This is a genomic window from Streptomyces sp. LaBMicrA B280, assembly GCF_049222185.1.
Classification (GTDB): Bacteria; Actinomycetota; Actinomycetes; order Streptomycetales; family Streptomycetaceae; genus Streptomyces; species Streptomyces murinus.
This window is the reverse complement of sequence record NZ_JBMJCT010000064.1, coordinates 171,457-226,837: the sequence shown is the minus strand read 5'-3', so window position 1 is coordinate 226,837 and position 55,381 is coordinate 171,457. Positions and strand designations below refer to the sequence as shown.

Here is a 55,381-nt window from a genome sequence, read left to right as displayed (position 1 = left end):
TACGGCTCCGCGGAGCTGGGACTGCTTCAGCAACTGGTGCGCAGCCAGGTCACCCCCTTGTGGCCGCCGACCGGTATCGCCGTGGCGGCCCTGCTGCTGCGCGGTCCGCGGATCTGGCCCGGCATCACGCTCGGCGCGCTGCTGGCCAATCTCTCGCTCGGGCCGTCGTACGCCGCGCTGTTCCTGATCGTCGTGGGCAACACCCTCGCTCCCCTGTGTTCATACGCCCTCCTCAGGCGTGCGGGGTTCCGTCTCGAACTGGACCGGCTGCACGACGCGCTCGCGCTGATCTTCCTCGGCGCCTTCACCGGCATGCTGGTCAGCGCGACGGCGGGCAGTGGGACGCTGGTGCTCACCAACGCCTTGAGCACCGACCGGTTCTGGACGACCTGGTGGGTCTGGTGGACCGGCGACGCGATGGGTGTCCTGGTGGTGACGCCGGTCCTGCTGGTGCTGTGCCGGGCGCGTCTGCCCAGACAGGTGACGCCGTCCCGCTGGGCGGAGGTGCTGCTGCTCCTCGCGGCCACCGCCTGTGTCGGGTTCATCGACACCAGCTCCACCCCCTTGCTCTTCCTCGGTTTCCCGCTGCTGATCTGGGCCGCCTTCCGCTTCCGGCTGGCCGGCGCCGCGCCCGTCGCCCTGGCCGTTTCGACCTTCGCGATCATCGCCGCCAACCACGGCGCGGGTCCGTTCGCCCGGCACGGCATGCTCACCGACATGGTCACCCTCCAGGCCTACAACGGCTCCTCCGCACTGACCGCGCTGCTCGTCGCGGCGGCCGTCAGCGAGCGGGACAGGTCCCAGAAGGAGATCGCGCGGGCCTGTGGTCATCTCGCCGAACTGGTGTCCCGGCTCTCCATCACCGGCACCCAGCCGATACCGCCCGCGGCCGACTCCCGCCCCCGCCGCCGCCCAGGTCTCGGCTCCGGCTCCGGCTCCGCTCCCGATACCGGTACCGATACCGGGGAGGAGCGCCATCACTCCCGCTCGACATACCGACCGGCACCGCCCCCGCACAGACCGGCCGACCCGGGCTGAGACCGGAAGCGCGGCAGGGGTCGTACCGCCCCGCTTCCTCGCCCGAGGGCGAGCGATCAGGCCGTCCTGAGTCTCGGGAAGAGGACCTCCGCGCTGCCCCGGTTGATCGCGTCGAGCCCTCCCGGCTGGTAACCGTCGTAGCCGTCGAGCATCGAGTCGAAGAGCCTGCCGTGTTCCTCCGCGGCGAAGGGCGAGTCGCTGCCGTAGAGGACATGGCCCGGAGCCGCGAAGGCGAGCAGGGAGGGCAGGGCGGAGGGGCTGGCGGAGAGGGCGGTGTCGAAGTAGAAGCGCCGCAGGTCGGCCAGGATGCTCTCGGGCGTGGTGCCGGGGTTGAACTGGGAGCCGAGGGTGAACCGCCAGGCCGCGTAGGGCAGGAAGCCGCCCGCGTGGGAGAGGATCACCTTCATCCGGGTGTGCCGGCCCATCACCCCGTTGAGCGTCATGTGCAGGGCGGTGCGGGTGGTGTCGAAGGGGAAGTCGACCACGGGGCCGGGCATGCCGTCGAGCATGGGCAGTGCCGAGCCGGTGGGGTGGATGAACACCACGGCGCCGCGGGCGTCCAGCTCTTCCCAGAGCGGGGCGAACTCCTTGTCGCCGAGGTAGCGGCCATGGGCGTTGGACATCAGGACCACGCCGTCGGCACGCAGTTCGTCCAGCGCGTACGCGGCCTCGGCGAGCGCGCCGTCCACGTCCGGCAGCGGAAGGCTCGCGAAGAGTCCGAAGCGGTCGGGGCGGTCCTTGACCAGCTCCGCGCCGTACTCATTGACGCTCCGGGCCACCGCGCGGGCCTCCGCGTCGTCGCCGAAATGAGTGCCCGGTGAGCTGACCGAGAGGACACCGGTGGCGATCGAGCGGCGGTCCATCATCGCGATCGCGCTCTCCGCGTCCCACGCGGGCGTGGGCCAGCCCGCGGCCGAGGCGCCATGCCGCTCCATCACCTCCCGATAGGCCCCCGGGATGAGGTGCTGGTGCACATCGATGCGTCGAGAAGCAGCCATCGTCTCTTGCTCTCCTAACATTTAGCCTACTAACGATTGCTTTGCTAAAGTAGCACCCGTGAGTGACAGAAGCAACAACCTTCGCGCCGTCGACCGGGCACAGGACCAGTCGGCGGCGCCCGTCGACATCGGCGCGGAGGAGATCTCCCAGGCCGCCGACGCCCTCTTCTTCGCGATGCGCCGGGCCCGTACGGCCAGCGCGGAGCACTACGGCGGCCTCTCCCTCCCCCAGGTCGCCCTCCTCGAACCGCTGGCCACGGAGCCGGACCTGCCGGTGGGCCGGCTGGCGAGCGGCGCCGACGTCAGCGTCCCGACCGCGACCCGGATGCTCCAGCAGCTGGAGACGAAGGGGATCGTCGTACGCCGCCGCTCCCCCGAGGACGAACGGCGTGTCCTGGTCAGCCTGACCGAGGACGGCGCCGAGCGGCTCGCCGTGCTCCGGGGCCACCTGCGCGAGCGTCAGGCCCGCGCCTACGAGGCGTTCACCCCGGCCGAGCGCGCCCTGCTGGTCACGCTGCTGCACCGGCTCACGGATCTGGTCGCCGACCCGGGCACGAGCTGAGCGCCCGGCCGGTTTGACCGACCCCCCGCCCCGGTTACCCATGGCGCATGATCCCCACCGAGGTCGCCGAGACCCTGCCGGAACTCGTCCCCTTCGCCCGCGCCGTACAGGCGCGGCGGCCCGACGACGGCACCTGGTGCGAGGCGTGGACGGTGCGGGACGTGCTGATCCACCAGACGGGGAACGCCGAGGAACTGGCCCGCGTCCTTGAGGCGTTCCTCGCGGGTACCCCCGTGGAGACCCGGGGCTTTGACCGCGAGGCCCCTTACCACCGGCTGTCCGACGCGGACCTCTGGTCGGCCTTCCTGCGCAACTGCGCGCACCTGACGGACATCGCCGCGGCCGCCGCGCGGGATCTCTCCCCGGACACGGAGATCACATGGACCGGCCGGACCGTGACGGCCCCCTTCTTCGCCGAGCACATGCGCGAGGAGTTGATCCTGCACCGCTGGGACCTGACCGGCGACGACCGTACGGCCGTACGAGCGCTCGACGAGCCCTGGATGACGGAACACAGCGTCGTCTCCGTCGGCCGTCCCCTGCTGGCCCGGGGCCGCGCCGATCTGCGTCTAGCCGACGACGAACGGCTCGAAGCCCGGCTGCGCACCCCCGGCACGGACGACATCGTGCTGACCGCCGACGCCGACGGCGCGAGCATCCGTCTGGCCGTCCCGGAAGGGCCCGCCGCCATCGAGAGCGACGCGGCCACCCGGCTCCTCCTGCTGTGGGGCCGCCGCCCCGCCGACCCCTCCCGCTGGCACAGCGCCGCGGGCCCGACGACCCTGCGCCGGGTACGGACCCTGCTGGGCGGCTACTGACCGCCGCTGCCCCAGCGGTCCGCGGACCGGCGACCCGGTACCGAGGCTCGCCTCGGTATCCGTACGCCCACGCCCGTATCGCGACGGCCCGGCCCTCGAAGGGGACGAGCGACGCCGCGCCCCTGGACTCGTCGGCCGGGCCGGTCCAGCGGGTCGTTCACGGTCGCTTGCGTGAGCTCCATGACGGACAGTGAAGCGCACGGCACTGACAACCCGGCACGTTACTGCTCGGTAATGAGTGTGGGCAGCTTGCGCATGTCGTGGAAGACGACGGTGTCAGGTCCCGCGAGCCGCTCGGCGGGCGTCAGTCCCCCGGCGTACCCGAACGCACGCATCCCCGCGGCGCGCGCGGCCCGCACGCCCGGTCCGCTGTCCTCGACCACCGCACAGGCGGCCGGCTCGACTCCCATGCGCCGGGCGGCGTGCAGGAACAGATCCGGCGCGGGCTTGCCGCGGGCGACCTCGGTGGCGCTGTAGATACGGCCCGCGAAACGGTCGTACAGTCCGGTACGGCCCAGGGTGTGCCGCATCTTGTCATGGGACCCGCTGGAGGCCACGCACGTCGGCAGCGTGATCGCGTCGAGGGCCTCCACCAGCCCTTCCACGGGCGCGAGTTCGGCGTCGACGGCCGCGCGGTGCAGCTCTTCGAAGCGCTCCGACCAGAGGGCGGCGGTCCGCGCGCCCAGCCGGTCGGCGACCTGCTCGCGGATCGCGGCGTGCGAGCGGCCGATGAATCGGCCGACGACTTCGTCCTCGCTCAACGGCCAGCCCAGTTCGGCGCCGAGGGCGATCTGGAGGCGGGCGGCGATGCGCTCGCTGTCGACCAGTACGCCGTCGCAGTCGAATATGACGAGCTCAATCGGCTTGATCATCCGGGCAGCATAAGCGCCCGCCCGGCGTGCTGCCCTTCTCTTCCGAAGAGGTAGCACGCCGGGCCTGGTGTCCAGTTGTCGTGGCGCTACTTGTCCGAGCCCGGGTCCGTCCCCCGTGCGGATCTGGCCTCGAACCCCCCGCGCGTTCCCCGACCGCTGGTTCCCCTCATCACCGTTCAGCAGATGTGAAGCGAGAGCGAGCCGGCCGAGATGATTCCGCCGTCTCGGTCGTCCTTCTCCCTTTGATCCTCCTCCATTTGATCCTCCTCCAGTTGATCCTCGACGCGGTCCAGCAGCGCCTCCCAGCTCACCGGATCAATCTCTCTCGGTGGCTGCCGAGTCGGCGCCCGGCATGCCTCCGCCGCCTGGCGGAGTAGTTCGAATGTTGGATACATCCCGCGTGTTCCCTCCCGAGGTGCGTGGGTGACCCTTGTCGTTCTCCGGGTCGCTAGGACCCAACCTGGGCTCACGGGAGGCGACGTGTGGGCCCCCTCCCGTGAGCCCGAGTAGCGGCACTAGCTCGTCACGTCGCCCAGTACCTCGTCGTAGATCGTTTCCTTGTAGGGCTCCAGGGCCTTGCACACGTCCTTGAACCGGCGGCCCACCGTATGCCGGTCGATCCTGAGGCACCGCGCGATCTCCGCCTGGCTGAGGCCCTCGACGATCGCGAGCCTGCCGACCGGGTACAGCCGGTCCGTCAGCTTCTCGGTGAGGAACCGGTCGATGGCCTTGAGGCGGACCTGCCGCGCGTGCTCCCCCTCGTCCGCCTCGACCGGCACCTCGGGGAACTCGCGCACCGGGGAGGAGAGATCACGGTCCCTGCCGCGCACCGCGTCCGCGATGACATCCCGCATGACCTTGCGCGCGAAGGCCCGTCCGCCGTCCCGCCGGTCCAGGGCGAAGTCCGGCCGCGACCAGGCGCGCACCAGCTGGAGCACGCAGCTCTGCACCAGGTCCTCCAGCATGTACTGCATGCGCGCCTTGCGCACCATGCCTTCGAGGTACGGCTTCAACCGCTCCAGTTCCTCGACCTGTTCGGCCGTCAGCCGTCGGCGGGGCTTGGGCTCCGGGGCGGGACGGGCGCCGGGGACGGGGCGCGGCGGGGTACTCGGTGGGGTACCCGGCGGGGTACTCGGTGGGTCGTTCGGCACCGTCGGCCCTCGAACATCGGGGGCATTGCGCATAGGGACCAGTCCTTCCCGTCGGTCAGCCAACTCATCACCGGCCTGCGGCAGTTCACCGCTTCATTCATCCATGCCGTGGCACGGAGCCGGTGCGGTGCGTTTTCGGACCACGAGTTCGAGCGGCCGGGCGCTCAACTCAGTACCTGGAGAACGAAAGCCGCCACACCTACGCCCACGAGCAGGGCGACCCCGAGGGGCGGGGCGAGGAAGGCCACACAGGTGACCAGTCCCGCGACGACCAGGATCAGCAGGGCGCGTTGAAGCTTCTGGACGGGGTCCATTCGGCTGCTCCCAGGGGCAGTTACGGCGCCGGTCCTGTACCGGCGCGACCGGCGGGCCGCCGGTTCACCGGTACAGGCCGCGCGGTCGAAACCCCGAGGGAGCGTGGTGCGCGGTGACCATCGTCACCCCGTGCGGCGCGCCTAGTGCACCCCGCCTCCAGAGAAGGAAACGGGAAACAGCATCGATCGCCTTGTCCGTCCCCGCGTCGCTGCCGCACGCTTTCGTGCAGCGCCGATCCGGCCCGGGCGGAGGGGCTTTGGAGGATTCCGTGGCACACCCGTCCACCGGTTTCGGCGAGGAGCTGCGCAAGCGCCGGCTCGCCGCCGGACTGAGCCTGACCGCCCTGTCCGGCGAAGTGCACTACAGCAAGGCGCAGTTGAGCAAGGTCGAGCGAGGCATCAAGGCGCCCGGTCATGACCTCGCCCGGCTGTGCGATGCCGCGCTCGATGCCGACGGGGAACTGATCGCCCTGGCGCCCAAGAGCGAGGCCAACGCCCTTGCCGAGCCCGAGCCGGGCCATGTCGAAGAGGAGGACTGGATCATGGAGTTGTCGCCGGACGGTCCCAACCGGTTCCATCCCCTGGGACGACGTCAGGTGATGGGCGCCGGTGTCGCCTCCCTGATGACCTGGCGCGCCGACAGTGCGGGCCCGGCGACCCCGGGCGCGGGCGCGGGCATGCTGGAGGCGTCCCGCTCGCTGTTCACCCACTACCGAAGACTCGGCCAGACCGTGGCGCCCGGGCTTCTGCTGCCCGTGCTGATCGCCCAGACGCACACGCTGCGGGAGCTGTCCGCGCAGTCCGACACCGCCACCCGCCGCCAACTCCTCGCGCTGGGCTCGCGATACGCCGAGTACGTGGGCTGGCTGGTGCAGGAGACCGGGGACGAGCAGGCCGCCCTGTGGTGGACACGGCGCGCGGTCGATCTCGCGGCGGCCGGCGGCGATCAGGCGCTGGCCGGATACGCGCTGGTCCGCAGGGCTCTGGTCACGCTGTACCGGGACGACGCCGAGGAGACCGTCGCCCTCGCCCGCCGGGCGCAGAGCGGCACGCTGCCGCCCCGGATCCGCGGGCTGGCCGCCCAACGCGAGGCCCAGGGGCATGCGTTGGCGGGCGACCGCACCGCCTGTCTGCATGCCCTGGACCGGGCCCGTGAGCTGCTCGCCCGCCATGAGAGCGACACCGACGAGCCGGTCATCGGCACCATGCACCTGCCCGACTCCGTCGCCATGGTCAGCGGCTGGTGCCTGGTCGACCTCGGCCGGCCGAAGGAGGCGGGCGAGGCGCTCGACGGGCAACTCGCCCTGGTCGGACCGGACGCGGTGCGCACCCAGGTGCGGTACGGAGTGCGCCGTGCCCTCGCCTATGCCTGCGCCGGGGAGATCGATCACGCCTGCGCCCTCGCAGAGCCGCTGCTCGACGGCGTCGCCGCCGTGCGCTCGGCGACCGTCATCACCGATCTGCGCCGTCTCACCCGGGTGCTCGCCCGCCACGCCGATCACCCCGCCGTACGCCGACTCGGCCCGCGGCTCGGCACGTTGACCCGTCCGTCCACTTCCTGAAGGAGTCGCCATCATGCACGAGGTCTTCATCAACTACCGCACAGGGGACGGGGACAAGACCGCCGCGCTGCTCGACGAGGAGCTGAAGCGCCGGTTCGGCCGGGACCGGATCTTCCGGGCGTCGAGGTCCATCATTCCCGGCGACGCCTTCCCCGAGAAGCTGCTGACCACGGTGCGCCGCACCTCCCTCCTGCTGGCTGTCGTGGGGCCTGACTGGACCAACTTCCGAAGCAAGCTGAACGATCCGGAGGACTGGGTGCGCAAGGAGATCGAGGAGGCGTTCGCCTGCGAGGCCCTCGTCGTGCCCGTCCTGGACGGCCGCAAGACCAACCGGCTGAGCAGGGCCGACCTGCCGGAGGCGCTGGCACGCCTCGCCGATCTCCAGTCGGTCCCCTTCGACACCCAGGACGCCGAGACCGGCCTGCGGCGCGTCGGCGATATCGTGGCCGATCTGGTCCCCGGCCTGACCGACCTGGACAAGGCGGCCAAGGCCGAGGAGGGCCGGTCGGCGGGCTCCGTCACCAACTCCATCGACGACATGAGCGGAACGGCCGTACAGAGCCGCGACTTCACCGGAGACGTCGGCGGCACCGTCGTCAAGGACGCGCGCGGCCCCGTGCACACGGGCGGCGGCGACATCTACCAGAACTCCCGCCATGTCTCGGGCGGCCGGCATTTCTCCGGCAGCGGGATGACGTACTTCGAGGGCGACAACCACGGCGGGATCCAGCACCGTCACGACGCGGCCGACCGGCGCGAGGACGACGGCCGGTGAGCCAGAACAACCACACCAGTGTGGGGAGTTCGCACTTCACGAACACGGGTGACGGCGACGTCCATATGCATCTCAACACCGAGCCGCAGGACACGCGCCGAACCGCTTTCCGGAGCGTCGCGGACGACCAACTCCGCTGGCTACGGCGGGTGCTGGTGGCTCCTGGCAACATGGGTGAGGCCCGCGCCACCCTCGCCGAGACCGGCACGGTCATCCTGGACGGCGTCCCGGGCAGCGGCCGTACCTCCGCCGCCCAGGTGCTCCTGCGCGAGTACCACCGGGACAGCGGCGTCTACAACGAGCTACTGCCCGATGATGACGAGCAACTACCGCTTCGTGACGCGGAGTTGGTCGGCACGGGCGATCGTCTGCTGCTCGATCTGTCCGACCCGGCCCGGTGGTCCGCGTACCGGGGCGATCTCTCCACCCTCCGCAAGACCGTGCACGAGCGGGACGCGCACCTCGTGGTCGTCATGCCGCACGACGACACCCTCGACGCCGGCCTCCAGCCCTTCCGGGTCGAGATCGCACGGCCCCCGGGCCCGTACGTGCTCAAGCGGCATCTGCGCACGCACGGGCTGCCGTACGCGGAGTACGTCCGTCAACTCGATCCGGAGTCCGAGAAGTTCATCGACCGCTGCCCGATGCGGGAGATCGCGCACTTCGCCGACCGGATCCGGCGGGCCCGTGAGTCCGCCCGGCCGGGTGTGGGGTTCGGGCACTGGTGCGCGACCGCGAGGAAGGCGCGGCACGACCGGCACAAGGAGGCCGCTCAGCTTGTCGCCGGGTCGACCGAGGCGCCCGCACGCGCGCTTCTGGTCACCGTCGCCCTCCTCCACGAGGCGCACGCCGATGTCGTCCACCACGCGGCGGCCCTCCTGCTCAAGTCCCACGGTCCCGGGCCGGATCAGGCCCCGCTGCTCCAGCACATGGACCTCGCACAGCGGCTCAAGGGCATCAAGGCGGGCACGGATCCCGGCGGATGTGTGCGCTTCGACGAGCTGGACCACGACTCCGCGGTCCGCGCGCACATCTGGGACCACATGCCCGACCTGCGCCCCCACCTCGGCGCTTGGGCCGCGAACGTCGTGGACATCGCCGATCCGCATCTCACCCCGGCCGTCCGTGACGAACTGGTGGCGCGGCTGGCCGGGGAGTACCTGCGGACCGGGCGCCCGGAGGGGATCGCGTCGCTGGCCGTGAACTGGAGCACCCCGGCGGCGGGCCAACGGCGCCTGGAAGCCGCGGTGCACGCGCTCGCCTGCGGGCTCAACCATTCGGCGTACGCCGGGGGTTTCCGCGAGCGGATCTACCAGTGGTGCCGCGACCACCGGCTCACGGACGAGTTCGCCCAGGTGCTCGTCCAGGTGTGCGCGGACGTCCTCGCGCCCACCCAACCCGACATGGCCCTGACCCGGCTTTTCCACCTGGCCCGTCGCGAACACGGCACCACCCGCGCCCGGGACGCGCTGCGCGAACTGGTGGGCAAGAGCGGACGGCTCCACCGCAGGCTGCTCGACCGTCTCACCCGGTACGACCCCACGCCCTCCGATCTCGCCGTGTTCCTGCACGTCAGCGACCCGGAGCTGCTGACGGACCCGGCCCGCGCGGCGGAGGACGGGGTACGGCGCCCCCTGACCGCCTGCTGGCACGCGGTCCTCACGGAGTTGCCCCGCTCGACCTGGCAGCCGTACGCGGAGCACTGGTTCCACTGCGCCGAACCCGCCGGAGAGGTGCTGCTCGATCTGCTCGTCGGCGCGGCGGGGCGGAGCGAGGAGCGGCGCGGGGAGTTGTTCGCCGCGCTGTACACCGCCGCGCGCGCCGCCGAACGTACGGCTCCGGGGGGACCCGTGCGCGCCGCCGGGACGACCGAACTGCTGCTGCACAAGATCGGCGCGGCCCAGGGCCTCGGCCCGGCCGGCCCGCCACCGTCATCGACCAGGGGGACCCGACCGTGACGACCGCGCGCAAGACGACGACCGTCTTCCTCACCATTCTCTGCGCCCTGCTGCTGACCATCCTCGGCCTGACCGAACGGTGGCCCGCGTGGATCTGGGCGACGCTGGCCGCGCTGCTCGTCGTCGTGCCCGCCGCCGCCATGAAGATCGCGGCGGCGCGTCGTGGGCCGGTGCCGGTCGTCTTCGAGGAGCAGCTCACGGCACCGCCCGTCGAACGTACGGACTGCCAGGTGAGCCAGGTCGCGCTGCCCAGCCTCTGGGAGGACTACGACTTCGTCTTCTCGGCGACCGTACGGTGGTATCTGGTGGAGTCGCCGGGCCGCGCACCCGTCCTCAACCCCGCGGGGCTCGCCGCGGAGACGGTGCTGAACCGGGCCCGCGCGCTCACCGAGAAGCGTGAACCGGGCCTCGCCTCGCTCGTGCAGCACGAACTCGGCGGGCTGCTCAGCCGGATGTTCCCCGACACCACGGGGCAGCTCCAGGCCATGGCGGAGAACGTCAGCCTCACCCTGCGCCCGCAGGACCAGGAGCGGCTGGACCGGCTCGCCAAGGTGCGCAAGGACAAGGCGGTCTGGGAGCACCAGCGCACGTACGAGCAGAGCAAGCGGCAGTATCTGGGCGAGGATGTGCTCAAGGACACCGGGAGCGCGGTGGTCTGGTGGCTCGCCAAGAACGACGAGCACGTGGAGAAGACGGTCGCCGACCTCGGTCTGCTCGCCCAACTCACGTCCGCGGCCAATGACTCGGAGATCCCCGAGCGTCTTCAGGAACTCCTGTCGCCTCCCCAGTACGACGAGCCGGTCCCCTCTGACGCCTTCGCCGGATCTCCGGAGCACCGGTCGGCGGCGGATCACCTCTCGGACCTCTTCGAGTCCATGGGCTTCCCTGAGGAAGATCCCCGACGGGCCATGCTGGCGGCCCAGTTCGCCCACCTCATCAAGGAGCAGAACCGGTACGAGACGGCCGAGGAGGTGCTGCGCCGTTTCGCGCCGCCGGAGCCGGAGGACGACGCGGCCTAGACCGCCCAAGAGGCGTGCCACCCAGTCCGCTTGGGGATCAGGGCACGCCTCGCGCTCGGTTCGGATTCCGGCCCGCCGCCGCACAGGTGCACGGCCGAGGCGAGCCTTCTCACCTTCCATGAGTAGGCTGCGGTCCCGTTCCGTCGAATCTGTCATGCCCATTTGAAAGGCCGCAGTTGAGCACACCACCGTCGTATCCCGACCCCCGGCAGGCGCCGGGGCCTTACCAGCAGGCGCCGGGGCCGTATCAGCAGCCGCAGGCGCCGGGGGCGTACGCCCAGGTGCCGGGAGCGTACGCCCCCGCGCCGGGGCCCTATGCGCAGCCGGGGCCGGCGCAGTACGCGCCCCCGGCCGCTCCGGGGCCGTATCAGCAAGCCCCCGTTCCCGGCCCGTATCAGCAGCCGCAGGCGCAGGCGCAGCCGTACGGCGGTGGGATGCCGGTCGGTGGGGTGATGCAGGCATGCCAGCTGTGCGGGACCGGGCCCGCGGCGCAGGTCACGGTGCGCGGGCATCAGGGCATTCTGATCATCATGCGTTCCCTGCGCCGCCGGGGGACGATGTGCCGTCCCTGTGCGCTGGCGACCTTCCGGGAGATGCAGGCCAACACCATGGTGCAGGGGTGGTGGGGGCCGATGTCGATGATCATCACGCCCATCACGCTGCTGATCAACCTGGGCGCCCTGTCCACGATCCGCCGTATTCCGGAGCCGGTCGTGGCCGGGCACCGGCCTCCGCTGAACCCGGGCAAGTCGGTGTTCAAGCGGCCGCAGGGCATCCTCGGGCTGATCCCGCTGTGCGCGGTGCTCGGGATCGTGCTGCTCGCCGTCATCGGTATGGCGGCCGGGTAGGGAGACGACGACAGCGCTGCGGCACCGGCCGTGCGGGCCGGTGCGTTACGCACCGGCCCGCCTTCCGTAGGGGTCGTAGGGATCGTTGGGGTCGTTGGGGTCGTTGGGGTCGTAGCGGTTCGGATGTGTCAGTGGCGCCTGGTACGACGCCTACGGCCGAGGTAGACGGCCGCCGCGCCCGCGCAGAGCAGCAGGGCGACGAGGGAGAGGATCCTCCCCATGTCGGCCATGCCGGTGCTGGCGAGGGGGCCGCCGCCGCCCTGGTCGGTGCCGCCCGGGGCCGGGCCGGTGGACGGCTCGGCGGACGGCGGGGTCGAGGCCGGGGGTGTGGCCGGGGGCGTGGTCGTCGGCGGGGGTGAGGTCGGCGGGGTCGCCTTGGGGATGTACACACCGGCGTCGATGGTGTGGTCGACACCGCCCGGCTTCGCGGGTGCGGTGACCGGCGCCCGGCCGCTGCACAGCTGCCCGGTGGTCGGCGGGGTCACGTTGGAGTCATGGGCCCGGTCGGTGCCGACGCGCGGGAGGGTGAACCGCAGGGCGTCGGCGGCGGGTTGACCCGGGACCCCGCTGGTGTCGGCCGTGCACACGTCGAACTGCACGGTGTACTTCGCGCCGGGTGTCAGCTGATAGTCCGCGCCGACCCCGCCGAAGTAGTACTCGCCGTCGGCATCGGTCTTCGTCGTGGCGACCTGTTTGCCGTCGGCGTCCAGCAGGTTGATGGTCGCGCCCGGCAGCAGCACCTGCCCGGCGTCCTGGATGCCGTTGTGATCGCCGTCGTACCAGACCACGTTGCCGATCTGGATCGGCGCGTTCGCCGCGGCGTACGCGATGTCGCCGAGGCCGCCGGCCTTGCCGAACCCGTTCTGGTTCGGGCCGATGAACTGATAGGCGTTGGCGGCCGGGTCGTTGCCGGGCCCGGCGCCGGTGGTGATGTCGTAGTAGCCGGTGCCGTCGGTGATGACGTTGCCGGTCGGGTCCATCTGCGTGCTGACGACCCACTGCTGCTGCGGGATGTAGGCGACCGAGCCCAGCGAGGACTCCTGGTGCGGTCCTGGCTGGGTCGCCGAGCCGCCGTTCGGGAAGAAGTCGCCCGGGAAGTACTCGACGACGCCCGGCGCCTCGGCGCCGTCGACGGCGGGAGCCGCGTGGTTCGGGCAGGCGCCGGTGCCTTCCCAGTCATAGCCGCCGGTGGGCTTGGCGCAGGCCATGTTGATGTCGCCGCCGGACATGCCGTTCTCGGCGTCGTCGTTCGACGGCCTCGGGTCGAGCCCGCCCCAGCTGACGATGTCCATGAACCGGTCGCGGAAGCCGAGGACCATCGAGCCGTCACGGGCGAAGGCCATGGAGGCCAGCTCCGGCTGCGGGTCGATCATCGTGTTGTTCACCTTGAAGCTGTCCCAGTCCTTCAGGCTCCCGTTCCACGGGTTCCAGAAGTGGACCTGCGGGAAGGCGGCGTCGCCGCTGAGCACATTGCCGCGCTCGTCGGTCAGCGCGTGGGTCAGCACCGGGGTGAACCGTTTGCCGTCGTAGGCGTAGACGACGGCCTTCAGATCGTCGCGCTTCTGCGTGCTCTCCGCGTCGCACACCCCGCCGACGTACAGGGTGTTGTCGTGGGTGGTCAGTCCGAAGGGCCGCCAGTCGCCGGACGCCGCGCAGCCCGGGTCCGGGATCGGCACGGTCGCCCGGGGCGCCGAGGCGGACCCGTCGGTCGTGCCGGTCGCGTCGAAGCTCACCAGCGACCGGGTGCGCAGGTTCACCGCGTACAGCGTCGAGCCGTCCTCGGAGAGGGCAAGGCCGCCGATGCTCTCCTTGCCGGGCGCGTCGGTGAAGCCCGCGTCCTTGATCAGGCGGGCGGTGTCGTGCGGGGTGACCGAGGCGCCCGGCACCTTCGCGAACAGCTTCGGGGCGCCCCCGCCGCCGGCCGGCACGGTGTAGATCGCATCGCCGCCGTCCGGGCCGTACTTGGTGTACCGCCGGGCGAACTCCGCCTGGAAGAGCCGCTGTCGGTCCTTGTCGTAGGCAAGCCCGAACGTGGTGCCCACCTGGTCCTGGGTGTCGAGTACGTCCGGACACGCCGTCTTGTCCGGGCAGTTGCCGCGGGCGCCCGTGCCGAAGGCCACCAGCGCCCGGGTGTCCGTACCGCTGCCGCCGTTCTGGACCGGCACGAAGTACCGGGAGTCCGGCAAGGCGTAGTCGGCCGCGTCCCAGACGCCGGTGATCACCGAGGCGTCCTTGCCGCCCGAGACGTCCACGAACGAGGTGAAGCTGTCGAAGTGGTTCGCCGCCGTCGAGGCCGGCGCCGCCCGCAGATAGTCGCTGTAGGGCGCGGGGACGCTGACGTCGACGCGGTACCGGCCGCCGGACAGCCCCTTGTCCGAGGGGTCCGAGGGCTGGACGACGACCTTTCCGGTGGCGTCGGTGACGCCGTTGACATGGTGTCCGGCGGGGTCGGTGACGTCGACCTTCATGCCCCGTTGCGGGACGTCCATGGTCGTGTTGATGACACCGGTTCCGAAGAAGTCCCGCAGTGTCTCGACGGTCAGTGTGCCGTCGGAGGTCGAGGCGCCGGCCTGCCCGGCGCCTGTCGCGATCGTACCGGTGGCGCCGCCCATCAATAACAGACTGGACAGCCCCACCCGCAGCAGCCTACGTAATGGCATCGCATTCCTTTGCGTTGTCTGCGTCGTCGCCCTACTCGGCAAATTGACGGCAACCCCCGCTGGGAGCGTACAAGTTGACGGCGCGTCACATGACCGGAACGGGAAAAGCGAAGACACATCCGCGGCAGCTGTTAGCATCGCGCCGCGTGCGGACCAAGGGAATCAGGCAGGGAATCGGGCGGAGAATCGGTCAGAGAATCGTGCGAGGTCTCCGGCGGGGCACGGCGGACGGGCGCCGCCGATGGCCGCGACCGGCCCGGGCCGCGGGCGCGCTCGCCCTCGTGGCCGCCGCGGCGACGACGTTCTTCCTCATCGGCGACGGCACCGGCGGCGGTGAGCCGACCGTTCGGCGCGCGCTGACGTCGGACGAGGCGAACCGGCTCGCCGTCACACGCTTCCTCAACTACCAGGCGGGCGGCCGCGCGGTGACGATCACCGTGCCGAGTTCCGCGGGCGGCCTTGTCGTCACCGGGTCCGTCGACTACCGGGCCGGGATCGGGTACGGGGTGGTGCGTGGCGCCGGGCGCGACGCGTCCGGCGACGGGCTGATCCAGTGGACGGCCGCCACCGTGCTCGCCCACCCCATGACCGACGTCCCGGCCACGGCACCGCCCGCGCCGCCCGCGTCCGGCTGGTACCGCCGCCCGCTCCAGAAGTCCGGCAGCTCGCTGGACAGTTCGCTGGCCATCGCGCTCGGTCTGGGCAGCGACCGCCCGGACAACGCGGAGCTGCTGCCGCAGAACGGCGCGGCGATGGTCGGAAAGGACAAGATGGGCGGTCATTCGGTGGAGATCATGACCGGGCCGAACGCGCATGCGAAATCTGGTACTTCGGTCGACGTCGGACCCAATACCGGGGAATCCGTGCGGTATTGGATCGGTGCGGACGGGACCATGTATCGGGTGCGGGCCAGTGTGGCTTCCGAGTCGCAGCCGGTGGACATTGATTTCGACACCCGGAAATACGTTCCCGTGCGGCCCGTGCCCTGGGCCACTTCGGCCGGGTAGCGGGCGGCGGGGGTAGCCCCGTCGGGGGGCGGGGCCGCCGCGTCCGCCCCCCGTCATTCAGGAGGTCCGCACCCGGGCTCCGGTGGCGAGCAGGGACGTCGGCGGCAGCGGGATGTCCGCGAGGTCCGGGAGCGCCGGTACGGCGGGCACCTGGGTGGCGCCGGTGGTCGTGGCATTCGGGAACTGCGGCTGCGGGGCGGGCGCGGCCACCTCGGTGAACGGGATGCCTCCGGGCCCCGCCGGTGCCGTCCAAGTACCGGATGGCGAGGGTGTGTTGGCTACGGCAGGACACGTCGCCGTCGCCGCGAGCCGCGCGGGCACGGTCGTACGTAGCGCGTTGCCGTGCAGGCAATTGCCCTTGCCGTGTGTGGCGGTGGGGAAGGTCCAGCCGACGTCGACGCCGTTGGCGGCGAAGATGTTGTCCGTGATGCGGTTGCCGTCGGGCGGTACGTCGGCGGTCGCGGTGATCACGAAACCGGCGTTGGTGTTGCCGGTGATCCGGTTGCGCAGGAACCGGTTGTCGCTGCCGCCGTCGACACCGATGCCGATCCCCCAGCCGCCGTCGGCCTGTTCGGGGGTCCGGGGCTGCTGGTTGTCCGCGATCAGGTTCCCGGCGACGACCGCGCCGCGCTGCGGGAGCAGCTTCTCCTGGTGGTCGGAGTCGGTGGTCAGGCCGACGCGGTTGCCGACGAGGCGGTTGCCGACGACGTACATGTCGCCGCTCGCGTTGGTGCCCTCGTACCCGACCGCGTTGAGCTCGGCGATGTTGTCCCGCACCACGACACGGCAGGGCTTGCACTGTCCGACATAGATCCCCGAGTCGGCGCCGCCCGAGGCGTAGGAGTGCTCGATGACGCCGTTCTGGGCGGAGAACGCGTAGATGCCGTACAGCCCGTTGCGGGTCGCGGTCACGTACGAGACCAGGAACGACTTCAGGAAGGTGACCGGCTCGTCTCCCGTGTCGTAGCCGCCGTTCCGCCCCGGCAGTCCGGCGACCGCCGCCGCCGAACCGGTCACCAGCACCCCGTTCTGCGTGTTGTTCGCCACGGTCAGGTTCTCCACGGCCACCCCGGGCGCCGCCACGACGACACCGTTCGGCTGCCGCAGCCGCCCGTCGATGACGACCTTGTCCCGGGAGGCGCCGCGCAGGGTGACGCGGGGCGTCCTGATCCGCACCGACTCGTGGTAGACGCCGGGGGCGACCAGCACCAGGTCACCGGGGTGGGCCAGGGACACCGCCGCCGAGATGGACGGGGCGTCGGCGGGCACATGGATCGTCACCCGCGCGCCGTCCGGTCGCCGGCCCTTGCCCGATCCGCCGTCACCACCGCCCTCGCCACCACCGCAACCGGTCACGAGCGCCAGCGCGCCGAGTACTGCCGCCGCCATCAGGCGAAGAGCTAATCGAGGCATGATCCCAGTCTGGCACGATGGCGAATTCCGCACCGGAATAGGGGACTTGAGCCACCCGGGCGTTTCGGGTGTGGCACCCTGCACCCCATGCACCGAGCCGATCACCGCCCGTCACGCCGCGCGTTCCTCGATGTCACCGGCGCCATGATGGCCGCCGGTCTCACCGCCGGGTGCACGGCGGACTCCATCGGATCGGGGCGGCACGGTGCTTCCGCGACGGCTGTCCCGGCTTCGGCCCCCGCTCCGGTCCCGGCTCCCGCTCCGGTCCCGGCGCAGGGTCGGCAGCAGGCGGGGGTCACGCTCCCCCGACCGGCCCAGGGCAATCTGCTGGTCGTGGTCGCCGACCTCGGTACGACCGTGTCCGCCGGTCCGTTGCTGGCCGAACTCGGCGCGTCCATCCGTACGTTGACGGCCGGGACCGATCCCGGGCTGCTGGGGCTGCCGCCGGGCGACCTCACCGTGACCGTCGGCGTGGGTCCCCGGCTGGTGCGCGCGGCCGGTGCCGCGCTGCCCGGCGCGACCGACCTGCCGCGGTTCTCCCGCGAGCGGATCGCCCCCGGGGCGCGCGGCGGCGACCTGCTGATCCAGATCTGCGCGAGCGACCCGCTGGTCGTCCCGGTCGCCGCCGCCGCGCTGCTGGACCGGGCCGGCGACCGTCTCCGGGAACGCTGGCGGCAGTCGGGGCGCCGCGGTACGAACGTGCCGGTCGGCGCGGATCTCGCCGCGCCGCGGAACCTGCTGGGCTTCATCGACGGCATCGTGGGTCCGCACACGGCCGCCGAACAGCGCCGCGACCTGTGGCTGACCGGGCCGTCCGCGGTGGCCGGGGGCACCCTGGCCGTCGTACGGCGCATGGAGCTGGACCTGCCGCGGTTCGCCGCCCTGTCCGTCGCCGAGCAGGAGGCGGTCTTCGGGCGGCGCCGGGCGAGCGGGGTCCCGCTCTCCGGCGGCGCCGTCGGCTCGGGTCCGGATCTCGGTGCCAAGACGCCCGACGGCCGCTATCTGGTCCCCGCGGACGCCCATGTGCGCAGGGCACACGCCAATGTGGTCGGCACCGGCCTCATGCTCCGCCGCTCCTACAGCATCGAGGAGCCCGCCCCCGGTCTGCTCTTCATCAGCTTCCAGAACGACCTGCGGACGTTCACCGCCACGCTCACGCACATGGACGCCGCCGACGCGCTGCTGGACTTCACGACGACGACGGCCACCGGGACGTTCCTGATCCTGCCCGGGTTCGATCGTCAACGCCCGCTGGGGGCGGGGTTGTTCGGTGGACACGGGTGACGCCGTGCCACGCCGCGGTCACACCGACGTCGCTGCGGCCAAGCGGCGTTGACGCGGTCGCACCGGCGTGGGCCCGGAGCATGGCACCCACGCCGGTGCGGCCTTGGTACGTGACGGGCCCCCAGCCCGCCACGCGGCTCAGAAGTCGTCCGCGCCGTTGCGGAGTTCGGGGGTCCAGTAGCCGGTGAGGGCCTTCGCCGGGTCGACGGCGATGCCCGCGCTCCCGGGCGCGGTGACGGCGATGACCGTCGGGTCGCCCGCGAGCATGACGGAGAACGCGGTCACCGGCTCGTTGTTCTCCTCGCGCCCGCCGTCCGACAGCTTGACCAGGGCGTAGGCCGGGTCGCCCGCCGCGAGCACGACCGGTGCCTCCGGCTTGCTCTTGGCGACGGCCGGCACGTCCTGCTTGTGGCTCTCCAGGAACTGGATGTGCGGGAAGCCCGTCAGCCGGCAGGAGTGGCGGGAGGTGTTCTTCGCCGTGAGCACGATGTGGGTGTACGGCGGGCCGTCCTGCGTGGCGGCGGTGATGTGCACGTCCCCGGCGGCGCAGACCGGGGTGGAGGCGGACGCCTGCTCACCCGAGGCGCCGGAGGAGCCGGAGCCGGACGAGCCGGAGGCCTTGGCGGAGCCGCCGCTGCCAGTGGAACCGGCCGAGCCCGAGGAGCCGTTCGAGCCCGAAGAGCTGCCCGAACCCGCCGAGTTGGTCGATCCCGTCGTACCGGACGCGTCGGTCGCCTTGCCGCTCGGCGACTGCGCGTTCGCCGACGTGCCGGACGTGGGCGCCGAGTTGGTGTCGCCGTCGCCCTGGCAGGCGGTGAGGGACAGGACGAGGGCCGTGCCCGCGGCGGCGAAGAGGGCGGTGCGGTGGAGCGTGTTCATGGAGATTCCCCCGATGAGTGGTGAAGGACCGAGGCGCGGTGGATCCGGCCGAGGTCGTGCTGTGCGTGTTCCGTGGTTCTCCTCGCCCTGGCCCGGCCGCTAGTCAGGCGGCAGGGTGCGCGCGAAGTCGTACGGCGGGTGTGCGAAGCCGGGCGACGGGGTGCCCGCGAACTCGCCGGGACCGGCGTGCGCGCGGCCCGGCGACTCGGTGGTCCGTGCCCTGCGTCGAGTTCACCACCCCCGGCCCCGGCGTCCCATGCGGTTCCACCGGCGGAACTGTCGTCCGCCATACTTCTGCCGGGGGCTCGCGTCCGGACGGGCCCGGACGGTCAGGGGACTTCGACGGTGCGCGACGGCACGCCTCACACGGGAGACTTCGGGCAGCGGCTGCGCGATCTGCGGACCCGCGCCGGGCTGAGCCAGGAGGCTCTCTCGCACGCCGCCGGGGTGAGCGTGCGGGCGCTGGCCGACATGGAGCGCGGGCGTACCCGAGGACCGCAGCGCCGTACGGTCCAGGTTCTCGCCGAGGCCCTGGGTCTGGACGCCGCCGAGGCGGCCGAGCTGGAGAGCTCCGCCGCCGTGGGCCGTCCGCGCCCCCGCACCGCCACCGGCCCGGCCGCCACCGGCACCCTGGCGCTGCCCCGCGACATCAAGGACTTCACCGCCCGCGGCCCGGCCCTCGCCCGGCTGCTGGAGCTGGCGCGGGACACCGGTCCCGACCGGCCGGGGGTCACCGTGGTCGCCGGTCAACCCGGCCTGGGGAAAACCGCGTTCGCGGTGCACGCCGCGCACCGTCTCGCCCCGCACTTCCCGGACGGGCAGTTCGCGCTGGACCTGCACGGCATGGATCCCGAGCCGACCACGCCCCGGGACGCGCTCGCCCGGCTGCTGGGCGCGCTGGGCGTCGCCGACGCCGCGATACCGGCCGGCACCGACGACCGCGCGGGCCTGTGGCGCTCCATGACCGGCGACCGGCGGATGCTCCTGCTGCTGGACAACGCCGTCGACGAATCCCAGGTCGGTCCGCTGCTGCCCGGCACCGGACCGGCGCTGACCATCGTCACCAGCCGGCACTCCCTGGCGGGTCTGGAATCCGTCCACCGCACCGATCTGGCCCTGCTGCGGCGCGAGGAGGCGGTCGAGCTCCTGACCCGCATCATCGGACCGGAGCGGGTGCGCGCGGAGGCCCAGGCCGCGCGCGACCTCGCCGACCTGTGCGGCCAGTTGCCGCTGGCCGTGCGGATCGCCGGGCAACGGCTCCTCGGCCGCCCGCACGAACGCCTGAGCAAGCTCGTCGCCCGCCTCGCCGCCGAGGGCCGCCGACTGGACGGGCTCCAGGCCGGAAGCCTGCGGGTGCGCGCCGCGTTCGCCCTCTCGTACCGCCAACTGACCCCGGACGCACGGACGTTCCTGCGCCGTGCCGCACTGGCCGCCGGGGCGGACTTCAGCCCGGAGACCGGCGCGCTGCTGGCCGGGCTCGCCTACGACGACGCCGTCGCCTGCGCCGAGGAACTGACCGACGCCGGGCTGCTGCAGAGCGACGCCACCGCCGAGCGGTACCGCTTCCACGATCTGCTCAGGCTCTACGCGGCCGAACAGGTCGCGATCGAGGACGGCCCCGAGATCCGTGACGCCGCCCTCGACCGGACCACGCGGTGGATGCTGCGCCGGGCCACCGCCGCCGCGCTGCACTTCGACGTGGAGCACGAGGCAAGCCCCCCGGGCGGTGCGCCGGACGGCGACCCCGACCCGGACGGCGACCCCGACCCGGACGGCGACCCCGCCGGGCGGGAGGAGGCGCGGGCCTGGCTGGAGGCCGAGCGCGCCCAGTGGCTGGCCGCGCTGCGCCGGGCCCACGACACCGGGCGTCACCGGCAGGTCCTGGACGCGGCGCAGGCGATGCACTGGTTCTCCGACCTCAACCAGCACTGGGAGCAGTGGGTGGAGGTGTTCCAGCGCTCCGCCGACTCCGCGCGCCTGCTGGGCAGCAGACGGGACGAGGCGATCCACCTCAACTACCTCGCCTGGTCCTACAACATGTGCGTGCACGACCCCCACAACGCGCTGACCGCCGCCGACGCCGCGCTCGCGGCGGCCCGCGACTGCGGGGACGGCCTTCAGGAGGGCTGGGCGCTCGGCTACGGCGCGGGCGCGCTGCACCGGCAGGGCCTGGTGCCGCAGGCACAGGCCCGGCTGCGCGCGGGGGCCGACTGCCTGGCCTCGCAGCACTCCGCGCAGGCCCGGCTGGCCGAGCTGACGATCCTCAACTCCCTTGGCACCGTGCTCCGTCAGGCCGGTCAGCCGGTGGAGGCCCTGGAGGCGCACCGCCGCAGTGAGCGGATCTGCCGCGCGGGGATCCCGGGCCGTACGGACGAGCTGATCGCGCTGTACCACGCGGTCGCCCGCCAGCAGATCGGCAACGACCTGGCCGCCCTGGAGCGCTGGCCCGAGGCCGAACCCCCGCTCCGCCAGGCCCTCACCGCCTTCGAGACCGCCCAGATGCCCGCGTGGGCCGGACCCGCCCGCCTCGATCTGGGCCATGTCCTGAGCGCGTTGGGCCATCCGGAGGCCCGGGCGACCCTCCTCGCCGCGCGCGAGGACCTCACCGCTCTCCGCAGTCCGCGCCAGGCGGAGGCCGCGGCGGCGCTGTCGGCCTTGGAGGAGGCCACGGCCGCGAGGTGAGGCGCGGCCGGTCGGCGGAACCGCTGAGGGTGCCCAATTCTTGGGCGGCGACCGCTCGTTGTGGCGGGCGGCTTCGTCGCGACGACCGACCGTGACGTCATCCAAACGTTTGATCCAATGGTAAGAAGTTCATTAAGGTCATGCTCCAACCCCCGTTTCAGTGCTCACTCGGACGGAGTGACGGCGGAGGGCCCCGCCCACCGCCGTGCTGGCAGGCGGCTGAAGGAGCAAGGAGTGCGCCCCTGTGGCCTCCCATCGACGACCCAAGCAGCCCAGCCGAACGCGTGTCACCGTACTGACCACCGCGGCGGCCGCGGCCGTGGCCCTGAGCGCGCAGGCCGCCAACGCCGCGCCGAGCCAGAAGCCCGGCAAGGACGAGGTGAAGGCGAAGGTCGACAAGCTCTACGAGCAGGCCGAACAGGCGACCGAGAAGTACAACGGCGCCAAGGAGAAGCAGCAGAAGCTCCAGAAGGAGATCTCCGCGATCCAGGACGGCGTCGCCCGCGGCCAGCAGGAGCTGAACAAGCTGCGTGACGGGCTGGGTTCGATGGCGAGCGCGCAGTACCGCTCCGGTGGCCTCGACGCCTCGGTCCAGCTCTTCCTGTCCTCCGACCCGGACGACTTCCTGGACAAGGCGGCCACGCTGGACCAGTTGAGCGGTCAGCAGGTCGCCGCCCTGAAGAAGATCCAGGCGAAGCAGCGCACCCTCGCCCAGCAGCGCGCCGAGGCCACCGAGAAGCTCAAGGACCTCGCCACCACCCGTACCGAGCTGGGCCACAAGAAGCAGGAGATGCAGGGCAAGCTCGCCGAGGCGCAGAAGCTCCTCAACACCCTGACCGCCAAGGAGAAGTCGGCCCTCGCCGCCGAACAGCACCGGGCCAGCCGCTCCGCCACCGAACGGGTCCAGCTCGGCAACGAGAACTCCGCCTCCGGCCGGGCCGCCGCCGCTTTCGCCGCCGCCCAGACCCAGCTCGGCAAGCCGTACTTCCGCGGCGCCACCGGCACCGCCTCCTACGACTGCTCCGGCCTGACCTCCTGGGCCTACGCACAGGCAAGCGTCCACATACCGCGCACCTCCGAGGAACAGGCGGGCATCGGCACCCGCCTCACCCGGAGCCAGCTCCAGGTCGGCGACCTGGTCTTCTTCTTCAACGACCTCCACCACGTCGGCCTCTACGCCGGCAACGGCCAGATCCTGCACGCCCCGCGCACCGGCACGGTCGTGCGCTACGAGTCGATGGACACCATCGGCGGGCCGTTCATGTTCGGGGTGCGGGTCTGACCCGCCGTACGTGATCAGGCCGCCCGCAACCGGGATCCCGGGCGGGCGACCCGGCGGTCGGGGCGGCAGCGCCTCGGCCGCTCCGGTCCGGCCGCCACCCGAGGCCGTAATCTGGAGCGTATGTCAGCCATCCGTCTTCTCGTGCTGGGCGCCGTGCGCCGACATGGGCGAGCCCACGGCTACCAGGTGCGCAACGACCTGGAGTACTGGGGCGCCCACGAGTGGTCCAACGCCAAGCCCGGCTCGATCTACCACGCCCTGAAGCAGATGGAGAAGCAGGGACTGCTGCACGCGCACGAGATCGCCCCCTCCACAGCCGGCGGTCCGCCCCGGACCGAGTACGAGATGACGGCGAGGGGCACGGAGGAGTACTTCCGGCTGCTGCGCGAGTCGTTGACCGCGCACGACCAGAAGCCGGATGTGCTCGCCGCCGCGCTCGGGTTCATCGTCGACCTGGACCGCGCCGAGGCGCTGGAACTGCTGCGGGACCGGGTGCGCGCCATCCGGGACTGGCGCAAGGCCGTGACCGAGTACTACACGCCGCAGGACGGCCCGGACCAGCTCGGGCACATCGGCGAGATCATGAACCTCTGGGTGCACTCGGCGGACGCGGGTGCGGAGTGGACCGACGGGCTGATCCGGCGCGTGGAGGGCGGGGCGTACACCTTCGCGGGTGAGGGCGAGCCGTTCGCCGGGGTGCACGCGGTGCTCGCGGAGGGCGAGCGGAATCCGTACGCGACCGGGGAACGACACCCGGAGGACGAGCACTGAGCCCCCCATCGGCGGGACGGCGCCGCGCTCCCCCCACGTAGTCAAGTTTGACTAATCACCGGAACGGGCTTTTACTTGTCCCGGCGAGCAGTAGTCAAGCTTGACTACACGAGCGGAGGGAACGCATGACCGACGCGATTGACGTCGAGGGCGTACGGAAGCGATACCGGGACAAAGCCGCTCTGGACGGGCTGGACCTGCGGGTGGGACGCGGCACCGTGCACGCTCTCCTCGGCCCCAACGGCGCGGGCAAGACGACGACGGTCCGCGTGCTGACCACGCTGCTGCGGCCGGACTCGGGCCGCGCGACGGTCGCGGGGTACGACGTGTCGACGCAGGCCGACCGGGTGCGGGCCCGCATCGGACTGCTCGGCCAGCACGCCGCGCTGGACGAGGAGCTGGGCGGTCGGCAGAACCTGGAGATGTTCGGCCGGCTCCACCACCTCGGCGCTCGCCGGGCCCGTACCCGCACCGACGAACTGCTGGCGCGGTTCGGTCTGTCGGACACCGGGGACAAGCAGGTCAAGCGGTTCAGCGGCGGCATGCGGCGGCGGCTCGACCTCGCCGCCTCGCTGATCGTCGAGCCGGAGGTGCTCTTCCTCGACGAGCCGACCACCGGGCTCGACCCGCGCAGCCGGGCCGAGGTCTGGGACTCGGTGCGCTCACTGGTCGGCGGGGGCACCACCGTGCTGCTGACCACCCAGTATCTGGAGGAGGCCGACCAACTCGCCGACCAGATCTCGGTGGTCGACCAGGGCCGGGTCATCGCCGACGGCACCGCCGACGAGCTGAAGGCCCGTACCGGTGGCGACCGCATCGATGTCGTCCTGCGGGACGCGTCCCACCTGGCCACCGCGGTCGCGCTGATGCCGTTCGCCGCCGACGACGTCACGGTGGACGCCGACCGCCGGCGGTTCAGCGCGCCCGTGACCGACCGGATGAGCACGCTCACCCAGGTGGTGCGGGCGCTGGAGTCGGCGGGCATCGAGGCGGAGGACATCGCGGTGCGCAGGCCCACCCTGGACGAGGTGTTCCTGCGCCTGACGGGGCGGTCCGAGGAGGCCCAGACCGCGGACGGGACCCGGACCAAGGAGGCGGTATGAGCACGGTGAGCACCACGAACACGGTGCGCGAGGGCGGCGGCGGTCTCGCCTTCGCGCTGAGCGACTCCTGGACCATGACCCGGCGGGAACTCGCCCACTGGGGCCGGCAGCCGGTGCAGGTGGCGGTCGGCGTGGTCTTCCCCGTGATGATCCTGCTGATGTTCGGCTTCCTGATCGGCGGTGGCCGTGACGTCGGGGGTGACTACATCGACTATCTGGTGCCCGGCATTCTCGCGCTGACCATGGCCTTCGGCCTGGAGAGCACGGTGATCGCGGTCACCCAGGACCTCAACAAGGGCGTGATCGACCGGTTCCGGTCCATGCCGATGGCCAACGGCGCCGTGCTGGTGGGCCGGTCGGCGGCGGACATGCTGCAGTCCGCGGTGAGCCTGGCCGTGATGATCGGTGTCGGGTACGCGATCGGCTGGCGGGCGCACACGACGGCGGGCGGCTTCCTCGGCGCCGTGGGTCTCCTGCTGCTGTTCCGGTTCGCGATGCTGTGGATCGGCATCTACCTGGCTCTGGTGGCCGGGAAACCGGAGCTGGTGCAGGCCGTGCAGATCCTGGTCTGGCCGGTGGGCTTCCTGTCCAACGCCATCGCGACGCCCACGTCCATGCCGGACTGGCTGGGCACGGTGGTGCAGTGGAACCCCATGTCCCAGACCGCGACGGCGGCGCGGGACCTGTTCGGCAGCGTCGGAGGCGCGTCCGGGCACACCCTGGCCGCCGTGCTCTGGCCGGTGGCGCTGTTCGCCGTCTTCTTCCCGCTGGCCCTGCGCCGGTTCGCCCGGCTCAGCCACTGAGACCCCGTCGTCCCGCTCCACCCCCTGGATCCCGCCGGGCACCGGCCCTTCACCGGCCCTGGCGGTGAACGCCGGTGGCCGCGTCCCTCTCCCCGTCAGCGGACGCGGCCACCGTCGCGTCCGCGGTCGCGCGCCCGGCGCTCCTGCCATCGGCGGACGGGAGTCGAGTGAGGCTCCAGCCTCGTGGGTGAGGCTCGGTGTCCGAGGACGCAACCGAGGCTCAGGACTGTGAGGAATCCGATGACAAGGGTCGTGATTACCGGCATGGGGGTGGTCGCCCCTGGTGGTGTGGGCGCCAAGGCGTTCTGGGAGCTGCTCACGGCAGGCCGTACGGCCACCCGGGACATCTCCCTGTTCGACGCGGCACCGTTCCGCTCCCGTATCGCCGCCGAGGCCGACTTCGACCCGGCCGAGCACGGGTTCGACCCCGCGTCCGAACGGCTCGACCGGGCGGCCCAGTTCGCCCTCGTCGCGGCCCGCGAGGCCCTCGCGGACAGCGGGGTCGAGGAGGCGTTGGATCCCTCGCGCACCGGGGTGAGCCTCGGCAGCGCGGTCGGCTGCACCACCGGACTGGACACCGAGTACGCGGTCGTCAGCGACTGCGGACGGGACTGGACCGTCGACCACACCAGGGCCGTGGGCCATCTCTTCGACTACTTCGTGCCCAGCTCGCTGGCGGCCGAGGTGGCGCGGGCCGCCGGCGCCCAGGGTCCGGTGTCACTGGTGTCCAACGGCTGCACCTCCGGCCTGGACGCGATCGGTTACGCCGCCGAGCTGATCCGCGAAGGCAGCGCCGACGTCATGCTGGCAGGCGCCACCGACGCGCCGATCTCCCCCATCACGGTCGCCTGCTTCGACGCCATCAAGGCGACCAGCCCGCGCAACGACGATCCGGCGACCGCTTCCCGGCCCTTCGACCGGACCCGCAACGGCTTCGTACTGGGCGAGGGTTCGGCGGTCCTGATACTGGAGGAGTTCGAACGGGCGCGCCGCCGGGGCGCGCCGATGTACGCCGAGATCTCGGGTTTCGCCAGCCGCAGCAACGCGTACCACATGACCGGCCTGCGTGCCGACGGCCGCGAGATGGCCGAGGCCATCCGGGCGGCGCTCGACGAGGCACGGCTCGACCGGACCGCCGTCGACTACGTCAACGCGCACGGCTCGGGCACCCGGCAGAACGACCGGCACGAGACGGCCGCCTTCAAGCGCAGCCTCGGGAGCCACGCGTACGACGTCCCGGTCAGCTCCATCAAGTCGATGATCGGCCACTCGCTGGGCGCGATCGGCTCGCTGGAGGTTGCCGCAAGTGCCCTGGCCATCACCCACAACACGGTGCCGCCGACGGCCAATCTGTGTGATCCCGACCCGGAGTGCGATCTGGACTACACCCCGAACACCGCCCGCGAGCGCCGCACCGACACCGTGCTCAGCGTCGGCAGTGGCTTCGGCGGCTTCCAGAGCGCCATCGTCCTGACCCGCCCGCGGCTCGCGGAGGCGGCGTGAGGACGGCCCCGCCGGTGTCCGCGCCCCCGCGGCCGCCCGCCGTCCGCACGGGGACCGCCGTCGTGACCGGGATCGGGGTCGCCGCGCCCAACGGCTTCGGCGCGGCGGCCTGGTGGGCGGCCGTGCTGCGCGGAGAGAACGGCATCGGCCCCGTCACCCTGTTCGACGCCTCGGGCTATCCGGTGCGCCTGGCCGGCGAGGTGCCGGGCTTTGTCGCCGCCGACCATGTGTCCAGCCGGCTGTTGCCGCAGACCGACCGGGTGACCCGGCTGTCCCTGGCCGTCGCGCGGGAGGCTCTCGACGACGCGGGGGTGGACCCGGCTCGACTGCCCGACTACAGCGCCGGAGTGGTCACCGCCAGTTCCGCGGGCGGGTTCGAATTCGGGCAACGCGAGTTGCAGGCGCTGTGGAGCCGGGGCGGCCGTCATGTCAGCGCCTACCAGTCCTTCGCCTGGTTCTACGCCGTCAACACAGGACAGATCTCCATCCGGCACGGTCTGCGGGGCGCGAGCAGTGCCCTCGTATCCGAGCAGGCGGGGGGCCTGGACGCGGTCGCGCAGGCCCGACGGCAGATCCGGCGGGGCACCCGGCTGGTGATCACCGGGGGCGTCGACTCGGCGCTGTGCCCCTGGGGGTGGGCCGCCCATTTGGCGGGCGGCGGGCTGAGCACCGCGGACGACCCGGATCTGGCGTTCCTTCCGTTCGCCGCCGGAGCCCGCGGTCATGTGGTGGGCGAGGGCGGGGCGCTGTTCGTGCTGGAGGAGGCGCGGGCGGCCCGGGAGCGTGGCGCCGCGGTCTACGGCTCGATCGCGGGCAGCGCGGCGACCTTCGACGCCGGGGGCTCCCCGCGCCTGGCCGAGGCGGCCAGGCTCGCGCTGGCCGACGCCGGGGTGACACCGGGAGATGTCGATGTGGTCTTCGCCGACGCGGCGGGCGACCGCGCCGCGGACCGGGCGGAGGCCTCCGCCATCGCGGGCCTGTTCGGCCGCTTCGGGGTGCCGGTCACCGCACCCAAGTCCATGACGGGCCGACTGCTGGCGGGCGGAGCCTCGCTGGACCTGGCCGCGGCGCTGTTCGCGCTGCGTGAGCAGGTCATCCCGCCGACCACGGGCACGGAGCGCCCCGCGGACGACTGCCCCGTCGATCTGGTGACCGGCGCCCCGCGCCGTGGGCTCCGCCTGCGCAACGCCCTGGTCCTGGCCCGGGGCCGGGGCGGCTTCAACGCCGCGGCCGTGGTCCGCCGCGCGGACTGAACCGACTTACCCGATGAGCGTGCCCGGCACGCGGAGAGACAGTGTGATGAAGCATCTGGAACTGAGCGAACTGACCGCCTTGCTGCGCGAGTGCGCCGGTGAGGAGGAGGGCGTCGACCTGGACGGCGACGTGCTGGACGTTCCCTTCGTCGACCTCGGCTACGACTCGCTGGCCATGCTCCAGACCACCGGGCGCATCGAGCGTGACTACGAGGTGGCGCTCGACGAGATCCTCGACGCCGCCGGTACGCCGCGCGCCTATCTGGACGCCGTGAACCGGGCCCTGGCGGCCCGAGAGGCGGTCTGACCGTGGCGAGGAGTCGTACACCGCACGGCGCGGCCCATGGGGAAGGGACACGATGAGCACTCCGAGCCGCCGGCGCTTCGTCGCCGGTACGTTCACCGCCGGGGCCGCAGGGCTCCTCGGCACGGGGATCAGCACCGCCCCGGCCGCGGCCGCCGGGCCGGACCCGCGCCCCGGACCGGCCGACTGCGCCGACATCACCCCGGGCGACCCCCGCTACGAGGTACTCGCCACGCGCGGCCGCAACAAGCGGTTCACCGCGCGTCCGGCGGCCTTCCGTGTGGCCACGAGCACGCGGGAGGTGGTCCGTGCCGTCGGCGAGGCGGCCCGGTCCGGCCGACGGGTCGCGGTGCGCAGCGGCGGCCACTGCTACGAGAACTTCGTGGGCGACCCGGCCGTACGGCTGGTGATCGACCTCGGCGAGATGAACGCCGTCGCGTACGACCCGCGGATGCGTGCCGTCATGATCGAGTCCGGTGCGCGGCTGATGGACGTGTACCGCAGGCTGTACGACACCTGGGGCGTCACCCTGCCCGGCGGTGCCAGCGCCACCGTCGGCATCGGCGGGCATGTGGCGGGCGGCGGGTACGGGGCGCTGTCCCGGCGCTTCGGTCTCGCCGCGGACCATGTGTACGCCGTCGAGGTCGTCGTCGCCGACGCGGCGGGCCGGGCCCGTGCCGTGATCGCCACCCGCGAGGCCGGGGACCCGCACCGCGACCTGTGGTGGGCCCACACGGGCGGTGGCGGCGGCAACTTCGGCGTGGTCACCCGCTACTGGTTCCGCTCCCCCGGTGCCACCGGCGACGACCCCGCCCGGCTGCTCCCGCGCCCGCCCGCCGACATCCTGACCAGCGCGGTGATCTTCCCGCGCGAGGGCATGGACCGGGCGGCCGTGCGGCGGCTGGTCGGTAACTTCGGCCGCTGGCACGAGCGCAACAGCCATGCCGGGTCCCCGTACACCGGGTTGTACGGCGGACTGGTGCTGCTGAGCCGGCTGCGGGAGAACGACCCCGGCCAGAGCGCCATCAGCTTCACCCATCTCGACGCCGCCCTGCCGGACGCCGAGCGGCTGGTGGAGCGGTACGTGGCCGCCGTGACGGAGGGCGTCGGCGTGACGCCGTACACCCAGGGGGTCACCCGGGTCCCCTGGTTCACCGCGACCACGGAACTCGCCGAGTCCCAGGACATGGAGAAGGGGCGGCAGAAGATCAAGTCCGCCTATCTGCGCCGCGCCCTGTCCGACCGGCAGATCGACGCCCTGTTCACCCACCTCGACAGCGCCGACCACAGCAGCCAGGCGGCCAGCGTCTCGCTCCAGTCGTACGGCGGCCGGATCAATGCCGTGCCGTCGGCGGCGACCGCCACCGCGCACCGGGACGCGGTGGTGAACGTCATCTTCATGAACACCTGGCAGGACCCCGAGGCCGACACCGAGAACATCGGCTGGCTGCGGCGCATGTACCGGGACGTGTTCGCCACGACGGGCGGTGTACCGGTGCCGGGGCGGGACGGCGCCGACGGGTGCTACATCAACTACCCGGACCTCGACATGGCCGATCCCGAGTGGAACACCTCGGGCGTGCCCTGGCACCGGTTGTACTACAAGGACAACTACGCGCGGCTCCGGCGGATCAAGGCCGTATGGGACCCGCGGCAGGTGTTCGGGCACGACCTGGGCGTACGACCCGGGTGACCGGGTCGGCGGCTCGGCGGGGGGGGGGGGGGGGGGGGGGGGGGGGGGGGGGGGGGGGGGGTGTTTTCCCCCCCCCCCCTCCCCGGGCTGTCCGGACGCTCAGGACGGCACGCGTTCCAGGTGCGTGGTGTACAGCTCCGGGTCGCTGTGGCTCAGGGCGCGGAGCGCGGCGCGGTGTGCGGCGAACTCGGGGCGCCGCAGGGCCTGTTGGAAGGAGCGCTCGTCCTCCCAGTCGGCCACGTTGACGTAGTGGCCGGGGCGGTCCAGGTGGCGCAGCAGGCGGTGGCGGACGAAGCCGGGCTGGGCGGCGAAGAACGCCGAGGTGCCGTCGAAGGCATGCTCGAACTCCTCGACGGATCCGGTGACTTCGAACCGGTTGATTAGTGTGATCACGGAGAGTTCCTTTCTGGAAGAGGCCGGAAGGCACAGCCACCGTCACAGACGGCACTCGAATGGCCGTGGAACACGGCTGGGCCGCGCGGCCAGGAGCGGAAGACGGAAGACGGGACCGCGGCGACGCGGAAGACCGGAACAGCGAAATCAGGAATGTGGAAAGCGGGACCCATGGTGTGGATTGCGCGTGAGCACGCCGGACGGCTGGCGCGGTACGCGGTTGCCTTCGAGCCGGGTGACCCGGCCCGTACCGGGCGGATGGCCTTCTGGGACCCGGAGGGCGGGGACCCGCCCACCCTCCCCGGCGCCGTCCCGGCGGAGGCCGGGCTTGTCACGGCACGGGGACGGCACCCGGTCCCCGTGCTGTGGCTGTCCGTCGCCGACGCGCTGCCTGTCCTGGCCCTGGCCCGGCGCGAGTACGGCGGCGACGGGGTACACCGCGCGGCGGCCTTCTGGGGCGCCGCCACCGCGCTGGCGCTCCATCTGGCGGCCCGCGAACGGCTCCTCCCCGGCGTGTCGGACGGCGGTCACGACGCCTGGCGGGCCGGCCCGCTCGACCCCGCGGACATGCTGCGACTGCGCGAACTGTCGGCCGCCGCCCCGCCGGAGGCCCTCGCGGTGCCCGCGCCCGGAACCGCGCTGCCGCCCCCGGCGGACCGGGTGCTGCGCGCCTTCGTGGAGGTGGTGCGCGCCTTCGTGGACGCCGTCGCCGACACGCTGCCGCGCACCGCGGCCGCCGAGGCGGCCACCGGCCGGGCCGCGTTCGCCGCCACCGCACCCCAGCACGTGCCGCAACTGCGGTCCTGGGCGGAGGAGATCGCGGTCGGTGTGGACTGCGGCGTGCGGGTCTCGCTCTCCGTACGGCTGGCCGAAGGCGCGGACGGCGCGCCGGTCGGCGAGGTCGTTCCCCTGGTGTCCGACCTCGCCGACCCGACCGTGGAACTGACCGCCACCGACCTCTTCGACGGCGCCCCGCACGCGCTGGGGCCGGTCGCCCAGGCCGACACCGTCCGCGCCGTGCGCCGCGCGGCCACCGTGTGGGAACCGCTCGCCCGGCTGCTGCCGGTGCCACGCCGACTCGACCTCACGGACGAGGAGTTCGGCCAGTTACTGGGCGGTGCGGCGGCCCGGCTGCGCGCACACGGCGTCGACGTGCGCTGGCCTGACGAGGCACGGCGGCGGCTGACCGCGCGGGCCGCGGTGGGCGCGGACCGCACCCCGCCCGCCGACATGCGCTCCTTCCTCGGCGGAGACGGCACCGTCGACCTGCGCTGGCAGCTCTGTCTCGACGGCGAGTCGCTCACCGAGGCGGAGACGGAGGCCGTCGCCGCGGCGGGACGACCGGTCGTACGGGTGCGCGGCGAGTGGACGTTCGTCGGTCCCGAACTCGCGCGCAAAGCCCGGAACCGGGTGCTGCCCTCGCTCACCGCCGTGGAGACGCTCGCGGTCGCCCTCACCGGGTACGCGGAGATCGACGGAGAGCAGGTGGCCGTCACCGACGGGCCCTGGCTGCGCGCCCTGCGCACGCTGCTGGCCGACTCCACCGGTGAGGAGCACGTCGAGCAGCCGGCCGCGCTCGCGGCGACCCTGCGCGCGTACCAGTCGCGAGGACTGGCCTGGCTGGCGCGGATGACCTCGCTCGGTCTCGGCGGCTGCCTCGCCGATGACATGGGCCTCGGCAAGACGGTCCAGCTCATCGCGCTCCATCTGCTGCGCCAGGAGCACGCGGGCAGCCGGGGCCCCACCCTCGTGGTGTGCCCGGCGTCGCTGCTCGGCAACTGGGAGCGGGAGATCCGCAGGTTCGCCCCCGGCACCGCCGTGCGCCGCTTCCACGGCGCCGGCCGCGGCGTCGAGGGCGTGGCCGACGGCTTCGTGCTGACCACCTACGGCACGATGCGCCTGGACGCCGAGCGGCTCGGTGGGCACCGCTGGGGGATGGTCGTCGCCGACGAGGCCCAGCATGTGAAGAACGCGTCGTCGGCCACGGCCAGGGCGTTGCGGCTGATCCCCGCGCACGCACGGATCGCGCTCACCGGCACCCCCGTGGAGAACGGGCTCTCCGAGCTGTGGGCCCTCCTCGACTGGACCACACCCGGTCTGCTCGGCACCCAGGGCCGCTTCCGCCGCCGCTGGATCGCCCCGATCGAGGCCGAGCGGTCGGCCGCGGGCGCCGGGCAGGGTCCCGGCGCCACCGCCGAGCGGCTCGCCGATCTCGTCCGGCCGTTCGTGCTGCGCCGCCGCAAGTCCGACCCGGGCGTGGCACCCGAACTGCCGCCCAAGACCGAGACGGATCACCCGGTGCCGCTGACCGCCGAGCAGACCGCCCTCTACGAGGAGCAGGTGCGCGCCACGATGGCCGAGATCCGATCGACCGAGGGAATCGCCCGCAGCGGTCTGGTCCTCAAGCTGCTCACCGGTCTCAAGCAGATCTGCAACCATCCCGCGCAGTTCCTCAAGGAGGAGGAGCCGAAGCTGGCCGGCCGCTCCGGCAAACTGGCCCTGCTGGACGAACTGCTGGACACGATCCTGGCGGAGGACGGCGCGGCGCTGGTCTTCACCCAGTACGTCGCGATGGCGCGGCTGCTGGAGCGGCATCTACGGGACCGGGGCATCACGGCCCAACTGCTGCACGGCGGCACGCCGTTGCCCCGGCGAGAGGAGATGGTCCGCCGCTTCCAGGACGGCGAGGTGCCGGTCTTCCTGCTGTCGCTGAAGGCGGCCGGCACGGGCCTCAATCTGACCCGGGCCGACCATGTCGTGCACTACGACCGCTGGTGGAACCCGGCCGTCGAGGCCCAGGCGACCGACCGGGCCCATCGCATCGGCCAGACGCGACCGGTGCAGGTGCACCGGATGATCGCGGAGGGCACGGTCGAGGACCGTATCGCGGCGCTGATGGAGACCAAGCGGGAGCTGGCCGACGCGGTCGTCGGCAGTGGCGAGCAGGCACTGGGCCGGCTCGGGAACGACGAGTTGGCGAACCTGGTGACGCTGAGGAGCGCGGGATGAGCGGCGGACACGACGACCGGGCCCGCGGTTTCGCCGCCTTCCCGCCCCGCAAGGGCGGCCGGGTCCGCGGCCAGTCCTGGTGGAGTCGGGCCTGGACGGACTCGGTGGAGGACGGCTGGCCCGAGGAGGAGCCGCTGAAGAAGGGGCGGACCGTCGCCCGCTCCGGCCGCCTCGGCCCCCTCACGGTCGGCCCGGGTCGCGTCGCGGCCCAGGTGTACGACGGCGCGGAGGAACCGTACACGGTGGCCCTCGGGCTTCCGGAACTGGACGACGAGCAGTGGGACGCGCTCTGGGAACGTACCGCGGACCGGCCGGCGGAGACCGAGGCGCTGCTCGCGGGGGAACTGCCCCCGGATCTCCTGGAGGCGGCGGAGGACGCCCGGCTGGGGCTGCTTCCGGGGTACGGCGAGCTGGACCCGGACTGCGGCTGCGACGAGCCGGACCACCCGTGCGCGCACGCGATCGCGCTCGCCTACCAGTTCTCCTGGCTGCTCGACGAGGAACCGCACCTGCTGTTGCTGGTGCGCGGCCGGGAGTGGCCGACGGCGCTGGAGGAGCTGAAGTCCGTCCTCCTCCTGCGGGCCATGACCGAGGAGGCCGAGGGACGGGACGCCGAGGACGAAGAGGACACCGGCGAGGGCGGCGCCGTCGGCCCGAAGGACGCGGAAGCGGCGGACGGTCCGGATCGGAAGAGCGTCGTGCGGCGGACGGTCCGGCCGCCGCGGTGCCGCCGCCCGCCGCGGCGTACCCCGTCCCGGGCGGCCCCCTCCCGGCGCTCCCGCCCTTGCCCGAACCGCCGGAGGCCGGCACCGAGCCGGTCAGCGGCATCGAGGCGGATCCGCTGGAGCGGCTGGTGACCGACGCGGCGGTACGCGCCAGGGAACTCCTCGCGTACATCCTGGGCGCGGGCGACGAGCCGCCCCGGCCGCTCGACCGGTGGCAGGACACCGTACGGATCGCCGCCACCCACCCCGATCCCCGGGTGCCCGCGCGGCTGCGGGAGTCCTGCGACCGGCCGGACGAGCTGGACCGGGCGGCCGAGGCATGGCGGTGGGGCGGAGCGGCCGGGCTGACGGTGTTCGAGGAGGCCTGGCAGCCGGAAGGGCCCGATCTCACCCGGGCGCGCACGGCGCTCTCGACGGGCTGGGAGGACGAGGACCTGCCCGAACTCGTCGTCCATGACAACCGCTGGACACTGCCGGAGCGGGGATTGCAGCTGCGCTACGGGCGCGACGCCCGCTGGTACCCGTACCGGAAGCGGTCCGGCACCTGGTGGCCCGCCGGGCCCCCCAGGCACGACCCCGCCCTGACGCTCGCCGAACTCCTCGACGGCTGACCGCCGTCCGACCCGCCGACGGCGGCCGGCCCGCTCCCCGCCCGGGGACGCGGACCGGCCGCCGTCTTGCGTGCGCCCGTCCGCCGTCGTCCGCCGTCTTCCGTGCGCCCATCCGCCGAGCCAGGCTCCATCGAGCCTCCAGGTGCCGAAACCACCATGGGGATCAGCGCGTCCGCCGGATCACGGCGGAGCGCGGACCGGAAGGAGGCATCGTGGAGAGGACCGCCATCGCGGGGCCGCGGCCGCTCGTCGAAGACTTCGTGGACCAGGCCCGGCGGACACCGCAGGCGACCGCCTTGGTCTGGCGGGGGCACTCGGTCGGCTACGGGGCACTGCTCGCCCGCGCGGAGCGCGAACGGGACCGGATCGCCGCGCTGCCGGGCGACGACCCGGTAGCCCTGCCCGCGCACAAGTCGCCCCGGACCGTCGCCCTGGTCCTGGGCTGTCTGCTGGCCCGACGCCCGTTGCTGCTGCCGTCACCGGACCTGGGCGCGGACGTCACGCAACGGCTCTACGAACAGGCGGGGGTGGGCCATGTGCTCGCTCCGGGCCGGACGCCCGCGCCCCGCCCCTCCCGGGGCCCGGACCTCACCGGGACCGCGCTGCTGCTCACCACCTCCGGATCCACGGGAGTGCCCAAGATCGTGCCGCTGTCCGGTGCCGCGCTGGACCGCTTCGCGGTCTGGGCGGGCGACGCCTTCGGCATCGGTCCCGGTACGACCGTGCTCAACTACGCGCCGCTGAACTTCGACGTGTGCCTGCTGGATGTGTGGACGGCCCTCGCCCGCGGTGGCCGGGTCGTCCTGGTCGAAGCCGACCGCGCCACCGACGGCCGCCGCCTCCTCGACCTCATCGAGCGGGAGCGGCCCGAGGTGGTCCAGTCGGTGCCCATGTTCTACCGGCTGCTGACCGACGCCGCCCGCGCCGGGGGCCGTACCCTCCCGTCCGTCCGGCACGCGGTCTTCACCGGCGACACGATGCCCTTCCCGGTCCTGGCCGCGCTGCCGGAACTCCTGCCCCGCGCCCGCCTGTACAACGTCTACGGCTGCACCGAGACCAACGACAGCTTCCTGTACGAACTGCGCGACACCCCGGACCCGGATCGCCCACTGCCGCTCGGGCGGCCGCTGCCCGGTGTGGGGGCCCTGCTCGTCGACGAGCGGGGCCGGGTGCTGGACGGGCCGGGCACCGGGGAACTGTATGTCTCCACTCCTTTCCAGAGTGACGGCTACCTCGACGCCGCCGCGTCCGGCGCGTTCGTCCGGCACCCCCAAGAAGCGGACGGCCGGCGCTGGTTCCGCAGCGGCGACCTGGTGCGCCGTTCGGCCGAGGGGACGCTCACCCTGGTCGGCCGCGTCGACTTCCAGGTCAAGGTCCGCGGCGTCCGCGTCAACCCGCAGGAGGTCGAGAACCGGCTGCTGGCACACCCGGACATCACCGAGGCCGCCGTGCTGGCGGTGCCCGACCCGGTGGCCGGGCGGACGCTGCGCGCCGTGGCCCGCCGCGAACCCGGCACCGGGGTCAACAGCCTGTCCCTGCGCGGCTATCTGGCGCGCGGACTGCCCCGGGCCGCGATTCCCACGGCCTTGCTGACCACCGACCAGCCGCTGCCCCGGACCTCCACCGGCAAGGTCGACCGGGAGCGCGCCGTACGAGTCCACTTCACGAAGGAGAGCTGACATGCCTTACGCCCAGGCCATCAAGGAGTTCGTGGTCGAGGAGTTCCTGCCGGACGTGCCCCCGGCGGAACTGGACGCCGATTACGACCTGCTGACGAACGGGGTGATCGACAGTCTGGGGCTGCTGAAGGTGATCGCCTGGATCGAGGACCGCTACGGGATCGACACCGATACGGTCGAGCTGCGGCCGGAGTCCTTCCACACGGTGGCGGCCATCGACGCGTTCATCACCCACGCGTCGCCCCGGCCGACGAAGAGCGTGTAGCCGTGCACGAAGCCGTCACCACGCTGCTCCGGCAGGAGCGGCCCGTGGAGGTACCGGTCTGGCGTTCGTTCTGGGAGCGGCTGCGGGAGGGCGGGCTGCGGCGGGGCGAGTCGGTGGCCCTGCTCGCCTCGCTGGCCACCCGGCTTCCCGACCGCATCACCCTGACCGGCTTCCTGGACTCGCTGGCCGAGAACCAGCCGGCCGGCGTGCCCGAGGACATCGGCGCCGCGGTCAACATCGTCGGGACCGGCGGGGGCCCACGCACCTTCAACATCTCGACGGCCGCCGCGATGGTCGCCGCCGCGATGGGCGTCCGGGTCGTGAAGACCGGCTCGCGCGCCTACACCGGCGCTCTCGGCTCGGTCGACCTGCTGGAGCGTCTCGGGATTCCGCTGACCGCGTCGTACGAGGAGACCCACGCGTCCCTGGAGACGCACGGCATCGCCTTCACCGGCGCCTTCGTCTACCCGGCCGAACTCGGCCTGCTGACCCGCAGCGTGCTGCCGCTGGACATCAGGCAGCTCGGCGGTTTCGTCAACGCGCTCGGCCCCTTCCTGGCCCGGCTGCCGGCTCGGGCGCAGCTCACCGGCGTCGCCGACCGGCGGCTGGTGACCGGGCTTCGGCATGCCGCCGGGTATCTGGCACGGGGCGGCACCCGCTCGGTGTGGCTGTGCGTCAACGGGGCGGGAGCCGACGAGCTGCTGAGCTTCCTGCCGAACCGGGTGTACACCCGCGAGGGCGCACTGGAGGACGAGTTCGTGCTCGATCCGGCCCGGCTCGGGCTGCGTCCCGGCTCGATCGACGAACTGCGGCCGCCGGACGGCGATCCGGTGGCCTGCTTCCGGGAGGTGCTGTCCGGGCGGGGCACCCCGGTGGCGGAGGAGACCGTGGCCCTGAACGCCGCCGCGCTGGCGGTGGCCGGGCAGGTCACCGGCGACTGGAATGCCGCGCTGGAGGCGGCCCGGGCGGCGATCCGGGACGGCCGGGCCCTGGACCTGCTGTCCCGGCTCCGGTCGGGGGCGGCCGTCCATGCCTGAGTTCTTCGCCCACCGCCGGCCCGGCCGGCCGGGACTCGCGGTGTTCCTCCATGCCGGTGACCCGCCCCTGGACACCCTGCCCGACCTCATGGCCATGCTCGACGAGAACGAGGTCGACTGCCTCGAACTGGCCGTGCCGTTTCCCGGCTCGGCCACCGACGGGCCCGTCGTCCGGGCCTCCGCCGACCGGGCCCTGGCCGACGGGGCAACCCTGCGGAGCGTGCTGGACACCGTGGCGTCGGCGCGGCCGGGGCTGCGCCGACTGCGGATCGCGCTGCTCGCCGACTGGAGCCACACCGTCCGGGGCACCGCCCCCGCCGACTTCGCCGCCGCCGTCCGTGACGCCGGCTGCGACGGGCTGCTGCTGCACGGGCTACCGCCCCGGCTGCGCGCGGCCCACTACGAGGCCGTGCGCCGGGCGGGGCTGCCGCTCGTCACGACCTGCTATGCCGTCTCCGGCCCCGGCACCTTGGCCGAGGCGGCGGACCTCGCCTCCGCGTATCTGTACCTGGTCGCGCACTACGGCCGCAGCGGCACCACCGCGGCCCTGGACCGGGACCGGCTCGGACAGGTCCTCACCACCCTGCGGGCCACCGCGTCCGCGCCGGTGGCCGTCGGTTTCGGGATCAGAACGGCCGACGACATCACCCGCGTGGCAGCGCTCGGCGCCGACGCCGCCGTGGTCGGCAGCGCCGGGGTGGCCCGCATCGAACAGGCCCGCGTGCTGGGGCGCGATCCCGTCGCGGAGCTGTGCTCCTTCGTACGGGGACTGCGCGCCCCGGCCCGCGCTCTCACCGGACAACCTGAAGAAAGGAACGACACCCATGATCGTCCGTAACCTCGAAGAGACCACCGGCGTCGACTGGGGCAACGGCCTGAGCCGCCGTTTCCTCACCCTGAGCGATGGCGTCGGGTACACCGTCACCGACACGACGGTCCGCGCGGGCACCAAGTCCCGGCTGGAATACCGCAACCATGTGGAGAGCTGCTACTGCATAGCGGGCACCGGCGAGGTGATCGACGCCGAGGGCACCGTCCACCCGATCACCCCCGGCACGCTGTACTCGCTGGACCGGCACGACGCGCACTGGCTCGTGGCACACCCCGCGGAGGACCTGCGCCTGGTCTGCGTGTTCACCCCCGCGCTGCGCGGGGACGAACGCCATGACCTCGACTCGTCCGGCTACTCCCACTACTGATGATCGAGTGGACCGCGGACCAGCGGGCACTGCGCGAGGGCATCGCGCCCTGGCTGGAGAAGCTCAACGCCGGTCACATCGCACGCGACGCCGATGCCTCGTTCTCGTACGAGAACTGGCGGACGCTGGCCGCGACCGGCATCCTCGGGCTGCCCTTCGCCGAGCGGTGGGGCGGCCTCGGGCAGTCGCTGCTGACCACGATGTATGTGCTGGAGGGGCTCGGCGAGGGCTGCCGGGACGCCGGGCTGAGCTTCTCGGTCTGCACCCACATGGTGAGCACCGGGGTGCCGCTCCAGCGCTTCGGCTCGCAGGCCCTCAAGGAGCGCTACCTGCCGCCGATCTGCTCCGGCGAGCAGATCGGCGCCCACGCCATCAGCGAGCCGGACAGCGGTTCGGACGCCCTGGCCATGCGGACCAGGGCGGTCCGGGACGGCGAGCACTACGTGCTGAACGGCAGCAAGACCTTCGTCAGCAACGGGCCGGTCGCCGACCTGTTCACGGTGTACGCCCGTACCGGCGACGGGCCCGGCCCGCTCGGTGTGACCGCGTTCCTGGTGGAGCGCGGCACACCGGGGCTGCGGGTCGGCACGCCCGTCGCCAAACTGGGGCTGCGCACCTCGCCCCTGGGCGAGCTGTTCCTCGACGACTGCCGGGTGCCCGCGTCCCACGTCATCGGGCCGCCGGGCGGCGGATTCCTGGTACTCGACCATGTGATGCGCCGGGAGATCCTGTGCTCCTTCATCGTCAACGCGGGCGAGATGCGCCACCGCGTCACGCGATGTGTCGGCTACGCACGGACCCGCGAGCAGTTCGGCCGGCCCATCGGAACCAACCAGGCCGTCTCCCACCGGATCGTGGACATGGAGATCGGGGTGGAGACCGCCCGGCACTGGCTGTACGGCACCGCGCAACGGCTGGCGGCCGGCGCGAACGTGACCCGGGACATCGCCATGGCCAAGCTCGTCACCAGCGAGGCGAACGTCGCCTCCGCCCTGGCGGCCGTGCAGATCTTCGGCGGCAACGGCTACATGGCCGAGTACGGCGTCGAGGCCGAGCTGCGCAACGCGGTCGGGTCCACCCTCTACTCGGGTACCTCCGAGATCCAGCGCAACCGCATCGCGGCCCTGCTCGGCCTGTGACCGGCCGCCCGGGCCTTTTGACCCATGAATTCGGAGAGATCCCACCGTGACGACCCAACACCACGAGGACGAGGGCACGTTGTGCGCCACCGCCTTCCTCGACCATGACGCGGCCGAGGTCCGCGACTTCGTGGCCGACGCGCTGCCCACGTCGGCCACCACCCCGCGCGCCCGGGCGGTCGCGCTCTACCACGCGGTGCGCGACCGTGTCCGCTACGAGGTGTACGGGGCGGACCTGTCCCGTACCGGGCTGCGGGCCAGTTCGGTGGCGCGGACCGGCTCCGGCATGTGCCTGCACAAGTCGGTGCTCTACACGGCCGGTCTGCGCTCGCTCGGCATCCCGGCCCGACTGGTCCTCGCCGATGTACGCAACCACCTGGCCTCCGAGCGGCTCAAGCGGTTGATCGGCGGTGATGTCTTCCATATGCACTGTCTGGTCTCGGTCCGGCTGGACGGCCGATGGGTGCGGGCGACCCCGGTGTTCAACAAGGCGCTGTGCCGGCTGTACGGGCTGGCGCCGCTGGACTTCGACGGCACCGCCGACAGCCTGTACCACCCCTTCGACCTCCGGGGCCGCCGGCACATGGAATTCCTGCGCCTCCACGGCGAGTTCGACGACCTTCCCTACCAGCGGGTCGTCGAGGAGCTGAGGGCCGCCCATCCGCGGCTGATGAGCGCGGACGGCGCCGGGTTCACCGAGGGCTCGCTGGTCGGGGAGGCCGTCCCGCTGACGGCCGAGCGGTGATCGCCAAGTTCTGCGGGGCCACGACGGAGGCCGAGATCGCGGAGATGGCGGCGGCCGGGGCTGATCTCGTCGGCCTGTGGCACGGTGTGCCCGGCGGCCGGGCGGAGCTGACCGCCGCCCGGCTCACCGACCTGGCCTCGCTGGCCCTCGCGGGCGGTGGGCTCAGGCCGATGCTGGTCACGTTCTCCTCCGACACCCGGGCGCTGCTCGCGGCAGTGACGGCGGCCCGGCTGCCGGGCGTGCAGTTGCACGGCTTCCAGCCCCCGGGCACGGTGGGCGCGCTGCGCCGGGACGGACCGCCGGGACTGGAGATCGTCAAGGTGCTCCATCTGCGCGACGGTGTGTGTCTGGAGGAGCGGCTGACCGGGGCGTACGAACGGGCCGGTGCCGACTGCTTCCTGCTGGACACGGCCACCGCGGACGGCCGGGTCGGCAGCACCGCCGAGCCGCTCGCGGACGCGGCGGTGGTCGCGCTCGCCGACCGGACGGGCCTGCCGTTCCTGCTGGCGGGCGGTCTGCGCGCGGACAACGCGGGCGACTTCGCGCAGACCCGTGCGCATCCACGCTTCCTCGGTATCGATGTCGACTCGGCGGCACGCGACGGCAACGGGCCGCTGCGGGCCGACCGCGCGCGGGCCGTCGTCCACGCTTGGAGGACCGTATGAGCGCCCCCTTCACCGACGCGCTGACGGCCGCCGCCCGGCCGCTTGTCATGGAGGTCAAACTGCGGGACGCCGACGGTCGCGATCTGCTGGGCGGCCGGGATGTGGCCGAGACGGTGGAACGTTTCGAGGCCGCGGGCGCGCCCTGTCTCTCGGTGGTCACCGGGCGCTGGTTCGGCGGCACCGAGGACCTGCTGCGCGAAGTCGCCGCCCGCACCTCGCTGCCGCTGCTGCGCAAGGACTTCGTCACCAGCGGGCGCCAGTTGGAGCGGACCCGTGACCTGGGAGCCTCCGCGGTCCTGCTGACCGCGCGAGTGCTGCCCGCCGCGGTGCTGGGCCGGCTGACCGATCGTGCCCTGGAACTGGGGCTGACCCCCTTCGTGGAGGTCGCCGACGCGGCGGAGGCGGCGATGGTGACGCGCGGGCCGCAGTGCGTGGTCGCGGTCAACAACAAGGACATCGCCACCCGTGAGCGCCGTCCGGGCGATCCGGACCGCGGCCGGGCGCTGCTGCCGGCGCTGCTCGGCACCGGCACCCCGTACCCGGTGAGCGCGAGCGGCATCACCGGCCCGGCGATGGCGGCCCGTCTCCTGGACGAGGGCTTCGCCGGGCTGCTCATCGGCACGGAACTGCTGCGGGCCCCCGACCTGGCGGCCTGGTGCGCCGAGTTCGACGCCGCGCTGGGCACCCGGAGGTGCCCGCGCTGACCGCTCGTCAGCCGCGTCCGCCCGCGGGCCGGGCGCGGCTTCCGCGCGCCGTGCGTCCCCAGGGCTTGTAGACCGAGACCACGGCGGCGACGGTGAGCAGGGCGAACAGCAGCGGCGCGCTCCACAGCAGGAAGCCGGCCACCGCGCCCGGCCGCGGCGGACCGCCGCCCGCCGCGGCCGTCCGCTCGCTGGCGGTCAGGACGGCCGGGTGGATCACGAACCAGGCGAAGACCGTCATGAACAGCGTGATGGCCCACTTGACGACGATCCACCAGTGCAGCAGCAGGCCCCACTTGGTGCCGCAGGAGAGCAGGATCCCGGTGATCGCGGCGGTGAGGCTGAAGGCCGTCACGCTGGTGTCGTCGAAGACACGCATCGCGTAGTAGACGCCCTTGGCGACGGCGGCGTCCTGCGTTGTGAACCCGATGACGGCCAGCACCGCCATGGACAGCGAGAGCCCGACCCAGCCGACCGAGGTGACGACATGGACGGCCAGGGTCAGCTTCCGGGCTCTGCGGCCGAGTTCGAACCTTTTCCTCGCGGGGTGCCGCCGGGGGGCACCGGGCCGTGGGGTCGCTGTGGGGGTGGAAGCGGACAAACCTGCGCCTCGCCTTCTGCCTGGTCCGGGCGTGCGCCAACCCGGACACCAAACTCTTTACAGTGTAAGGAGAATCCTTGGCAGCGTACAGGATTACCATTCCGATGTGAGGTCAGGAACCGGCGGGACGAGCGGAAATGGCCGGATGGATCCGGCGCGCACCATGGCTCTGCTCTGGCGCTCGGAACGGGATCCCGTCCGCCCGGCCCGCGGTCCCCGCCAAGGCCTGACGGTCGACCGCATCGTGCGGACCGCGATCACCGTCGCCGACTCCGAGGGACTGGCCGCCCTGTCGATGCGCAAGGTCGCCGAGCCGCTCGGCGTCACCGCGATGTCGCTCTACACCTATGTGCCGGGCCGTGCCGAGCTGGTCAACTGCATGCTCGACGAGGTACTCGGCGAAGCGCCCTCGCTGGAGGGCGCCGACGGCTGGCGGCAGGCCCTTGAGCACTACGCGCGGGGCCGTATGGACATCGCCCGCCGCCACCCCTGGGTGCCGCCCCTCGCCTCCTCCCGGATGCTCATGGGCCCCCACGAGACCGCTCTGTGGGACGGCGTGCTCGGGGCCCTGTCCGAAGTGGGCCTGCCGGAGCGGGAGATGCTCGCGGTGGTCCATCTGCTCAACGGCTACGTCCGCGGCGCGGCCCAGCAGTCCGCGGACGCCGAGCACGACGCACGGCGCTCCGGGCTCAGCTACGACGAGTGGTACGAGCAGACCGGACCGCTGCTGGAGAAGACGATCTCCGCCGACCGCTTCCCCGCCCTCACCGGTGTCTGGCGGTCCGGGGTCTTCGAGGAGCCCGGCGAGGGGCTCGGGCCCGACGGGGGCTTCGAGTTCGGACTCCAGCGGGTACTGGACGGCATCGAGCAACGCATCGAAGGCCACCGCGCGGGCTGACCACCCCGCGACCGCCTCGCGACCGCCTCGCCGGACGCCTCCGCACCCTGCGGGGCGCCCGCTCCGACGACTCCGGCCCGGCTCCGGCCTCAGCCTCGGCCTCAGCCTCGGCCTCAGCCTCGGCCTCAGCCCCATGCTCCAGCGAGTCTCAGGGGGCCCTCCAGTCGAGTTTCCCACCCTGGTTGCGCACGAGACGAAGCAGCCTCGCAGCGCCGAGGCCGACAGGGCGGAGCAGGCGTGACAGTTCTGGTGACAGGAGCGACAGGGTCCGTGGGCCGGCTGGTGACCGGTCAGCTGCTCGCCGCGGGCATGCGAGTGCGGGCGCTGACCCGCGACCCGGACACGGCCGCACTGCCCGAAGGAGCCGAGATACAAAAGGGCGACCTGCTGCAGCCGGACACCCTGCGGGCCGCGCTGCACGGCGTGGAGCGCCTCTACCTCTTCCCGGTCCCCGAGACCGCCCGCGCGGTCGTCGCGGCCGCCGAGGAAGCCGGCGTGCGCCGGATCGTCGTCCTTTCCTCGTCCTCCGTGCTGGACACCTCGGGCGACCACCACAGCGGGGAGCACCATCGCGCCGTGGAGCGCGCCGTCGAAGAGTCCGGCGTCGAGTGGACCTTCGTACGCCCCGACGAGTTCGCGTCGAACGTCCTGTGGAAGTGGGCCGAATCCATCCGCACCGAGGGCGTGGCGCGCGCTCCCTACGGCGCCGCCCAACGGGTACCGGTGCACGAGGCCGACGTGGCCGCCGTGGCCGCGACCGCGCTGTTGGAGGGTGGGCATGCGGGGCGCGCATACCTGCTGACCGGGCCGGAGGCGATCACCCAGACCGATCAGGTGCGGGCGATCGCCGAGGCCGTCGGCCGCCCGGTCGCGTTCGAGGAGATCACGCCGGACCAGGCGCGGAAGGCCATGGCGGCGGCCATGCCCGCGCCGGTCGTGGAGATGGTGCTGCGGTATCTCGCCGACGCCGTCACACACCCGCCGGTCCCGGTGGACACCGTCGAGCGCGTCACCGGCCGCCCGGGCAGGACGTTCGCCCGGTGGGCGGCCGACCACGCCGCCGACTTCGCCCCTCGGGACGAGGGGCGGGTGGCATGACGAACCGTGTCCCCGAGCCCGTGCCGCCGACTGCGGCAGCGGAGAACACCAACGTGTTCGTCCGGATGACCGGCAGCGGCGATCCCGAGCGGCACATCGTCCTCGGCGAGGGCGCCCGCCCCACCGCGGGCCGCGGCAACGTCGTCGTCCGGGTCGAGGCCGCGGGCGTCTCCTACGCGGAGGTGCAGATGCTCGGGCATCTGCACCCCTTCCCCCCGGCCTTCCCCTTCGTCCCCGGCTACGACCTGGTCGGACGCGTCGTCGAGACCGGCCCGGACGTCACCGACAGGCGGGTCGGCGATCGTGTCGCCGCCATGCCCCGCCACGGTGCCTGGACGCGGTACCTGGAGGCGCCGGCCCGAACGCTCGTCGCCGTCCCGGAGGAACTGGACGCGGCCGCCGCCGTGGCCCTGATCACCAACGGGGTGACCGCCTGGCAGATGCTGCACCGGCTGGCCCGGGTACGGCCCGGCGACACCGTGCTGGTGCACGGCGCCGCAGGCGGCGTCGGAAGCCTTCTCACCCAGCTCGCCGTGCACCACGGACTGCGCGTCCTCGGCACCGCCTCGCCGGGCAAGCACGACGCGGTCCGCGCGCTGGGCGCGGAGCCCCTGGACTACCGCACGCCCGGACTCGCCGACATCGTCCGGGAGCGGACCCCCGGAGGTGTCCGGGCCGTCTTCGACCACATCGGCGGGCGGGGTCTGGACGAGAGCTGGGCCATGCTCGCCACCGGCGGGACCCTGGTCTCCTACGACTCCTCCGTCGCCGGATACAAGCCCGGCCAGTGGTTCCGCCCCCATGTCCCGGCCCTCGGGCGCACCGCGGGCCGCTGGGTCGCCCGGCGTTTCGGGCTCACGCGCGGCCGACGCATGTCCATGTACTACGTCAAGCCCGGCGACGCCTTCGGCACCGATCTCGGCACGCTCTTCCGGCTGGCCGCCGAAGGTGTGCTTCGGCCGGAGATCGCGGCCCGCCACCCCCTGGACGCGGCGGCGCTCGCGGTGCGCGCCCTGCTGGACGGCCGCACCGTCGGCAAGCACGTCCTGCTGCCCTGAACCGCCGGTCGCACCCCGGCGCCACTCCCCCGTTCGGAAGGAATCCGACATGCCCACCACGATGACCGAGAAGTCCGCCCAGGAACGCAACAAGGAGCTCGCCCTGTCCATGGTCGCGAGCTGGAACCGCTGGGAGCTCCAGGGCATCATCAAGCACTGGGCCCCGGACATCCAGCACTTCTCCGAGGACCGCCCGGTGTCCTCGCAGGCCATGGTCCGGGCGATGGAGGGCGGCCTCGCCGCCTTCCCCGATCTGCACCTGGACGTCAGGAGCATCGTCGCCGAGGGGGACCGCGTCTGCCTGCGGATCACCGTGACGGCCGGCCACGGGGGCGAGTTCCTCGGCAAGGCCCCCAGCGGCACCAAGGTGACCTGGTACATGCTGGAGGAGCTCCGCTTCAATGACGCGGGCCAGGTGATCGAGCACTACGACGTCTTCAACTACCTGCCCATGCTCAAGAAGCTGGGCCTGGTCGGGGCAGACGTACTGTGAGCCGGACCGTCCGGACCGCCGTACCGCACATGACCGAGGTCGGCGACGGGGTGCACGCCTATGTGCAGCCCGACGGCGGCTGGTGCGTCAACAACGCCGGACTCGTGGTCGGCGACGGCGGCGAGAGCCTGCTGGTGGACACCGCGGCGACCGAGCTGCGTGCCCGGCTGCTGCGCACCGAGGTGCTGCGGCGCTCGGGCGCCCCGCCGCGCACCGTGGTGAACACCCACTTCCACGGCGACCACACCTTCGGCAACTCGCACTTCCCCGAGGCGCTGATCATCGCCCACGAGCGCACCCGCACCGAGATGGCCGCGGCCGGGCTGCACCTCACCGGACTGTGGCCCGATGTGCGCTGGGGCGAACTGCAACTGACTTTGCCCCAGCTCACCTACCGGGACGCGCTGACCGTGCACGTCGGCGGGGTGCGTGTCGACCTGATCCACCTGGGGCCGGCCCACACCGCGGCCGACACGGCCGTCTGGCTGCCCGACCGGCGCGTCCTGTTCACCGGCGACCTGGTGATGTCCGGCATCACGCCGTTCTGTCTGATGGGGTCGGTGTCCGGGTCGCTGCGGGCCATGGAACGGTTGCGTGCCCTGGGCGCCGAGACGGTCGTCCCGGGCCACGGCCCGGTCGGCGGCCCCGAGCTGATCGACGCGAACGAGGCGTACTTCCACTGGCTCCACGAGCAGGCCCGGCGGGGCGTCGCCGACGGCCTGCCCCCGCTCCAGCTCGCCCATGAGACCGGTCCCGGACCGTTCGACGGCCTGCTCGACTCCGAGCGGCTGGTGCCGAATCTGCACCGGGCCTATGCGGAGGTGCGCGGCGCGGCGCCCGGCAGTCCCCTCGACGTCGGCGCGCTCTTCAAGGAGATGTCCGTGTTCCACGGCGGGCTGCCCGACTGCCACGCGTGATCCGCCGGGAGCCCGGGCCGCCCGTGCGCCGGCGCCTCCGCACAACAACGTTGCCCCGGACAGGCGGTGAGCCCGTCCGGGGCGACGCCGTCGCTCCTCGCTAACCGATCTCGATGCCCTTGAGATACGACGCGAAGTCCGTCAGCCCCGGGTGCTCGGCGCGCAGCGCGGGAATGTCCGCCCGGTAGCCGTACCGCTGAAACCACTCGAACATCAGGGCGATCTCCGGGGCGTTGGGGATGTACGGGCTGGCCGCGACGCTGTCCAGCGGGAGTTCCTCGAAGCGGGCCGGCCGACCCGTGCGCGCGGCGATCGCCTGCGCCACCTCCGTCGCCGTCAGCTCGTCCCCGGCCAGCTCCACGGAACGGCCCAGGTACCGCCGCGGCCGCTCGAACGCCTCCGCGGCGAAGTGCGCGATGTCCGCGACGGCGACGAACTGCACCGGGGTGCGGGGCTTCAGGGCGAGCCGCACCACCAGCGTGCCGTCCTCCCGCTGCACACCGTTGGCGGCGAAGTTGTCCATGAAGAACGCCGGGCGCAGCACGGTGTGCGGCACCCCGAGTTCGGCGAGGTACCGCTCGATGCCCCGCTTGGAGTCGAAGTGGGGTACGCCGCTGTGCCGTTCGGCGCCGCCGACCGAGCTGTAGACCAGGTGGGCCACGCCGGTGGCCAGAGCCGCCCTGGCCACGGCACGCCCTTGGCGGACCTCGCCGCCGAGCCCGGCCGGCGTCATGAAGGTCTGCACGGAGAAGACTCCGTGCACGCCGTTCATCGCGGCCCGCAGCGACGCCTCGTCGTCCAGGTCGCCGCGGGTCAGCGTCACGCCGAGCGCCGCGAGTCTCCTGGCCGCCGATGAGTCCGGGTCCCGCACCAGGGCCACCGTGTCCCAGCCGCGGCGCACGAGTTCACGGGCCACGGCGCCGCCCTGGAGACCGGTGGCCCCGGTGACCAGGACCGGCCCGGCCGCCCCCGTGCTCCCCTCCATGGCCACCGCGGCCTCGTGCGCTCCGGTGGCCCGCGCGTCCTCGTTCCTACGGCTCATTCGGCGCTCCCCTCCGCTCGGTCCGGCGCGAACAGCGCCGCGTTCTCCGCCGCCCACCGCCGGTACGGGCGCGGCTCACGCCCCGTGAGGTCGCGCACCGCCGTCGTCGGCTTCGCCCAGGGCACCTCCGGGCTGCGCAGCGCGGCGACATTGGTCACCGCGGCCGTGCGGTCGCCGGTGATCCCGGCGAAGACGTCCACCACCTCGTCGGCGGGCGCCACCGAGAAGTCCAGCGTCCGGCCCAACACGTCGCCGAGGATCCGCGCCTGCTCGCGCGACGTGAGCGTCTGCGGGCCGGTGAGCAGGTACGACCGGCCTTCGTGCCCGTCCTGGGTGAGCGCCGCGACCGCGGCCGACGCGATGTCGTACTCGTCGACGGGCGCCCCCGGGTTGTTCCCGATCCAGCAGCGCACCGCGCCTCGCTCACGCACCGTCCGCGACCACCAGGATGTGTTGGCGTGGAAGGGCCCGGGGCGCAGGAAGGTCCAGGCCGCGCCGGAGCGCAGGACCGCCTCCTCTGCTGCCCGGTGTTCGTCCGCGATGCCGTGCGGGAGTGGATGCCGGACGCTCGCCGACGACAACAGCACGATCCGGCCCGTGCCCGCCCTCCGGGCGGCCCGCGCGATATTGGCCGCCTCGGCCGGTACATCGCCGACGAGTACCGCCAGCACCGCCGAGACACCGGTGAACGCGTCGTCGAGCGAGGCGGGGTCGGCCGGGCTGCCCGCGACCACGTCGGCTCCGCCGGGCAGTCCGGCCGTCTCGGGCCTGCGGCTCAACGCGCGGACACCGTGGCCGAGTCCGAGGAGCTGCCGGACCGCCTCGCGGCCGACCTTGCCGGTGGCTCCGGTGATCAGGATCATCGGTCAGGCCCTCCAGCCGTCGGGCTCGGGCCACGGTGAACCGAGCTGCCGGTAGGTGCCCTGGTAGTCGGGCCAGTCGCGGTGGTCGCGGATCCGGCCGTCGACGAACCGGATCAGATGGATCTGCTCGCCCGAGAAGACCCGCCCGGTCGGGGCCATCCCCACGAGATCGCCGACATGCCGTCCGTAAAGCACCAGATGGGCGCGGACCCAGTCGCCGCGCTCCTCGAGCCGCACCTCTTCGAGGCGGGCTTCCTCGGAGAATGTCATCCGCAGCCATTTGACGGCCATCGCGAAGGACTCGGGTCCCCGCAGATCCATGTGTTCCAGCGTCGCCGGGTTCAGGTATTCCGGGTGTATGTATTCCGCGACATCCTCGGTGAGCCCCGTGTTGTACGCCTTTATCATTCGCCGTACGACATCTATCCGACCGCTCATCCCATCCCTTTCGCAGTGCGTGCTCATCTCCTTTAATCCTGGGCCAGCACACGGCCACGGGCAAGGCCCGAGGTTTCTCTGACGCACTTATTCCAGGGAACTTCGAGGGACTGTCCAGCAGCACTCCACGAACAATCCGGGGATTTTATCGACCGAACCCCGACGATAAAACTCGGACCTTTTCGTCCGCAGGAGATCGGAGTGAACGAGTGACGATGGACACCACCGCTTACAAAGCGAAAGTCACCGACGCCTTCAATGGCGCCGCGGCCATCTACGACCGGATGGGCGTGGAGTTCTTCACGCCCATGGGCCGCCGGCTCGTCGAACGGGCGGCGCCGCGGCCCGGCGAACGGGTGCTCGACATCGGGTGCGGTCTCGGCGCGACGCTGCTGCCCGCCGCCCGGCTGATCGGCCCGGCCGGCCACGCCCTCGGGATCGACATCGCCCCCGCGATGATCGAGGAGGCCCGGCGCGAGGCCGGGCGGCAGGGCATCGACAACGTCGAGGTGCGGGTGATGGACGGCGAGCACCCCGACCTGCCGCCCGGTTCGTTCGACCTGATTCTCGGCAGCTACAGCGTGATCTTCCTGCCGGACGCGCGGACCGCGCTCGCCCGCTTCGCCCGGCTGCTGGCCCCCGGTGGCCGGATCGCCTTCACCAGCCCGGTGTTCACCCGGGACACCTTCCCCTTCCTGCCGCCGATGTTCACCGAGCTGATTCCGCTGGAGCTGCTCCGGCATCTGCCCGAGTCCTGGCACCCGGAACAGTTGCACCGGCAGTTGCACTCCTGGCTGGAGCACCCCGCCGACCTGACGGCGGCCCTGGGAGGGGCCGGGTTCACCGACGTGGAGATCGTCGACGAGCCGGTGCGGATGACCGCGGTCTCCGGCGCGGCATGGGTCGACTGGTCACACACCCAGGGCATGCGGCTGCTGTGGCAGCACCTGCCCGAGCAGGAGGCCGCGGCGCTGCGGACCCGCCTCATCACCGCGTTGGACGCCCTGCGCGACAGCGACAGCGACAGCGACAGCACGGTGCGGATCGAGGTGCCGGTGCGGTACGTCAGGGCGACGGTCGCCCACTGACCGAAGCACAGAGGAGAGCGGAGGACCGGGCACACCCCGGTCCTCCGCTCTCCTCTCTGCCGGCCGCCCCGGCTCCCCTCAGACCACCGAGAGCGCGCCGTCCACGGCCAGCACGGCGCCGTTGACGTACCCGGCCTCTGGACCGGTCAGCCGTACGATCCACCAGGCGATGTCCTCCGGGCGGCCCACCCGGCCCGCCGGAATACGCCCGGCCATCTGTGCCAGGAACGCCTCGTACGCCTCGGGAGGCATCCCCGCCCGCACACCGACACCGGTGTCGACCACGCCGGGAGCGACGCCCACGCAGCGGATGCCCCGTGGCGCGAGCTCCACCGCCCAGGTCCGGGTGAGGAAGTCGAGGCCCGCCTTGGCCACGCCGTACACAGAGTTCTCCGGCCAGGCCCGGCGGCCGAGCGAGCCCGCCGAGCTGACGTTCACGACCGTGCCCCCGGTGGCCTCCAGCGCGTCCAGCGCCTGCTGGGTCAGGAACAGCGGGCCGATCAGATTCGTGCCCAACTGCGCCTCGACGCAGTCCCGGTCCAGGCCGTCCAGCGGCGCGAACCCGGTGACGGCCGCGTTGTTGACCAGGACGTCGATCCGGCCGAATTCCCGCAGAGCCGTCGCGACGATCTCCTCGGCCGCCTCGGGAGCCCGCACATCGGCGGTGAGGCAGCGGATCCCGTCGTACCCGTCGGCCGTCGCCCGGAGCGTCTCCGCCGAGCGGCCGACGATCAGCACGCGCGCCCCGTCCTCGTGGAACGCGCGCGCCGTGGCCCGGCCGATCCCGGTACCGCCGCCGGTGACGACGACGGCCCGGCCCCCGCCGCCCGCCACACGGTCACTGTTCGCCATGGATGGAAGTCCTTTCCGGCGCCGGGCCGTCGGCCCGGGCCAGGGAGATGACGCCGGGCCTCAGAAGCAGACCGCGGTGTTGACGCCGCGGATGACGGCCTGCTCCGCCTCCTTGCTGAAGTCCTCGCCGAGGGTGATCGACAGCTGGACCCGGATCCCCAGGTCCCGGGTGGTCGCCGCGAACGTGGCGTACCCGGGGATACCGGCGCCGTGCCCCCACAGATCGAGGTCGTCGTCGTTCTTGAGTTTCATGAGCCCGAGGCCGTACCCGATGCCCATGGGCAGATCCTTGATCATCTCGGCAGGCAGCGGAGTGGTCATCTCCGCGAACTCCGCGTCGGCGAGCAGTTCCCCGCCGAACAGAGCGACCAGGAACCGGTCCAGGTCCGCCGTGGTCGAGATGATCTCGCCCGCGCAGCCGGCCTCCGAGGGGTTCATCAGGGTGACGTCCTCGGTCCGGCCGGCGATCCGCATATAGCCGTGGGCGTGCGGCCCGGGGATCTCCGGCGCATCGCCCGGCAGCGTCGTCTCCCGCAGCCCGAGCGGCTCCAGGACCCGTTCGCGGATCTCGTCACGGTACGAGCGGCCGGTCACCTTCTGGATGAGCAGACCGATGACGAAATAGTTGGTGTTGCAGTAGGCGAACTCCTTCCCCGGCTCGAACTCCAGCGGCTTGCCGGCCGCGACGGCGATCAGGTCCTCGGGCTCGTAGTGCTTGTAGCGGTCGCGCAGGAAGCGGTCGCCGGGCTTCTGGAAGGAGTCGGCGTAGTTGTACAGGCCGCTGGTGTGTTGGAGCAGATTGCGGACGGTGATCCGCTCACCCTGCGGCAGCAGCCCGGGGAGGTAGCTCTCCACGGTGCGGTCGAGCTCGATCCGGCCCTCGGTGACCAGTTGCAGCACCACCACGGAGACGAACGGCTTGGTGATGCAGGAGATCCGGAACCGGCCGTCCTCCGGCACCGGCCGGCCGGTGCCCAGTTCGGCGACGCCGGAGGTGACGACGAATGCGTGTTCCCCCCGGGTGACGCGGAACTGGACTCCTGCGGCGCCCAGTTCGACGAGACGGTCGGCCGCCTGCTGGACCGCCTTCTTGTGGGCCAAGACCTCCGGAGCAGCGATGGTCGTCTGCGGCATGTCGGCACACCCCAATGTCGGTTGGTTGCTTTCCGGGTGAAGCCTGGCCACCCACGCTGGAGGGCCGAACGCGAGCCGCTCGAGCCCCGCTCAGGCGAGGTCGTCACGGGTCACCAGGCGGGCGGCGACCTGGAGTCCACCGGCCACCCGGACCAGCACGTCGTCACAGACACACACCCGGTGCACCTGGGGCGCGCCGCCGACCGGGGACGCGTACACGATGGCGTACGAGCGCACATGGACCGTGCCGTCCGGCTGCTCCCCGACGTCGAACATGCCGATGAAGTGACGGTGTCGGATGCCGCTCGCCGCCAGCTGCGCCGCGGTGCGTCCGGTGGCCGCGGCCAGGGCGGCCCGTCCGGCCACGGGCTCGGGCAGCGTGGGCACCTCGAAGGTGGCGTCCTCGGTGAAGGTGGCGGCCCACCGCTCGCACTCGCCGAGGTCCAGCAACTGCATCTGGTGGGCGTAGAACTGCTGCACCTGCGCGTACAGGGCGCCGAACGCCTCCGCGTGCGGTGACCGGACGGCGGCTCGGGCGGTCGTCGGCTGCGTGGTCATGGACTTCTCCGTTCCCTCGTGATCCCGCTTTTCCGCCACGGTCCGGGATCCGGATCGAGCGGGCTTCGAAGACGCCTGGAGTACCGGTTCTCAAGTGATCTTCTTGTCGGCTTCAAGCGGATCGGGACACGGTCGGAACCACGATCGCCGCTCGGAAGGTAGACGGATGACGACAGTGACGAAGCCGGTGGCCCTGGTCACCGGGGGCACCAGTGGCATCGGGCTCGCCGTGGCCCGGGACCTGGGGCGCCGGGGAAACCGTGTCTTCCTCTGCGCCCGCGACGGGGACAAGGTCGAGCGGACCGTTGAGGAACTGCGCGGGGAGGGCCTGGACGCGGCGGGCACGCGGGCCGACGTGCGCTCGGCCGACTCGGTGGCGGCCCTGGTCCGCTCCGTGGTCGACACCTTCGGCCCGGTCAGCGTCCTGGTCAACAACGCGGGACGCAGCGGGGGCGGACCGACCGCCGCCCTCACGGACGAACTCTGGTACGACGTCATCGACACCAATCTGAACAGCGTCTTCCTGGTGACCCGCGCCGTGCTGACCATCGGCGGTCTGGCGGACACCGGTCACGGCAGGATCGTCAACATCGCCTCGACCGCGGGGAAGCAGGGCGTGCTGCTCGGCGCCCCCTATTCCGCGTCGAAGCACGGGGTCGTCGGCTTCACCAAGGCGCTGGGCAAGGAGCTGGCCCCGGCCGGCATCACCGTCAACGCCGTCTGCCCCGGCTATGTGGAGACCCCCATGGCCGAGCGGGTGCGCCAGGGCTACGCGGCCGCCTGGGGCACGACGCAGGACGACGTACGGGAGCGCTTCGAGGCGAAGATCCCGCTGGGGCGCTACTCGACCACCGAGGAGGTGGCGGGCCTCGTCGGCTATCTGACCACCGAACACGCCGCCTCCATCACGGCGCAGGCGATCAACGTCTGCGGCGGCCTGGGCAATTTCTGAGCCGAAAGGGGCTGTCGAATGTCTGCCGAGCAAGTGCACCGCACCCGGCACGAGATCGAAGTGGGCGCGCCCGCGGACGTGGTCTACGGAATCATCTCCGACGCGGTCGCCTGGCCGCTGTACTTCCCGCCGAACGTACACGTGCAGCGGCTGGAGTCCGACGGGCGGCGGGAACGGCTGCGCATGTGGGCCACGGCCAACGACCGGATCACGTCCTGGACCTCGCGCCGGGAACTCGACCCGGAGGCACGGCGGATCGAGTTCCGGCAGGAGCGGTCCGCGGCGCCGGTGACCTCCATGGGCGGCACGTGGATCGTCGAGCCGCGCGACGCGCAGCGGTCAAGGCTGGCGCTGCTGCACGACTTCACCGTGCGGGACGACGCCGCGGACGATGTGGCGTGGGTGGAGCGGGCGACGGACACCAACAGCCGTGCGGAGCTGGGGAGCCTGAAGGAGCTCGCCGAGCGCTGGACACGACTGAGCGGCCACGTCCTCTCCTTTGAGGACTCCGTCCGGGTCGACGGTCCCGCCGAGAAGGTCTACGAGTTCCTCTACCGGGTGCGGGACTGGCCCGACCTCGTCCCCCATGTGTCCCGGCTGGAGGTGACGGAGGACGAGCCGGGAGTCCAGACGATGTCGATGGACACCCGCACCGCGGACGGCTCCGCG

Annotated in this window: 55 protein-coding genes (2 of these 55 running past the window's edge); 39 read left to right on the top strand and 16 right to left on the bottom strand. The window is 72.4% G+C overall.

Annotated elements, in window-relative coordinates; translation table 11 throughout:
- A protein-coding gene (locus tag ACLF5H_RS35460) for an MASE1 domain-containing protein (RefSeq protein ID WP_421680108.1) crosses the window boundary here: on the top strand, positions 1-1,038 show its 3' portion. 78 nt of this gene lie to the left of the window's left edge; the window shows 1,038 of its 1,116 coding nt (coding positions 79-1,116); its start codon lies beyond the left edge, outside the window; the stop codon is at positions 1,036-1,038.
- A 56-nt stretch (positions 1,039-1,094) separates the two neighbouring features.
- Here the strand turns inward: ACLF5H_RS35460 and ACLF5H_RS35455 are convergent, their stop codons facing one another.
- The gene (locus ACLF5H_RS35455) at positions 1,095-2,036 is read right to left on the bottom strand and encodes an amidohydrolase family protein (protein WP_421680107.1); all 942 of its coding nucleotides are present in this window, start codon (positions 2,034-2,036) and stop codon (positions 1,095-1,097) included.
- Positions 2,037-2,094: 58 nt separating this feature from the next.
- Between ACLF5H_RS35455 and ACLF5H_RS35450 the strand changes: the two genes are divergently transcribed.
- Together ACLF5H_RS35450 and ACLF5H_RS35445 are read left to right on the top strand one after the other, a co-directional pair.
- A complete protein-coding gene (locus tag ACLF5H_RS35450; protein ID WP_421680106.1) occupies positions 2,095-2,598 on the top strand; it encodes a MarR family winged helix-turn-helix transcriptional regulator in 504 nt (167 codons plus the stop codon).
- A gap of 47 nt (positions 2,599-2,645) precedes the next feature.
- Positions 2,646-3,416, top strand: coding sequence for a maleylpyruvate isomerase N-terminal domain-containing protein (locus ACLF5H_RS35445; protein ID WP_421680105.1), 771 nt, complete (start codon positions 2,646-2,648; stop codon positions 3,414-3,416).
- 221 nt (positions 3,417-3,637) lie between these two features.
- Here ACLF5H_RS35445 and ACLF5H_RS35440 read toward each other — a convergent pair whose 3' ends face one another.
- The 4 genes from ACLF5H_RS35440 to ACLF5H_RS35425 form a co-directional block, all read right to left on the bottom strand.
- Positions 3,638-4,288, bottom strand: coding sequence for an HAD family hydrolase (locus tag ACLF5H_RS35440; protein WP_421680104.1), 651 nt, complete (start codon positions 4,286-4,288; stop codon positions 3,638-3,640).
- Between the two features lie 176 nt (positions 4,289-4,464).
- Entirely contained in the window at positions 4,465-4,599 is a 135-nt protein-coding gene (locus ACLF5H_RS35435) for a hypothetical protein (RefSeq protein ID WP_421680103.1), read from the bottom strand.
- Between the two features lie 204 nt (positions 4,600-4,803).
- Positions 4,804-5,472, bottom strand: coding sequence for a sigma-70 family RNA polymerase sigma factor (locus ACLF5H_RS35430; protein ID WP_421680102.1), 669 nt, complete (start codon positions 5,470-5,472; stop codon positions 4,804-4,806).
- A 131-nt stretch (positions 5,473-5,603) separates the two neighbouring features.
- Positions 5,604-5,753: a hypothetical protein gene (locus tag ACLF5H_RS35425; protein ID WP_421680101.1), complete on the bottom strand. Its 150-nt coding sequence runs from the start codon at positions 5,751-5,753 to the stop codon at positions 5,604-5,606.
- Between the two features lie 269 nt (positions 5,754-6,022).
- Between ACLF5H_RS35425 and ACLF5H_RS35420 the strand changes: the two genes are divergently transcribed.
- From ACLF5H_RS35420 to ACLF5H_RS35400, 5 genes are all read left to right on the top strand, one after another.
- Positions 6,023-7,315: a helix-turn-helix domain-containing protein gene (locus ACLF5H_RS35420; protein ID WP_421680100.1), complete on the top strand. Its 1,293-nt coding sequence runs from the start codon at positions 6,023-6,025 to the stop codon at positions 7,313-7,315.
- 13 nt (positions 7,316-7,328) lie between these two features.
- Positions 7,329-8,090, top strand: a complete 762-nt coding sequence (locus ACLF5H_RS35415) for a TIR domain-containing protein (protein WP_421680099.1) — start codon at positions 7,329-7,331, stop codon at positions 8,088-8,090.
- Complete coding sequence (locus ACLF5H_RS35410) at positions 8,087-10,048, top strand: hypothetical protein (RefSeq protein WP_421680098.1); 1,962 nt, start codon at positions 8,087-8,089, stop codon at positions 10,046-10,048. Before ACLF5H_RS35415 ends, ACLF5H_RS35410 begins: the two co-directional genes overlap by 4 nt.
- On the top strand, positions 10,045-11,067 hold the full coding sequence (locus ACLF5H_RS35405; RefSeq protein ID WP_421680097.1) for a hypothetical protein: 1,023 nt from the start codon (positions 10,045-10,047) through the stop codon (positions 11,065-11,067). Before ACLF5H_RS35410 ends, ACLF5H_RS35405 begins: the two co-directional genes overlap by 4 nt.
- A 434-nt stretch (positions 11,068-11,501) precedes the next feature.
- Positions 11,502-11,915, top strand: coding sequence for a hypothetical protein (locus tag ACLF5H_RS35400; RefSeq protein WP_421680096.1), 414 nt, complete (start codon positions 11,502-11,504; stop codon positions 11,913-11,915).
- Positions 11,916-12,043: 128 nt separating this feature from the next.
- Here the strand turns inward: ACLF5H_RS35400 and ACLF5H_RS35395 are convergent, their stop codons facing one another.
- Positions 12,044-14,575 carry an SdrD B-like domain-containing protein gene (locus ACLF5H_RS35395; RefSeq protein ID WP_421680095.1) on the bottom strand — a complete coding sequence of 844 codons (2,532 nt, stop codon included), beginning with the start codon at positions 14,573-14,575 and terminating at the stop codon, positions 12,044-12,046.
- Positions 14,576-14,775: 200 nt separating this feature from the next.
- On the opposite strand from ACLF5H_RS35395, the gene ACLF5H_RS35390 reads away from it, so the two are divergent.
- Entirely contained in the window at positions 14,776-15,582 is an 807-nt protein-coding gene (locus ACLF5H_RS35390; protein WP_421680094.1) for a hypothetical protein, read from the top strand.
- Positions 15,583-15,639: 57 nt separating this feature from the next.
- On the opposite strand, the gene ACLF5H_RS35385 is transcribed toward ACLF5H_RS35390, so the two are convergent.
- Positions 15,640-16,995 carry a right-handed parallel beta-helix repeat-containing protein gene (locus ACLF5H_RS35385; RefSeq protein ID WP_421680093.1) on the bottom strand — a complete coding sequence of 452 codons (1,356 nt, stop codon included), beginning with the start codon at positions 16,993-16,995 and terminating at the stop codon, positions 15,640-15,642.
- Positions 16,996-17,082: 87 nt separating this feature from the next.
- On the opposite strand from ACLF5H_RS35385, the gene ACLF5H_RS35380 reads away from it, so the two are divergent.
- The gene (locus ACLF5H_RS35380; protein ID WP_421680092.1) at positions 17,083-18,279 is read left to right on the top strand and encodes a Dyp-type peroxidase; all 1,197 of its coding nucleotides are present in this window, start codon (positions 17,083-17,085) and stop codon (positions 18,277-18,279) included.
- Between the two features lie 138 nt (positions 18,280-18,417).
- Here the strand turns inward: ACLF5H_RS35380 and ACLF5H_RS35375 are convergent, their stop codons facing one another.
- A complete protein-coding gene (locus ACLF5H_RS35375) occupies positions 18,418-19,158 on the bottom strand; it encodes a DUF4232 domain-containing protein (protein ID WP_421680091.1) in 741 nt (246 codons plus the stop codon).
- Positions 19,159-19,503: 345 nt separating this feature from the next.
- Between ACLF5H_RS35375 and ACLF5H_RS35370 the strand changes: the two genes are divergently transcribed.
- The 9 genes from ACLF5H_RS35370 to ACLF5H_RS35330 all read left to right on the top strand — a co-directional run bounded on the left by ACLF5H_RS35370 (position 19,504) and on the right by ACLF5H_RS35330 (position 30,552).
- Positions 19,504-21,840, top strand: coding sequence for a helix-turn-helix domain-containing protein (locus ACLF5H_RS35370; protein ID WP_421680090.1), 2,337 nt, complete (start codon positions 19,504-19,506; stop codon positions 21,838-21,840).
- 244 nt (positions 21,841-22,084) lie between these two features.
- Entirely contained in the window at positions 22,085-23,122 is a 1,038-nt protein-coding gene (locus tag ACLF5H_RS35365) for an NlpC/P60 family protein (protein WP_421680089.1), read from the top strand.
- A 120-nt stretch (positions 23,123-23,242) separates the two neighbouring features.
- Positions 23,243-23,893 (top strand): PadR family transcriptional regulator, encoded by a 651-nt coding sequence (locus ACLF5H_RS35360; RefSeq protein ID WP_365199940.1) that lies wholly within the window; start codon positions 23,243-23,245, stop codon positions 23,891-23,893.
- 125 nt (positions 23,894-24,018) lie between these two features.
- The gene (locus tag ACLF5H_RS35355) at positions 24,019-24,996 is read left to right on the top strand and encodes an ATP-binding cassette domain-containing protein (protein WP_421680088.1); all 978 of its coding nucleotides are present in this window, start codon (positions 24,019-24,021) and stop codon (positions 24,994-24,996) included.
- A complete protein-coding gene (locus ACLF5H_RS35350; RefSeq protein WP_365199946.1) occupies positions 24,993-25,799 on the top strand; it encodes an ABC transporter permease in 807 nt (268 codons plus the stop codon). The genes ACLF5H_RS35355 and ACLF5H_RS35350 overlap by 4 nt, the downstream gene beginning before the upstream one ends.
- Before the next feature lie 240 nt (positions 25,800-26,039).
- Positions 26,040-27,302 (top strand): beta-ketoacyl-[acyl-carrier-protein] synthase family protein, encoded by a 1,263-nt coding sequence (locus ACLF5H_RS35345; RefSeq protein WP_421680087.1) that lies wholly within the window; start codon positions 26,040-26,042, stop codon positions 27,300-27,302.
- Complete coding sequence (locus ACLF5H_RS35340; protein ID WP_421680086.1) at positions 27,299-28,555, top strand: beta-ketoacyl synthase N-terminal-like domain-containing protein; 1,257 nt, start codon at positions 27,299-27,301, stop codon at positions 28,553-28,555. The genes ACLF5H_RS35345 and ACLF5H_RS35340 overlap by 4 nt, the downstream gene beginning before the upstream one ends.
- A 46-nt stretch (positions 28,556-28,601) precedes the next feature.
- On the top strand, positions 28,602-28,862 hold the full coding sequence (locus tag ACLF5H_RS35335; protein ID WP_421680085.1) for an acyl carrier protein: 261 nt from the start codon (positions 28,602-28,604) through the stop codon (positions 28,860-28,862).
- A 52-nt stretch (positions 28,863-28,914) separates the two neighbouring features.
- On the top strand, positions 28,915-30,552 hold the full coding sequence (locus ACLF5H_RS35330; RefSeq protein WP_421680084.1) for an FAD-binding oxidoreductase: 1,638 nt from the start codon (positions 28,915-28,917) through the stop codon (positions 30,550-30,552).
- Between the two features lie 99 nt (positions 30,553-30,651).
- On the opposite strand, the gene ACLF5H_RS35325 is transcribed toward ACLF5H_RS35330, so the two are convergent.
- On the bottom strand, positions 30,652-30,945 hold the full coding sequence (locus ACLF5H_RS35325; protein ID WP_421680083.1) for an antibiotic biosynthesis monooxygenase family protein: 294 nt from the start codon (positions 30,943-30,945) through the stop codon (positions 30,652-30,654).
- Positions 30,946-31,116: 171 nt separating this feature from the next.
- On the opposite strand from ACLF5H_RS35325, the gene ACLF5H_RS35320 reads away from it, so the two are divergent.
- The 12 genes from ACLF5H_RS35320 (at position 31,117) to ACLF5H_RS35265 (ending at position 42,723) form a co-directional block, all read left to right on the top strand.
- Positions 31,117-33,954: a DEAD/DEAH box helicase gene (locus ACLF5H_RS35320; protein ID WP_421680082.1), complete on the top strand. Its 2,838-nt coding sequence runs from the start codon at positions 31,117-31,119 to the stop codon at positions 33,952-33,954.
- Positions 33,951-34,811 carry a hypothetical protein gene (locus ACLF5H_RS35315; protein WP_421680081.1) on the top strand — a complete coding sequence of 287 codons (861 nt, stop codon included), beginning with the start codon at positions 33,951-33,953 and terminating at the stop codon, positions 34,809-34,811. The genes ACLF5H_RS35320 and ACLF5H_RS35315 overlap by 4 nt, the downstream gene beginning before the upstream one ends.
- The gene (locus ACLF5H_RS35310; RefSeq protein ID WP_421680080.1) at positions 34,739-35,290 is read left to right on the top strand and encodes a hypothetical protein; all 552 of its coding nucleotides are present in this window, start codon (positions 34,739-34,741) and stop codon (positions 35,288-35,290) included. Before ACLF5H_RS35315 ends, ACLF5H_RS35310 begins: the two co-directional genes overlap by 73 nt.
- Positions 35,291-35,502: 212 nt before the next feature.
- Entirely contained in the window at positions 35,503-36,969 is a 1,467-nt protein-coding gene (locus ACLF5H_RS35305) for an AMP-binding protein (RefSeq protein ID WP_421680079.1), read from the top strand.
- A gap of 1 nt (position 36,970) precedes the next feature.
- Positions 36,971-37,234, top strand: a complete 264-nt coding sequence (locus tag ACLF5H_RS35300) for an acyl carrier protein (RefSeq protein ID WP_421680078.1) — start codon at positions 36,971-36,973, stop codon at positions 37,232-37,234.
- 2 nt (positions 37,235-37,236) lie between these two features.
- Positions 37,237-38,271, top strand: coding sequence for an anthranilate phosphoribosyltransferase (locus ACLF5H_RS35295; protein WP_421680077.1), 1,035 nt, complete (start codon positions 37,237-37,239; stop codon positions 38,269-38,271).
- On the top strand, positions 38,264-39,109 hold the full coding sequence (gene trpA / locus ACLF5H_RS35290; RefSeq protein WP_421680076.1) for a tryptophan synthase subunit alpha: 846 nt from the start codon (positions 38,264-38,266) through the stop codon (positions 39,107-39,109). Before ACLF5H_RS35295 ends, trpA begins: the two co-directional genes overlap by 8 nt.
- On the top strand, positions 39,096-39,470 hold the full coding sequence (locus ACLF5H_RS35285; protein ID WP_365199969.1) for an ectoine synthase: 375 nt from the start codon (positions 39,096-39,098) through the stop codon (positions 39,468-39,470). The genes trpA and ACLF5H_RS35285 overlap by 14 nt, the downstream gene beginning before the upstream one ends.
- Entirely contained in the window at positions 39,470-40,609 is a 1,140-nt protein-coding gene (locus tag ACLF5H_RS35280) for an acyl-CoA dehydrogenase family protein (RefSeq protein WP_421680075.1), read from the top strand. Before ACLF5H_RS35285 ends, ACLF5H_RS35280 begins: the two co-directional genes overlap by 1 nt.
- Before the next feature lie 46 nt (positions 40,610-40,655).
- Complete coding sequence (locus ACLF5H_RS35275) at positions 40,656-41,354, top strand: transglutaminase-like domain-containing protein (RefSeq protein ID WP_421680074.1); 699 nt, start codon at positions 40,656-40,658, stop codon at positions 41,352-41,354.
- Complete coding sequence (locus ACLF5H_RS35270) at positions 41,351-42,019, top strand: N-(5'-phosphoribosyl)anthranilate isomerase (RefSeq protein ID WP_421680073.1); 669 nt, start codon at positions 41,351-41,353, stop codon at positions 42,017-42,019. The genes ACLF5H_RS35275 and ACLF5H_RS35270 overlap by 4 nt, the downstream gene beginning before the upstream one ends.
- A complete protein-coding gene (locus ACLF5H_RS35265; protein ID WP_421680072.1) occupies positions 42,016-42,723 on the top strand; it encodes an indole-3-glycerol-phosphate synthase in 708 nt (235 codons plus the stop codon). The genes ACLF5H_RS35270 and ACLF5H_RS35265 overlap by 4 nt, the downstream gene beginning before the upstream one ends.
- Positions 42,724-42,730: 7 nt before the next feature.
- Here the strand turns inward: ACLF5H_RS35265 and ACLF5H_RS35260 are convergent, their stop codons facing one another.
- Positions 42,731-43,321: a DUF2269 domain-containing protein gene (locus tag ACLF5H_RS35260; protein WP_365199978.1), complete on the bottom strand. Its 591-nt coding sequence runs from the start codon at positions 43,319-43,321 to the stop codon at positions 42,731-42,733.
- A 163-nt stretch (positions 43,322-43,484) separates the two neighbouring features.
- Here ACLF5H_RS35260 and ACLF5H_RS35255 point away from each other — a divergent pair, with 163 nt between their 5' ends.
- The 5 genes from ACLF5H_RS35255 to ACLF5H_RS35235 all read left to right on the top strand — a co-directional run bounded on the left by ACLF5H_RS35255 (position 43,485) and on the right by ACLF5H_RS35235 (position 47,785).
- Positions 43,485-44,219, top strand: a complete 735-nt coding sequence (locus ACLF5H_RS35255) for a TetR/AcrR family transcriptional regulator (RefSeq protein ID WP_421680071.1) — start codon at positions 43,485-43,487, stop codon at positions 44,217-44,219.
- A gap of 270 nt (positions 44,220-44,489) precedes the next feature.
- Positions 44,490-45,317, top strand: coding sequence for an NAD(P)H-binding protein (locus ACLF5H_RS35250; protein WP_421680070.1), 828 nt, complete (start codon positions 44,490-44,492; stop codon positions 45,315-45,317).
- Positions 45,314-46,375, top strand: coding sequence for a zinc-binding dehydrogenase (locus ACLF5H_RS35245; RefSeq protein ID WP_421680069.1), 1,062 nt, complete (start codon positions 45,314-45,316; stop codon positions 46,373-46,375). Before ACLF5H_RS35250 ends, ACLF5H_RS35245 begins: the two co-directional genes overlap by 4 nt.
- Positions 46,376-46,424: 49 nt before the next feature.
- Positions 46,425-46,868, top strand: coding sequence for an ester cyclase (locus ACLF5H_RS35240; RefSeq protein ID WP_365199987.1), 444 nt, complete (start codon positions 46,425-46,427; stop codon positions 46,866-46,868).
- A gap of 29 nt (positions 46,869-46,897) precedes the next feature.
- On the top strand, positions 46,898-47,785 hold the full coding sequence (locus ACLF5H_RS35235) for an MBL fold metallo-hydrolase (protein ID WP_421680167.1): 888 nt from the start codon (positions 46,898-46,900) through the stop codon (positions 47,783-47,785).
- 100 nt (positions 47,786-47,885) lie between these two features.
- On the opposite strand, the gene ACLF5H_RS35230 is transcribed toward ACLF5H_RS35235, so the two are convergent.
- The 3 genes from ACLF5H_RS35230 to ACLF5H_RS35220 are packed head-to-tail and all read right to left on the bottom strand — an operon-like array spanning position 47,886 to position 50,128.
- Positions 47,886-48,827: an NmrA/HSCARG family protein gene (locus ACLF5H_RS35230; protein WP_421680068.1), complete on the bottom strand. Its 942-nt coding sequence runs from the start codon at positions 48,825-48,827 to the stop codon at positions 47,886-47,888.
- Positions 48,824-49,690 carry an SDR family oxidoreductase gene (locus ACLF5H_RS35225; RefSeq protein WP_421680067.1) on the bottom strand — a complete coding sequence of 289 codons (867 nt, stop codon included), beginning with the start codon at positions 49,688-49,690 and terminating at the stop codon, positions 48,824-48,826. The genes ACLF5H_RS35230 and ACLF5H_RS35225 overlap by 4 nt, the downstream gene beginning before the upstream one ends.
- A 3-nt stretch (positions 49,691-49,693) precedes the next feature.
- Positions 49,694-50,128 carry a SnoaL/DnrD family polyketide biosynthesis methyl ester cyclase gene (locus ACLF5H_RS35220; protein WP_421680166.1) on the bottom strand — a complete coding sequence of 145 codons (435 nt, stop codon included), beginning with the start codon at positions 50,126-50,128 and terminating at the stop codon, positions 49,694-49,696.
- A 215-nt stretch (positions 50,129-50,343) separates the two neighbouring features.
- Here ACLF5H_RS35220 and ACLF5H_RS35215 point away from each other — a divergent pair, with 215 nt between their 5' ends.
- Positions 50,344-51,216, top strand: a complete 873-nt coding sequence (locus ACLF5H_RS35215; RefSeq protein ID WP_421680066.1) for a class I SAM-dependent methyltransferase — start codon at positions 50,344-50,346, stop codon at positions 51,214-51,216.
- A 78-nt stretch (positions 51,217-51,294) separates the two neighbouring features.
- Here the strand turns inward: ACLF5H_RS35215 and ACLF5H_RS35210 are convergent, their stop codons facing one another.
- The 3 genes from ACLF5H_RS35210 to ACLF5H_RS35200 form a co-directional block, all read right to left on the bottom strand.
- The gene (locus tag ACLF5H_RS35210) at positions 51,295-52,068 is read right to left on the bottom strand and encodes an SDR family NAD(P)-dependent oxidoreductase (RefSeq protein ID WP_421680065.1); all 774 of its coding nucleotides are present in this window, start codon (positions 52,066-52,068) and stop codon (positions 51,295-51,297) included.
- Positions 52,069-52,128: 60 nt separating this feature from the next.
- Positions 52,129-53,202 carry a serine hydrolase domain-containing protein gene (locus tag ACLF5H_RS35205; protein ID WP_421680064.1) on the bottom strand — a complete coding sequence of 358 codons (1,074 nt, stop codon included), beginning with the start codon at positions 53,200-53,202 and terminating at the stop codon, positions 52,129-52,131.
- A 90-nt stretch (positions 53,203-53,292) separates the two neighbouring features.
- On the bottom strand, positions 53,293-53,760 hold the full coding sequence (locus tag ACLF5H_RS35200) for a nuclear transport factor 2 family protein (RefSeq protein WP_421680063.1): 468 nt from the start codon (positions 53,758-53,760) through the stop codon (positions 53,293-53,295).
- Between the two features lie 166 nt (positions 53,761-53,926).
- On the opposite strand from ACLF5H_RS35200, the gene ACLF5H_RS35195 reads away from it, so the two are divergent.
- Together ACLF5H_RS35195 and ACLF5H_RS35190 are read left to right on the top strand one after the other, a co-directional pair.
- Complete coding sequence (locus tag ACLF5H_RS35195) at positions 53,927-54,712, top strand: SDR family NAD(P)-dependent oxidoreductase (RefSeq protein ID WP_421680062.1); 786 nt, start codon at positions 53,927-53,929, stop codon at positions 54,710-54,712.
- A gap of 18 nt (positions 54,713-54,730) precedes the next feature.
- A protein-coding gene (locus ACLF5H_RS35190; RefSeq protein ID WP_421680061.1) for an aromatase/cyclase crosses the window boundary here: on the top strand, positions 54,731-55,381 show its 5' portion. The gene runs 291 nt beyond the window's last position; only the first 651 of its 942 coding nucleotides appear in the window; the start codon lies at positions 54,731-54,733; its stop codon lies beyond the right edge, outside the window.

What these genes read in the sequence shown, in the direction of transcription:
- ACLF5H_RS35230 (WP_421680068.1), bottom strand. Translation starts at nt 48,827, where the DNA reads ATGAGCCGTAGGAACGAGGACGCGCGGGCCACCGGAGCGCACGAGGCC.
- ACLF5H_RS35195 (WP_421680062.1), top strand. Translation starts at nt 53,927, where the DNA reads ATGACGACAGTGACGAAGCCGGTGGCCCTGGTCACCGGGGGCACCAGT.
- ACLF5H_RS35225 (WP_421680067.1), bottom strand. Translation starts at nt 49,690, where the DNA reads ATGATCCTGATCACCGGAGCCACCGGCAAGGTCGGCCGCGAGGCGGTC.
- ACLF5H_RS35315 (WP_421680081.1), top strand. Translation starts at nt 33,951, where the DNA reads ATGAGCGGCGGACACGACGACCGGGCCCGCGGTTTCGCCGCCTTCCCG.
- ACLF5H_RS35425 (WP_421680101.1), bottom strand. Translation starts at nt 5,753, where the DNA reads ATGGACCCCGTCCAGAAGCTTCAACGCGCCCTGCTGATCCTGGTCGTC.
- ACLF5H_RS35245 (WP_421680069.1), top strand. Translation starts at nt 45,314, where the DNA reads ATGACGAACCGTGTCCCCGAGCCCGTGCCGCCGACTGCGGCAGCGGAG.
- ACLF5H_RS35215 (WP_421680066.1), top strand. Translation starts at nt 50,344, where the DNA reads ATGGACACCACCGCTTACAAAGCGAAAGTCACCGACGCCTTCAATGGC.
- ACLF5H_RS35235 (WP_421680167.1), top strand. Translation starts at nt 46,898, where the DNA reads ATGACCGAGGTCGGCGACGGGGTGCACGCCTATGTGCAGCCCGACGGC.
- ACLF5H_RS35445 (WP_421680105.1), top strand. Translation starts at nt 2,646, where the DNA reads ATGATCCCCACCGAGGTCGCCGAGACCCTGCCGGAACTCGTCCCCTTC.
- ACLF5H_RS35200 (WP_421680063.1), bottom strand. Translation starts at nt 53,760, where the DNA reads ATGACCACGCAGCCGACGACCGCCCGAGCCGCCGTCCGGTCACCGCAC.
- ACLF5H_RS35210 (WP_421680065.1), bottom strand. Translation starts at nt 52,068, where the DNA reads ATGGCGAACAGTGACCGTGTGGCGGGCGGCGGGGGCCGGGCCGTCGTC.
- ACLF5H_RS35360 (WP_365199940.1), top strand. Translation starts at nt 23,243, where the DNA reads ATGTCAGCCATCCGTCTTCTCGTGCTGGGCGCCGTGCGCCGACATGGG.
- ACLF5H_RS35255 (WP_421680071.1), top strand. Translation starts at nt 43,485, where the DNA reads ATGGCTCTGCTCTGGCGCTCGGAACGGGATCCCGTCCGCCCGGCCCGC.
- ACLF5H_RS35280 (WP_421680075.1), top strand. Translation starts at nt 39,470, where the DNA reads ATGATCGAGTGGACCGCGGACCAGCGGGCACTGCGCGAGGGCATCGCG.
- ACLF5H_RS35415 (WP_421680099.1), top strand. Translation starts at nt 7,329, where the DNA reads ATGCACGAGGTCTTCATCAACTACCGCACAGGGGACGGGGACAAGACC.
- ACLF5H_RS35285 (WP_365199969.1), top strand. Translation starts at nt 39,096, where the DNA reads ATGATCGTCCGTAACCTCGAAGAGACCACCGGCGTCGACTGGGGCAAC.
- ACLF5H_RS35240 (WP_365199987.1), top strand. Translation starts at nt 46,425, where the DNA reads ATGCCCACCACGATGACCGAGAAGTCCGCCCAGGAACGCAACAAGGAG.
- ACLF5H_RS35400 (WP_421680096.1), top strand. Translation starts at nt 11,502, where the DNA reads ATGCCGGTCGGTGGGGTGATGCAGGCATGCCAGCTGTGCGGGACCGGG.
- ACLF5H_RS35440 (WP_421680104.1), bottom strand. Translation starts at nt 4,288, where the DNA reads ATGATCAAGCCGATTGAGCTCGTCATATTCGACTGCGACGGCGTACTG.
- ACLF5H_RS35385 (WP_421680093.1), bottom strand. Translation starts at nt 16,995, where the DNA reads ATGCCTCGATTAGCTCTTCGCCTGATGGCGGCGGCAGTACTCGGCGCG.
- ACLF5H_RS35375 (WP_421680091.1), bottom strand. Translation starts at nt 19,158, where the DNA reads ATGAACACGCTCCACCGCACCGCCCTCTTCGCCGCCGCGGGCACGGCC.
- ACLF5H_RS35205 (WP_421680064.1), bottom strand. Translation starts at nt 53,202, where the DNA reads ATGCCGCAGACGACCATCGCTGCTCCGGAGGTCTTGGCCCACAAGAAG.
- ACLF5H_RS35300 (WP_421680078.1), top strand. Translation starts at nt 36,971, where the DNA reads ATGCCTTACGCCCAGGCCATCAAGGAGTTCGTGGTCGAGGAGTTCCTG.
- ACLF5H_RS35265 (WP_421680072.1), top strand. Translation starts at nt 42,016, where the DNA reads ATGAGCGCCCCCTTCACCGACGCGCTGACGGCCGCCGCCCGGCCGCTT.
- ACLF5H_RS35355 (WP_421680088.1), top strand. Translation starts at nt 24,019, where the DNA reads ATGACCGACGCGATTGACGTCGAGGGCGTACGGAAGCGATACCGGGAC.
- ACLF5H_RS35345 (WP_421680087.1), top strand. Translation starts at nt 26,040, where the DNA reads ATGACAAGGGTCGTGATTACCGGCATGGGGGTGGTCGCCCCTGGTGGT.
- ACLF5H_RS35395 (WP_421680095.1), bottom strand. Translation starts at nt 14,575, where the DNA reads ATGCCATTACGTAGGCTGCTGCGGGTGGGGCTGTCCAGTCTGTTATTG.
- ACLF5H_RS35335 (WP_421680085.1), top strand. Translation starts at nt 28,602, where the DNA reads ATGAAGCATCTGGAACTGAGCGAACTGACCGCCTTGCTGCGCGAGTGC.
- ACLF5H_RS35455 (WP_421680107.1), bottom strand. Translation starts at nt 2,036, where the DNA reads ATGGCTGCTTCTCGACGCATCGATGTGCACCAGCACCTCATCCCGGGG.
- ACLF5H_RS35380 (WP_421680092.1), top strand. Translation starts at nt 17,083, where the DNA reads ATGCACCGAGCCGATCACCGCCCGTCACGCCGCGCGTTCCTCGATGTC.
- ACLF5H_RS35430 (WP_421680102.1), bottom strand. Translation starts at nt 5,472, where the DNA reads ATGCGCAATGCCCCCGATGTTCGAGGGCCGACGGTGCCGAACGACCCA.
- trpA (WP_421680076.1), top strand. Translation starts at nt 38,264, where the DNA reads ATGCCTGAGTTCTTCGCCCACCGCCGGCCCGGCCGGCCGGGACTCGCG.
- ACLF5H_RS35220 (WP_421680166.1), bottom strand. Translation starts at nt 50,128, where the DNA reads ATGAGCGGTCGGATAGATGTCGTACGGCGAATGATAAAGGCGTACAAC.
- ACLF5H_RS35330 (WP_421680084.1), top strand. Translation starts at nt 28,915, where the DNA reads ATGAGCACTCCGAGCCGCCGGCGCTTCGTCGCCGGTACGTTCACCGCC.
- ACLF5H_RS35350 (WP_365199946.1), top strand. Translation starts at nt 24,993, where the DNA reads ATGAGCACGGTGAGCACCACGAACACGGTGCGCGAGGGCGGCGGCGGT.
- ACLF5H_RS35320 (WP_421680082.1), top strand. Translation starts at nt 31,117, where the DNA reads ATGGTGTGGATTGCGCGTGAGCACGCCGGACGGCTGGCGCGGTACGCG.